Origin of the sequence: Fretibacterium fastidiosum (genome assembly GCF_964642095.1) — a bacterium.
In the GTDB taxonomy this organism is placed as follows: Bacteria; Synergistota; Synergistia; order Synergistales; family Aminobacteriaceae; genus Fretibacterium; species Fretibacterium fastidiosum.
On sequence record NZ_OZ209244.1, the window covers coordinates 1,146,174 to 1,203,844 of the forward strand.

Consider the following 57,671-nt stretch of genomic DNA (forward strand, 5'->3'; position numbering starts at 1 on the left):
TTGTTGGGCGGGTTGGAGGGGACGAGCACCTTGAGGGGATGGGACGCCGCGCCGACCTTGACGTTACTTTCCGTCAGTTTGGGGTCCGCGCCGAAGAAGGCTGCCGGGGTGTTTTGGGCATCGATGCTGTCCTCATTGACGCTCTCGCTGGCCGGTCCGACGTAGTCCGTCCAGAGGCCGGAGACGTCGATGGGGCCGCTGCCGCCCTGCGTCCCGAAAACGTGCATGACGTTATAGCCCAGGGAGGTGATCTTTCGGCTTCCGGCGGAGAACACGTCGGCCCCGTGGGTGGCAGGGGCGTTGTTCCCCACGAGGACGTTGCCCATCATGCGGACCGCCACCCTGGTGTAGAGGCCGCCGCCGTTGCCGCCGGCCTTGTTGCCGACGAAGGTGTTGTAGAAGAGCGCCGTGCGCTCGTTATCGGTGCCATCGAGGGTGACTGCGCCGCCCTCGCCTGAGCTGCCGGCCTGGTTGTCGAAGAAGGTGCAGTTGGCGATTCGGGAAAGCGCAGCCGCGCTGAAGATCGCGCCCCCGTTACCCGTCGCGCACTCGTTGGCCTCAAACGTGGAGCGCACCACGGTGGCCTGGGCGCCGGCCAGGTTCAGGGCCCCACCCTGGCTCCCTCCCGCGGTGTTGTTGAGGAACGCCGAGTCCGATACCTCTATCGTGTTGGTGCCGGTGCCACCACAGGAGATGGCGCCGCCACCGGCAGGCGCTATGTTCTTGTCAAAGCAGACCTTTCTGAAGGAACTGGCGCCAGCGCCGCCGTCGAGGAAGACCGCGCCGCCGTTGGTGCCGGAAACGTTGTCCTTGAAGGTGCAGGACCGGACGTTCGTCCCGGCGTTATCGGTGCGGATCGCGCCGCCGGGGCCACGCGTGGTTTTGTTCTCCAGAAAACTGCATTCATCGAGCGCGGTTGCCCCCGTTGCGTAGATCGCGCCGCCGTCGAGGGCTGCCTGGTTGGCTTGAAAGGTGGAGCCGGTGCCCTTGACGGCCCCCTCCGCGTAGACCGCGCCCCCACTGCCCCCCGCCGTGTTCCTCGTGAAGGCGGCTTTCTGCGTCGTGACGTCTTTGGCGCTGTAGACCGCGCCTCCCATACCGCCCGACCCGTTGTTCTGGAACGTCACGTTTCCGTTGACGATGACGCTATCGGAAACGTAGACCGCGCCGCCCTTCCCCCTGGAGCGGTTGTTATCGAAGGTCAGCTTGTGGCTTTCGGGGTCGAGCGTCAGGGCCTGCGCGTAGACGGCCCCGCCCTCGTCGGCGCTGTTGTTGGCGAAGGAGAAGTCGCTCGTGAACTCCAGTTTGGAGCCGGCGGGGGCGTGGACGGCCCCGCCGTTTTTGGCGTGGTTCCTTGTGATTTCCTTGTTAGCGAAGCGGACCGTCGCTGTAGGGCCGAGGGCGACGGCCCCGCCGTACTCCGCCGCGTCGTTGGCCGTCAGCACGACGCCCTCCGGCAGGGTCAGGACGTCGGAATTGACGTAGATCGCGCCGCCGTCCTTCGCGGAGTTGAGCCTGAACGTGCTCTTTGCCGAGAACGTCGCGTCCGTGCCCTTGAAGACGTACAACGCGCCGCCGCCTGTTGCGGTGTTATTCTCGAAGAGGAGGTCGTTGGCAAAGGCGGCCTTTCCTCCCGTCTCGAGGTAGACGGCGCCGCCGTTGCCCGTTGCCTTGTTGCCGTCGAAGGTCACGGCGTCGAACTTCACGTCGGCCCCGTTCGCGGCATGGACGGCCCCGCCGTTCGCCGCGCTGTTGTTCTGGAATTTCGTCCCGCCGGTGAACTCCGCCTTGGCGCCCCCGTCAACCTTGACGGCCCCGCCATCACCCGTTGCGGAGTTGCCCGTGAAGGTCACGGCGTCGAACTTCACGTCGGTCCCGTTCGCGGCATAGACGGCTCCGTTGCCTTTTGTCAGGGTCAGGCCCTGAAAGGTCACCTTCCCCTTCATCACCTTGAAGATTGGCTTGGTAGCGCCGTCGATCGTCTCCGCTGTCCCTTTTTTGATGGTGAGGTCCGCGTCCGGCGAAACCTCCGGAAGCGCACCGGTCAGCGTGATGTCGGAATTGACGACGATCTCCGTGATGTCCTCCGACGCGAGGCTCAGGAGAGCGGTTTTAAGGTCGCCCTCGGAAGAGACGGTTTTCGTTGCCGCCTCCGCCAGGGGCGCGGCCCAGACCGGCGCCAGCAGGAGCAGGAGCAAAAATTTTTTCATCTGCGGGTTACCTTCCTTTCCTGGAGCATCTCAAGAGAAGCCATCCGACGAGCGCCATCGCGGCCGGGGCGTTCACCCCCGCGCAACCGCCGCCTGAGCCGCCGGCCTTCCCGCTCTGCGCCGAGGGGCGCTCCGTCGTCCACATCGTGCCCCCCAGCGTCCCGTCCGCCGTGCCGTCCGGCACGAGGAGGAGCCCATGGAGGAGGCGGGGTCCGGCCTCGGCCTGCAGGTTGGCCAGCCAGGCCGTCAGCCTGACGGTGACGCCGCTCTCGTCGGGGAGAACCGAGAGCGCGCCGGCGGCCTCCGCCTCGGAGGCGGGGACGCCGCCCCGGCCGACGACCGCGTAGGCCGAGGCGCCCGTCCCCGCCCCCTGAAAGGTCAGGGTCAGGGCGCGGAACAGCTCCTCCGCGTCGGGGACGCTGCCGCGGGTCGCCTCGCGGCCCAGGAGCTTCGAGAGCTCCGCCCAGGCGTAGACGCACTCGAAGCTCACGGAGAGCAGGTCGCCGCGGGCGCTGTCCGGCAGCGTGAGGGTCACGCCCGGCCGGGCGGCGTCCGCGTACTCCTGACGCCGGGAGAAGGCGACGGGCGACGTAGCGGGGATGCTCCGGATGGGGGCGGGGGAGGCGTTCCACGCCGATCGGAACTCGCGCTGGAACGCCGCGCTCTCCGTCGCCGCCGGGTCCAGGTCCGCGAAGCCGAGGGCCATGCCGTACCGTGCCAGTTCCTCGTTGAAGCGGCTCAGCCGTTCCAGGACCCGCGGCGCTACGTCCAGGTGCGTCATCCGGGGCCTCACGACGACGGAGACGGCGTCGGACGCGGAGGAGGAGCGGACCGTCACCTCCGCCCGGCCCGGCGCGGCGGCGCGGATGCGGGCGCTCTGGTTGTTGAGGCGCTCGACGAGGACCGCGCCCGCGCTGCTGCTCCAGCTCAGGCTGAGGGAGGCGCTGTCGTCCGAGATCGGGTTCCAGTCCGCGTCGTAGGCCAGGGCCGTGAGGCTCAGGGACTGCCCCTGGAGGAGGTCCAATTCCCTGGGCCCCTGGATGCGGACGTATTTGACCCCCACAAGCCCAAAGGCGGCGGAGCAGAACGCCCCCAGGCACAGGAGGCCCAGCAGGGGCAGGCGCCGCATCACCCCCGCCTCCCCCTGTGCCGCAGTGCCGCACCGAGGGCGGCCAGCACACCGAACAGCAGGCCCGACCCCGCCGCGTCACAGCCGCCGCCCGACCCCTTGGCGTCCTTCGGCTGCCTGGGCCCCGGCCCGGGGCGGTCGTTATCGACGTACTCCGCCGGGGCGACGTAGAAGGTGAGGTTCCACGCGTCGTCCTTCAGGCCGTCGCGCAGGATCATGAAGGTGTTGCTGGTGGTGGCGGTCTGGTCCGGCACCAGGTAGAGCGCCGGGCGCGCGCCGTCGCGGGTGCCGTCCATCAGCATGGCGATGAAGCTCACCGTGATGACGCCGCGGTCCTCGTCCATGAACACCTTCACCTGGCTGTCGTAGGCCCCCCGCTTGATCATCTCCTGCACCATGTCCCAGGGGTTGTCGGGCTCGCCCTTACGGCGGCTCAGCAGGTACACGCTGAAGGCCTGGGCAAATTCGTCGTGGACGTCCCCCGTCTTGTGCCACTGCTCCAGCAGGCTGTCCCAGTGGCGGCTGACGTAGAGGTTCGTCCGCGGCAGGTTGAAGGTGACGTGCAGGGGCAGCATCCCCTCCATGCCCGTCCTGCGCAGGTTGGCGGGGACCTTCAGGTTCACGGAGAGGGAGTTCAGGACGTCCCCCGCCACGTAGTCGTACTTGACGGAGCCCACGTTCAGGAGCCGGGCCTCCGGGACCTTCACCTCCAGGGGGACCGCTCTGTCCCGCGAGCTCATGGCCTTCGCCACGTTTTCGAGGAAGGTGGTGCTGGCCGCGCGGGGGTTGAACGCCTGGACCCTGTAGGGCGCCGCCTGGGTGGTGCCGCCGCTGCCCGTGTCGGCCTCGACGCTGCCCAGGTCCACGCCGAAGATGATCTGGTGGTTCAGGGTCAGGCTGCGGAAGCCCGCCGCGGGGTCCACGGGGTAGAGGCGAAGCGGCGTCTTCTCGCCCTGGTTCACGTTGTAGCGCTGGCGATAGACCGCCGTGAGGCCCGGTGCGATGTGGCTCTTCTCGTCCAGCTGAAAGCGCGGGGGCACGTCGCGCTGGTTCGGCGTCCGGGGCAGGTCGAACTTCCAGAAGGCGGGGTTCTGGTGCGCCCAGGCGTGCTGGTCGTAGCGCTGGACGGCATACCGGACGGCCGTGTGGTTCGTCACCTCGGTGGTGAGGGTGTAGTGGATCCGCTCGTCGTTGACGGGCCACGATTCCACGGGCACAAACACCCACTGGTTGCCGCCCGTCGTCATGTCGTCCGTCACGTCCCACTTGAAGCGGTCGCAGGCCACGATGTTGCCCTGGACGGAGGTCGTGTTGTCGCGCAGCGCGGCGTTCACCTGGAGGGGTTCGTCCGCCGCCGTGCCGTTGTAGACGTTGGCGATGACGAAGGGGACCTGAAGCGTCTGGGAGGGCGTGGAGGGGTAGGCGGAGCCGGGGTTCTGATGGAACAGGAAATTGCCCCTCACGCTCTCGTATACGCCGGGGTTCTTCCTCTTGACGAACTGGAGCTGGTGCTGCTTCCAGGAGCGGTCGTAGTACGTTTTGCCCGTGGGCGTGCCGGCCGGCGTCTTTTGGACGGCGTAGACGGCGTTGTCCACCAGGGCGTCCGGCGTGACGGCATCGGGGGCAGACGAGGAGAGGTTCACCGTCAGGTTCCCCTGGGAGGCGGGCAGGACCAGAAACAGCGTGTGAATGTCCCGGTTCGAGTCGCGGTCGAAGGCGCTGGTGGAGCGTCCGTTCACCACCTCCATGGAGTTTCGGTTCGACACGATGTCGCCTGAGGCGTCGAGCCCCGTCCCGCCCCTCGCGGCGTCGGCGGTGTCCCCCAGGGTGTCGTAGCCTCCCGTGATCACCATCCACTGCGCTCCCACGCCGCTTGGCCCGTACAGGTCGTCAAACTGATACAGAGCCTCGGCAGGCAGTGCCAGCGCCGCGACGAGCGCCAGGGCCCCGGCCTGCCTCCAAAATTTTCCCATGCTGAAACCTCCTTGGCTGCTCCTGCGCTTTCGCGCCCGATCCATCTTTATTCTTCAGTGGAGCATCGATCGACCCGCAAGGGCTGTTGAAGGCGAGCCGTCGGCGCTTCCTGACGCTTGAACGATCGACGGGGCTGCGCCCCCGATCAAATCAGCGTTTACCTGTCCCTCGACCTCGCGCTCCGGTGGGCGCGGGACAGCCTTCTCTCGTGGCGTGCGGCCCGCTCGTGACGCGTCGCGCGGTCGGGGCGCCGCCGGACCTCCTCCTCCGGCGCCGGCTCATCCCCTCCGTCCGGCGCGGCGGTGGCGGGTTCCTCCGGCTCCTCCGGAGGATTTTTCCGGACTTCCTCGTCCTTCGGCTTCACCGGCCTCCAGAGGGCCGACGCGGCGATGAGGGACAGGTGGGACACGGGGTCCTGCGCCGCGGCGTGGGCGAAACTCGCGACGATCTCCTTGGACAGGTCCGCGTACCGTCTCTCCTCAAGCGCCGCGCCGAGGCGCGAGAGGGCCAGGGCCGCCAGCGCGTTGGCGGAGGGCAGGTCGCCGTCCTCCGCCGTCTTGTAGCGCATGAAGATGTTCGCATCGCTTCTGGGGGTGAGAAAGAGCCCGCCCTCATCCCGGTCGAGACAGTTCTCGATCATGGCCTCCGCCAGAAGGGCGCCGTAGTCCAGCCAGTCCTGTGCCTGCTTCTCTCCGGCTCCGGCCTTGACGGCGGCGCGGTGGAGCTCCGTCACGCCCCACAGCAGCGCCGCGTAGTCGCCGGCCAAGGCGGGGATATCCGAGCTGCCGCGCCAGCGGCGAAGCCAGCCGACCTTCCTGTCCAGGAGCGTCTTCTGGAGGAAGAACGCCGTGCGCTCCGCCAGCTCCCGCCAATCGGGGCGCTCGAAGGCGGAGGAAGCGCGGGCCATCGCGCCGATCATGAGCCCGTTCCAGCCCATCAGGACCTTCGCGTCGCAGGCCGGGGCCGGCCGCCTTCGCCGCGCGTCGAGCAGGCGCGCGCGCGCGTCGGCCAGCTTCTGCGCCGCGTCCTGGGGTCGCAGGCCGAACCGACGGGCCAGCTCCGAGACGGTGGTGGCCTCGTACAGGATGTTGTAGCCGATCTTAGCGCCGGCCAGCTCATCCCCGAAGTTGCCCCCCGGCATGACGGCGTAGGCCGCGCAGAACAGGCCCGCCTCCCCGTCCGGAAGCAGGGCCCGAACCTCGTCGTCGCGCCACAGGTAGTAGCGCCCTTCGCCCTCGGCACTCTCCGAGTCGATGGAGGTGTAGAAGGCCGGGGAGGGGTCCGACAGGTCCCGGACGACGAAGCCGACGATGTCCTCCGCCATCGTCCTGTAGAAGGGGTCGGGCCTCTCCTCCTGAGCGAGGGACGCCGTCAGGAGGAGCGCAGCCTGGGTGGAAAGGAGTTTCTCGAAGTGGGGGGTGATCCAGCGTTCGTCCGTCGCGTAGCGGGCAAAGCCGCCTCCCAGGTGGTCGTGGATGCCGCCCCGCCACATGCGTCGCAGCGTCAGGTCCACCATGGCGAAGGCCTCGTCCCGCTCCTGCCGGGAGTTGAGGGCCGAGCCCGCCTGCTGGAGCAGGAAGAGGAGCTTCGGGACCTCCGGAAACTTCGGGGCCGTCCCGAAGCCGCCCCAGTTCGCGTCGAAGGAACGGCGCAGGGTGTTCAGGGCCTCGCGCGCTGCCGCGGCCCCCACGCGCCCCTTCCGGGGCAGCCTGCATCGAAGCTGAAGCAGGGCCGTCAGGTCCTCCGCCGCGCGCAGGACGTCCTCCCGCTGCATCAGCCAGAGCCACTTGACGCGGGGCAGGATGTCCGTTATGCCGGGCATCTGTCCCGTCGTGCGCTTGGGCAGCCACGTGGTGGCGAAGAAGGGGCGTCCGTCCGGCGTCAGAAACAAGTTGAGGGGCCAGCCCCCTGAGCCGTTCTGCAGCCGGCAGACCTCCATGAACAGCGCGTCCAGGTCCGGACGTTCCTCCCGGTCCACGCACACCGGGATGCAGGCGTCGTTCATCAGCTCGGCCGTCTCCGGGTCCGAGAAGCACTCGCGCTCCATGACGTGACACCAGTGGCAGGACGAGAAGCCGATGGACAGGAACAGGGGCTTGTCCTCGCGGCGGGCGGCCTCGAACGCCGCGGGGCCCCAGGGATACCAGCCGATGGGGTCCCGCGCGTGCTGCTGCAGGAAGGGGCTCCGCTCGTCCCCCAGGCGGTTCTTCGGCAGCCAGGCCTCCTCTGCGGGGTCCGCGCCCGGTCGGTTGCGCTCCTCCGGCCCGGACATCAGGACGCCTCGCCGTTCTCGGCCCTGACGAGGTCCGGCAGCTCCATCAGGGAGTCGATGACGCGCCACGCGCCGAGGGTTTCAAACTGCTCCCGCGTGAAGTTGCCGCGCGTGATGCCCACCCCCCGCACGCCCGCCGCGAGGGCGGAGCGAATGTCGAGGTCGGAGTCCCCGACGTAGAGCGTCTCCGACGCCGTGGCGCTGAAGTCCCCCATCAGTTCGAGCAGCATGTCCGGAGCGGGCTTGAAGGGTCGCCGCCCGCCGTCCGGCCTCCTGGCGCCGATGAGCCGCTTGAAGTAGCGCGCCGTCCCGGACTGCTCCATGGTGGGGCGCGGGTCCTCCCGGTTCGAGGCCACGGCCAAGTGAAGTCCCATCGCCTGCAGGGCCGTCATGGCCGGCGCCAGGTCGGGGAAGGGGCGGAGCAGGCTGCGCTCCAGGGAATGGGACTTCTCGACGTACATTCGGGTCCACTCGGGCCGGCACTCCCCCAGGAGCGCCGCGCAGAAGTCGGGAAGCGGCATGGCGATGCAGCGCATCACCTGCCCGTGGTCCACCCTGGGGCGTCCCACCGCGTCGGCCACGGCATTGAAGCCCGCCATGATGGCGTAGCTCGAGTCCACGATCGTCATGTCGTGGTCGAAAATCATCAGTTTGATCACGTTCTGCCTCCCAAATCTGCCGCCTCTGCCGGATGGCTAACGGTTCGAGGTCAGGTCGCGGGCCTCCTGCACCAGGCGCTTGATGGTCTCCTCGTCGATCAATCCGGAGTCGTTCAGCCTGTAGAGGATGCACCGATAGATCTTGTGGAGCTCCTGCTCGTGCAGGTTGAACTTCGGGCGGTCGTCCTGCCGGTCCTCGGACAACTTTTCTATGACGTCCCGCGCGGAGTTCGCGATGTGCGCCAACAGGAGGTCGCGGGTGTCTCCCTGGCCCGGGTCGAAGAGGGGCAGGGGCGACTGATTCTGAAGGATGCGCTGGGAAACGCTGTTGCGCAGGTCGCTGAAGTCCGTCGTGAGCTCCTGATCCGCGTAGAGGTTGATGTAGAGGTTTTGAAACTCGGACTCCACGTTGGGGTACAGCCGGGCCAGGCGCTCCTCGGCGGTGGGGGCGTCCGGCTCCTTCCATGAGGCCGATGGCCCTTCTTCCTCCTTCGCCTGAGGCTCCTCCTCCGCAGCATGCGGCACGTCGGCATCGGGCACCTCGGCCTGCCGCTCCGGAACGAAGGGCGTCGCGTCGGAGGCAATGGGCTCGCTGGAGTCGCTGTCCGCCTGAGGCGTGACGTGGTTTTGGGCAGCGTGGTCTGGATTGGCCGCGGGCTGCTGCGCAAAGGAGTTGAAGTCGAACACGGGGGTCCCCATCTTCGGGATCGCGTCCCCCTGGGCCGCTGCGGGCTGCTGTGCGCCCGCGTCGAACGCTGGGGTCTCCGCCTGGGGCACGGCATCGGTATCAGGCTGAGCGGGATCACTCTGCTCCGCCGCTGCGGGCTGCTGTGCGCCCGCGTCGAACGCTGGGGCCTCCGCCTGGGGCACGGCATCGGTATCGGGCTGAGCGGGATAACTCTGCTCAGCCGCGGGCTGCTGCGCAAAGGAGTTGAAGTCGAACACGGGAGTCCCCATCTTCGGGATCGCGTCCCCCTGAGCCGCTGCGGGCTGCTGTGCTCTGGCGTCGGACGCGGGGGCTTCTGCCTGGGGCTGGGCGGAATAGCCCTGCGCCGCTGCGGGCTGCTGTACGCCCACGTCGAACGCTGGGGCTTCCGCCTGGGGCACGACATCGGGCTGAGCAGGATAGCCCTGCGCCGCTGCGGGCTGCTGCGCCGCGCCGAACGCCGCCGCGGACTCCATCGGCTGGGAGACGAAGCCCTGGGCGCCGTAGCCCTGAGGCGCAGCGGGAGGCTGCTGCGCCGCGCCAAAGGCCGCCGCGGACCCCATCGGCTGGGACGTGAAGCCCTGGGCGCCGTAGCCCTGAGCCGCAACGGGGGGCTGCTGCGCCGCGCCGAAGGCCGCCGCAGGACCCATCGGCTGGGAGGCGAAGCCCTGGGCGCCGTAGCCCTGAGGCGCCGCTGCGGGCTGCTGCGCCGCGCCAAAGGCCGCAGCGGACCCCATCGGCTGGGAGGCGAAGCCCTGGGGGCCGTAGCCCTGAGGCGCAGCGGGAGGCTGCTGCGCCGCTCCAAAGGCCACCGCGGACCCCATCGGCTGGGAGGCGAAGCCCTGGGGGCCGTAGCCCTGAGGCGCAGCGGGAGGCTGCTGTGCCGCGCCAAAGGCCGCCGCGCCCATCGGCTGGGGGGCGAAGCCCTGGGCGCCGTAGCCCTGAGCCGCAGCGGGGGGCTGCTGCGCCGCGCCGAAGGCCGACGCCGCGCCCATCGGCTGGGGGGCGAAGCCCTGGGCGCCGTAGCCCTGCGCCGCAGCGGGGGACTGCTGTGCCGCACCGAACGCCACTGCGGACCCCATCGGCTGGGCGCCGTAGCCCTGAGATCCATAATCCAGCACGCGCCCGTGTACAACGCTCTTGAATTTCGGTGGGAGCGAGGTCGGCGTCGATGGCGCGGACGACCGGCTCATCCGCATTTCGGGGCCGACCCGGCGCGGGGGCCTGGCTCTCGTCAGCCGCAACGGGCCCTTCCTCAGCAGGCCAAAGAGCAAGATCACAGCCAGGATCAGGACGTAGATGAGCTGATCGTGAAAGGAGGCAAGCTGCGGGATGTACGCCTCGATCGTCAAGGTCAAGGGGTTTGTCAGGTCCAGGATCTTCTCGTGGATGGGTGCCAGCTTCTCAGCGATGCCGTTTAAAAATTCCATGGGAACTCCATCTCCTCAAACCGGGTTCTCCTGCGTATTCTCACATTATGTCCCGCCTTTTGCAAGGGGCGGGCCGCCGCTGGAGGTCGCACGACAACAAGTTGCCGCTAAACGTTGAATCGAATCTCGATCATGTCACCGTCCCGGACGGGGTACTCCTTCCCCTCGAGGCGGAGGACGCCCTTGTCCCGACAGGACGCCATGCTGTAGCCGTTGGCCGCGAAGTCGTCGAAGGAGACGACCTGAGCCCGGATGAAGCCGCGCGCCAGGTCGGAGTGGATGGCCCCCGCCGCGTCCAGGGCGGCGTCGCCGTTCCGGAGAGTCCAGGCACGCACCTCGTCCTCGCCGCTGGTGAAGAACGAGATGAGCCCCAGGAGGCGATAGGCCTCGTGGATCAGGCGATCGCGGCCCGGCTCCTCGACGGAGAGGTCCTTCATGAACTCCTTCTGCTCCTCCGGGGTCAGCTGCGCAAGCTCCATCTCGATGGAGCCGTACACGCGGATCGCCGTCAGGCCCTTCTCCGCCAGCGCGGACAGCAGGGGCACGGCTTCGGGGACGTCGCCCGTCTGGCCTTCGTCCAGGTTCAGGACCACGAGCTCAGGCTTCAGCGTCAGGAAGGCGAAGCCCGACAGGGTGCGCCGCTGTTCCTCCGTCAGGGGGAACTCACGCAGGGGACGCTCCTCCATCAGGTGGTCCTGAAGGGCGTGCAGAAGCTCCCCCTCCGCGTTCTCGGCGGGGGAGGCCTTGCGCTTCGCCGCCTTCTCGTCAAGGCGCGCGAGGCGGTTTCCGATGACGCCCAGATCGCGGTAGATGAGCTCCGTCTCCACGATCTTCCAGTCGCGCAGGGGGTCGATGGTCTCCTCCGGGTGGGGGACGGAGGGGTTGTCGAAGGCCCGCACGACGTGCAGCAGCGCCTCGGACTCCGCGACGAAGGAGAGAAAGGAGTTGCCCAGACCGGCGCCCTTGCTGGCGTCGCGGGACAGGCCCGCCAGGTCCACGAACTCGATGGCGGCGGGCGTCTCCTTTCGGGGCTTGAACACCTCGGTCAGCTTGTCGAAGCGCGCGTCCGGGACGCTGACCAGGGCTCGGTTCGGCTCGGTCCTGCCGCCCGCGTAGGGCTTGACCTCCGCTCCGGCGCGCGTGATGACGTTGAACACCGTGGATTTGCCCGAAAGAGGCAGGCCGACGATTCCGCATTTCAACAAAAATATCCCCTCCAAAAAAAGCACAAAGAAAAAAGCCGGTCAAAAAGCATTCAAAACCGTTTGACCGGGACCGCGCCCCGACGGCCCTTTGGAGGCCGTCTGCGACGCTTTGGCCCTGACTCTTATTTTACGACATGGCGGCGGGAAAGCCAACCTCTTTCAGGATGCGAACGCCGTTGAGGCGTTCTCTGTCCCCTGGTTGCCGGCGGTGCGCTGGGGGTGGTGAAAAATAATATATTCGGTTTGGCGGCCGGCCTTCCCTTCCCTGACGGCTCCGGCGTGCTAAAATAAAAAATCAAAAGCGTATCAAGGGCGCCGCCCTCGTCACTACAATAAAATCCAAAGGACGAATTTCGCGTTTTTAGTGCCCCGCCGCAGAGGGGACGTTGTGCCCGCGGGCGGAAGTCGGTGCGGCGGCGCGGATGGTAAAATATAAAAACAACCGGAGGGGCGTCCGCCCCCTGGGGGTTCCCCCCTGTCAGGAGGGGGATATCTTCCGTAAGGAGAGGATAGCATTGAAGAAGTTCGTCTCTGCAGTTCTGGCTTTTGCGCTGGCCCTGTCGCTCTGTGGCGCGGCCCTGGCGGCGAAGGATGAGCTGGTCGTCGCCGACCAGTACGACGCCACGACGCTGGACCCCATCAACCACAACGACTACCCAACCTCGCGCGCCTGCGCCCAGATCTACGACACGTTGGTCATCCTGAACGACGACGGCATGCCGCAACCCTGCCTGGCGGAGAAGTGGGAGTTTCTGACGGACAAGGACTACAAGATGACCCTGCGCAAGGGCGTCAAGTTCCACAACGGCGACGAGATGAAGGCCGAGGACGTCAAGTTCTCCCTCGAGCGCGCCAACACGCCCCGTGGGGCTCAGATCCACGAGTACTCCCAGGACCTCGATAACGTCGAGATCGTGGACGACTACACGGTGATCCTGCACCTCAAGACCGCCAACACGCCCTTTTTCGCCTCCCTGTCTCACAGCTGGGGCAGCATCGTCAACAAGAAGGTCGTTGAGGCCGCAGGCGACGACTACGGCATAGAGCCCGTGGGCACCGGCGCCTTCAAGTTCAAGGAGTGGGCCAAGGGCGACCACTACACCTTCGAGCGCTTCGACGACTACTGGGGGGAGAAGGCGAAGGTCAAGACGCTGACCGTGCGCGCTATCCCCGAACCGACGAACCGGACCATCGAGCTTGAGACGGGCGCCGTGGACATCTCCTACCCCATCAGCACGGTCGAGCTCTCCCGCGTCGAGGGGAATGACGAGCTGACCCTGCAGCGTATGCCCCTTTCCTCCACCACCTACATGGGCTTCAACACCACGAAGGCCCCCTTCAACGACGCCCGCTTCCGCCAGGCCGTCTTCGCCGCTCTCGACACGGTGGGCATCCAGAAGGCCGTGTTCCGCGGGGTTGGCAAGACCCCCCGCAGCCTGATCCCGTCCTCCACGAAGTACTCGATCAACGACGAGCTCCCGGTGCATGAGCGGGACGTCGAGAAGGCCAAGGCCCTCTTCAAGGAGGCGGGCATCGACCCCGCAACGCTCTCCTTCACCATCCTCACCAACGAGCGCAAGGAGCGCGTGGACATGGCGCAGATCATTCAGTCTCAGCTTGCCGAGCTTGGCATCAAGACGGACATCAAGCAGATGGAGTGGGGCTCCTACCTCGGCATCCTCCAGCAGAGGGCCCACGACGTGTTCCTGCTTGGCTGGGGCCTCTCCGTTCCCGATCCCAACTACGCCGTGGCGGGCCTTCTGGCTACCGGTGCCGGCACGAACTACACGGGCTTCAGCAACAAGGAGCTGGACGAGCTCCTCGCCAAGGGGCGCAGCCTTCAGGACGGCGACGAGCGCAAGCAGGTCTATAAGGACATGCAGCTCTTCATCAACGAGCAGTGCCCGATGGTCTACCTGCACAACGACGAGGCGGTTGTGGGCGTCCGCAAGGCCGTGAAGGGCTTCAAGATCAACCCCTTCGAGGTCCACCGGTTCGCTCCGGCCTACTTCGAGGATTAAGAGGGAAAGCGCCTGAAGGAGTCCCCGGCCGCTTTCGTTCGCGGCCGGAGGCCCGTTCCTGAGACAGGCCCCCTGGGGCTGAACTCCTGAGGTCAACGGACGGCGGGGAGGGGAACTTCTCTGCCGTCCGTTCTTTGACGCCCCGGCCCGGCCGGGGCAAAAATTTCACGTCTCCCTCTCTGCGCACTACCCCTGTAAACTCTAGGAAAGGAAGGATGATCCTTCGATGCTGCGATACATCATTCGCCGTGTCCTGTTCCTTATCCCTGTCCTCCTGGGGGTCGCGTTCTGCGTCTTCACCCTGCTCTACCTGACGCCGGGCGACCCCGCGCGCATGGTCCTTGGCGACATGGCGACGGACGAGGCCATCAAGGAATTCAGGGACAAGGAGGGGTTGAACGACCCCTACCTGGTGCAGTTCGGAAATTACGTCTGGAAGGCGATCAATGGGGATATCGGCCGCTCCTACAGCTCGAGGCGCCCCGTCATGAAGGAGCTCCTGACGGCCTTCCCCTACACCCTGAAGCTCTCCGCCTTCGCCATGATCATCGCCATCCTCATCGGCATCCCCTGCGGCATCATCTCGGCGATCAAACAGTACTCGTGGTTTGACACCATCACGATGATCTTCGCCATGGTGGGGCTCTCCATGCCGGTGTTCTGGCTGGGACTCCTGCTCATCCTGCTGTTCTCCGTCCACCTGCGCTGGCTGCCTTCGTCGGGCTTCTCCACCTTCAAGGCCATGATCCTGCCCTCCGTGGCGCTGGCCGCCCAGTCCATCTCCATGGTCACGCGCATGACGCGCTCCTCCATGCTGGAGGTCGTCCGGGCGGACTACATCCGGACGGCGCGGGCGAAGGGCCAGAAGGAGTCCATCGTCATTTGGGTGCACGCGTTGCGCAACGCGCTGATCCCTGTCGTGACGCTCTGCGGGCTTCAGTTCGGAAGCCTGCTGTCCGGCGCTATCCTGACGGAAACCGTCTTTGCCGTGCCGGGCGTGGGGCAGCTCATGATCCGCGCCATCATGGCGCGCGACTACCCCATGGTGCAGGGCGGCGTGCTGTTCGTGGCCATCGCCTTCAGCATCGTGAACCTGCTGGTGGACCTTCTGTATGCCTATATCGACCCGCGCATCAAGGCGGATCTCGTATAAGGGGGGCTTGAGATGAGCGATAAAAGCGAGACGAACGGCAGCGTCGTCCCCGAGCTGACGAAGCGCGTCCATCGCGGCCCCCTGGCGGAGGTCCTCTTTCGCCTGAGCAAGAGCCCCCTGGCCATGTTTGGGCTGGCCATCATCCTGCTCCTGGTCTTCTGCGCGATCTTCGCCGAAGTCATCTCCCCCTACAACCCCACGGCTCAGGACCTGTCACAGATGTTCAAGACGCCGAGCTCCGCGCACTGGCTGGGCACGGACGAGTTCGGCCGGGACATCCTGAGCCGCCTGATCTACGGCGCCCGCGTGTCCCTGCAGGTCGGATTCGTGGCCGTGGGCATCGCGCTGGTCCTGGGGGGCTTTTTGGGTGCCGTCTCCGGCTACTACGGCGGGAGGCTCGACAACGCCATCATGCGCGTCATGGACGTGCTGCTCTCCATCCCCCAGACGCTCCTGGCCATTGCCATCGTGGCGGCCCTGGGGCCGAGCCTGATGAACCTGATGATCGCCGTGGGCATCTCGGCGGTCCCCACCTACGCGCGCATCGTGCGCGGCTCCGTGCTCTCCATCCGCAACATGGAGTTCATCGAGGCCGCGCGGGCCGTGGGCAGCCCGGACCTGCGCATCATCCTGAAGCACATCATCCCCAACAGCATGGCCCCCATCATCGTGCAGTCCACCCTGGGCGTGGCGTCGGCCATCCTGAACGCCGCGGGGCTCTCCTTCATCGGCCTCGGCATCCAGCCGCCGAACCCGGAGTGGGGCGCGATGCTGTCCGGCGGGCGCCAGTACATCCGCGACTTCCCCCACATGACGCTCTACCCCGGCCTGGCGATCATGTTCACAATCCTTGCGCTGAACTTCCTTGGTGACGGCCTGCGCGATGCGCTTGACCCGAAGCTGAAGCGCTGACGGGGCGGAGGTGCGACTATGACAACGACGAACGAGAAGAACGAACGGGACCTCATGCTGGACGTCCGCGACCTCACCATCCACTACGAGACGGACAGCGGCGTGGTCCACGCGGTGGAGGGACTGAACCTGCAGCTGGGGCGCGGCGAGTCCCTCGGCTTCGTGGGCGAGACGGGCGCGGGCAAGACCACCACGGCGCTGGGCATCATGCGCCTGATCCCGAACCCGCCCGGAAGGATCAAGAGCGGCGAGATCCTGTTCGAGGGCGAGAACCTGCTGAGCAAGAGCGAGGCCGAGATGCGCCACATCCGCGGCGCGAAGATCGCCATGATCTTCCAGGACCCCATGACGAGCCTCAACCCCGTGATGACGGTGGACAAGCAGATCGCGGAGATGATCCGGCTGCACCGCCGGGTGAGCGAGGCTGAGGCCCTGTCCCAGGCCGGAGACATGCTGGAGCTGGTGGGGATCCGCCGGGAGCGCATGCACGACTACCCGCACCAGTTTTCGGGGGGCATGAAGCAGCGCGTGGTCATCGCCATCGCGCTGGCCTGCGACCCGACGCTCCTGATCGCGGACGAGCCGACGACGGCGCTGGACGTGACGATTCAGGCCCAGGTGCTGGAGCTGATGAAGCAGCTGAAGCAGAAGTTCGCCGCCTCCATGATCCTCATCACCCACGACCTCGGCATCGTGGCGGACATCTGCGACAAGGTGGCCATCATGTACGCGGGCCGGGTGGTGGAGTACGCGGACAAGCGCGCGCTCTACGCGACCCCGCTGCACCCCTACACCATCGGGCTCTTCAACTCCGTGCCGGACATCGACGAGGACATCGACGAGCTGCCCGTCATCCCCGGCCTGATGCCGGACCCCATGGCCCTGCCCACGGGCTGCACGTTCCACCCCCGCTGCTCCATGGCGGAGGAGAGCTGTTCCGCAGTCCGGCCGCAGATGCAGGAGCTGGAGCCGGGGCACTTCGTGGCCTGCCCCGTGCGGGCCCGCATGATGGGCTGCCAGGCGGCAGGGAGGTGAGAGCGATGACGGACAACAACAAGCCTTACATCAAGGTGGAACACCTGAAGAAGTACTTCAGCACCAAGCGGGGGATGCTGCACGCGGTGGACGACGTGAGCTTCGAGATCCAGCGCGGCGAGACCCTGGGGCTGGTGGGGGAGTCCGGCTGCGGCAAGTCCACGCTGGGCCGCTGCCTCATCCGCCTTTTGGACAGCACCTCCGGCAGCGTCATGCTTCAGAACCCGGAGGACGGGAGCTGCATCGACGTGACGAAGGTGGACGCGGCCACGATGAAGGACCTGCGCAAGCGCGTGCAGATCGTCTTTCAGGACCCCTACTCCTGCCTGAACCCGCGCCTCTCCGTCTGGGAGCTCATCGCGGAGCCGCTGATGGTGAACCGCGTCTACAGCGACAAGGCCGCCATGCGCAAGCGCATCCGCGAGCTGATGAGCACGGTGGGGCTGGCGGAGAGGCTGGAGAACAGCTACCCCCACGAGCTGGACGGCGGCCGCCGTCAACGGATCGGCATCGCCCGCTCCCTGGCCCTGAACCCGGAGTTCATCGTGCTGGACGAGCCGGTGTCGGCCCTGGACGTCTGCATTCAGGCCCAGGTGCTGAACCTGCTGAACGAGCTGCAGAAGGAGTTCAACTACACCTACGTCTTCATCTCGCACAACCTGAGCGTGGTGAAGCACGTGTCGGACCGCATCGCCGTGATGTACCTGGGACAGATCGCGGAGCTTTCGGAGTACCGCGAGCTCTTCAAGAACCCGATGCACCCCTACACGCAGGCGCTGCTCTCCGCGATCCCCCTGGCGAAGCTGGACGTGAACCGCGAGCGCATCATCCTGGAGGGGGACGTGCCCAGCCCCATCGAGCCGCCGGACTCCTGCCGCTTCATGGGGCGCTGCCGCTACCGCCAGGACGTGTGCGCCAAGGGGACCCCGCCCCTGACGGAGTACGCGCCGGGGCACTTCGTGGCCTGCCATTTCGCCGGGAAACTGGCCGAGGGCCGTTGAACGTTCCCGATGGACCGAAAGCGGGCCGCAGCGACGCGGCCCGCCGCCTGTATGAGGAGGTTTCTCTCTTGTATTCTACGCTTGAACACTTTTTGAAGTACGTGACCTACGACACGCAGTCGAAGGAGGACTCCGGGGTCGTGCCCAGCACGCCGGGGCAGATGGTCCTGGCAAAGGAGATGGAGCGGGAGCTGCGGGAGCGGGGGCTGAAGGACGTGACCCTGACGCCGAACGCCTACGTGACCGTCACGCTGCCGGGCAACGCGAAGGGGAAGGTGCCGGCCATCGGGTTCATCGCCCACATGGACACGGCGACGGAGGCGTCCGGAAAGGACGTCAAGGCCCGCGTCGTGAAGGGCTACGACGGCGGCGATGTCGTGCTGAACGAGGCCCTGAAGGTGGTCCTGTCGCCGCGGGACTTCCCCTTCATGAAGGACTACGTGGGGCAGGACCTGGTGGTGACGGATGGGACGACGCTCCTGGGGGCGGACAACAAGGCCGGCATGGCGGAGATCATGGGGGCCGTCGATTGGCTCCTGGAGCACCCGGAGTTCGAGCACGGGGACGTGAAGGTGGCCTTCACGCCGGACGAGGAAGTGGGGGAGCTGGCGAAGGGGCTGGACATCGAGAAGTTCGGCGCGGACTTCGCCTACACCCTGGACGGCGGCCCCATCGGCGAGCTGTGCTACGAGAACTTCAACGCGGCGGGAGCCGTGGTGACGATCGAGGGCCGGGCGGTGCACCCCGGCACGGCAAAGGGGCTGATGCTGAACGCCATCATGATGGGGCACGAGCTCCTCTCCCTCTTCCCCGCCAGCGAGACGCCGGCGACGACGTCGGGGTACGAGGGCTTCTTCCACTGCACAAGCTTTGAGGGCACGACGGAGAAGGCCGTCCTGCGCTTCATCATCCGGGACCACGACGCGAAGAAGTTCGAGGAGCGCAAGCGCTTCGTGGAGAGGGCCGTGAGCTGGCTGCGGGACAAGTACGGCGCGGAGAGGGTTCGGCTCGACCTGCACGACCAGTACCGCAACATGGCGGACAAACTCGCGACGCGCATGGAGGTCGTGGACCTGGCCCTCGACGCGATGAAGGAGCTGGACGTCAAGACCTTCATCATCCCCATGCGCGGCGGCACGGACGGCGCGGCGCTCTCCTGGCGCGGGCTTTTGACGCCGAACCTCTTCACCGGCGGCCACAACTACCACGGCCGCTTCGAGTTCATCCCCGTCCAGGTGATGGAGAAGGCCACGGCGATGGTGCTGAAGATCCTGGAGCTCAGCGTGAGGCGCGCGGGCTGACGCGCTTTCGGCGGACGTACTCAGGCCCTGCCCCGGCAGGGCCGTTTTTTGTGCCGCGGCGTCGACTCGTTGACGATTTGCGTTTAGCGCGGCGATGCGGGGCCGTCTAATACCAATTTGCGTCTAAAGGGCAAGAAAGGCCCCCCTGCAAGGGGGGCTGCCCCGAAGGGGAGGGGTGTTTTTCATAAGACGCGAGACGCGCCTGTCTGACATTCTCCGCCAACGCCTCCACAAGGCAATCCATTGCCTTGCTTCGGCACAGCCGACCGACCGCCGCAATCCTCCCGAAAGATCGGCTTGCGTGAGGCCGGTCGTCGTGTCGTCTGGCTGAACCCCTCCGCCGCCCTTGGCGACACCTCCCCTTTCAGGGGAGGCAATCCATATTAAACGCGAATTGGTATGAGGTCCTGCCGCAGGGAAAGGGTTAGGGTTTTCGCCCCTCACACAACAGGACCACGGAACCCCCGAAAGGAAGGGAGATATTGGGTATCCAGAACGATTCTGCCGAGAAGATGGTGTATAGCAATTCATTGAGTTTAAACGGAGGAACGCTCGTCTCGAGCTGGACGGTTCTTGCCCCGCCCATAAGACGTCCTGCAATGCGCGACACCGCCATGAAAGGGAACAATAAGGAGTTGATGTAGCCTGTGTATGAAACCGTATAACCCTGTTGCACGCAGAGGGCCCGAAGTTTGGGGCGCGTGTATCGGCGGTAGTGCCCCAGATCCCTGTCGTGGGGGCCGAACATCCATTGATAAGCGGGGACCGTCAGCAACAGCTTCCCATCAGGTCGTATGAGCTTTTTGAGGACGGACAGCGCTTCTCCGTCGTGCTCGATATGTTCTAGGACGTCAAAGAGGCAGACGAGGTCAAATTGCCTTCCCCGTACAGCCTCCAAACCATCGGGAAGCCAACCTTTTGCGATGGAAACGCCTGGAAGGGGAGGGATTACCTTGCGTGCGTAATCGTCAAGCTCGAGCCCCACGACGTTTCCAAAACGGGCAAGCATGGGCAAGTTACTTCCCGTCCCGCAACCTATCTCAAGAATATCGCAGGGCTCTCCGGTAAAAACCCTTTTCTCGATAATCTTGTTCAATATCCTCCTCTTGCCCTTAAACCACCAATGTGTGTCCTGAGTTTCCAGCATCTTTTCAAAGGCCCTGTGCTGCATCCCCTTATCCTCCTTTTCTGCAATAGACCTCGCGCACCACGTAGACGGGCCTTTTCTTGCTCTCCATGTAGGCCCTGCCGAGGTACTCGCCCAGGATACCGATGCCCAGCAGCTGAAGACCTCCGAAGAAGAGGATCAGACAGAGCAGCGAGGCGTAACCCGGCACCTCGATTCCCCAGATCAGGGTCCGCAGGACGATGTAGAGGCCGTAAGCAAAGGCGCCGAACGCCGTGAGGCTTCCGAGGTAGAACCACACGGTCAGGGGGAAGGTGCTGAAGGAGGTGATGCCCTCGACGGCAAGCTTCCAAAGCCGCCAGCCGTTGAACTTCGTCTTACCGGCAGCGCGGGGCTTCCGGACGTAATCGACGATGCAGGTCTTGAACCCGACCCAGGCAAAGAGCCCCTTCATGAAGCGGTGCGTCTCCCGGAGGCCCCCCAGGGCGTCCACCACCCTGCGGTCCATCAGCCGGAAGTCCCCCACGTTTTCGGGCAGCTCCGGTTGGGATATCCTGTTGTGAACCTTGTAGAACATTCGGGCGGTCACCCGCTTCAGCCATGAATCCGAGGAACGGTTGGAACGATGAGCCAGGACGACCTCGTACCCCTCGCGCCACTTTTCAAGCATGACGCCGATCAGCTCCGGCGGGTCCTGAAGGTCGGCGTCGATCGGCACCACCGCGTCGCCCGTAGAGTGATCCAGCGCCGCCGTCAGGGCGGCTTCCTTGCCGAAGTTTCGGGAGAGGTCAACCACCTTGACGCGCTCATCCGCCTCCGCCTGTTCCCTGAGGAGGTCGAGCGTCCCGTCGCGGCTGCCGTCGTTGACGCAGACGATCTCGAAGTCCTGCCCGATTCCTTCCATGACGGAGGTAATCCGTTCAAAGAACAGGGGAAGGACCGCCTCCTCGTTATAGCAGGGACAGAGGAGCGAGATCATTGCTTCCTCGTCCCTGCCGGGGGAAGCGAGGCGTACAGTTTTTTGGGTTTTCCGATAGTTTGCGGGGTATTCAGAACCTTAATAAAAAAGCGTTCTCCCTTGACCTTGTGCGTTTCCATCGTCGCGACACCCCTCAGTCCCTGCCCAGGCAGGGGCGCAGGGCTCTTTTAGTTGCCGGCTCATGACCATGAACTGGTGCGGAGGAGGGGACTTGAACCCCTACGCCCGAAGGCGCCAGATCCTAAGTCTGGTGCGTCTGCCGTTTCGCCACCTCCGCTACGGAACCTCCGTTGTCCCCCCTGGCGGGGGATAACGACACTGCCGCCCTGTCTGAAGCGGCAGGCCGGCTCAGAGTATTGTAGCACACGGACGACCGGTTCAGTAGGACGGCACGTAGGGCAGGGCGTCCGTCATCAGGGTGTCCTTCAGGATGAAGCGGCGGTCGCGTACCTCCGCGATGTAGACCTGGCGGCTGACGGGACGGTGCAGCGACGGGGTGACGTCGAGGGTCTGGGCGCCGAAGGGGATGCCGCGAACCCGGCCCAGCGCGGTGAGCAGCGCGTCCCGGTCCAGCCGGTCCACGGGCTGGGGCAGGGCCCTGATCCCCCTCGTCAGCCACTCCGCCAGCGCGTTGGCGCGGCCTGCGGGCACCAGGTCCTTGACCTGCATGGCGCGCGTGTCCCACAGCTGCCGCTTCAGGGTGCTGAAGCCGCCCCGCTCGGACAGGAACAGGTTCTGGTCCGCGAAGAGCATCCCCTTGCAGGAGAGGTAGAGCGGCTCCGGCGCGGCGCAGTTCCAGAGCTGCCATGGGGTCTCGGTGCGCATGAACCCCCGCCACATCTCCCGCGCTCCCATGCCTCCGATGAAGGCGATCAGCACGCCGTTGGAGACGCTCCGAATCTCCTGCGCCACCATGGAGAAGCTGTCGCTCACCGAGGCGTCCATCCAGAAGGGCATGGGCATGAAGCCCGCCAGGTCCAGAAGGGAATAGGCGATCTTCGCCTCGCGCTCCTGATCGACGGTAAACCGGCTGGCCGCCAGGGCCACGTGGGCTTTGCGGTGGAGCGTCTGCGCGGCGAAGTTGGCGAAGGCGGCGCAGCGGTAGTCCCGGAACATGTCGAGCGCGAAGACGTTCGGCAGGGGCCGGCCGTCCTTGTCGATGAGGAGCTCCTCGCCTCCCGCCAGGAGGAGCGGCACCTTCTGGCCCCCCAGGCGCTGGATCAGCCCGCGGTCCACCTCCGGGACGGCAAAGCTCATCACCGCCGCGGTCCGCTCGTCGAGGGGCAGCCGCACGTCCGAGGCCTCGCCCGCCTCGGCCACGGGGACGAAGTGGACGTCGTGTCCGCCGATGCCCCTGCCGCTGTCCGCGATGTTGGCCTCATGCCACGCCAGCACCGTCAGGATCGACCTTCCCGCCTCGGTCTCCCAGCCGCCCTGAGGCGGAACCACGAAGACGGTCCACATCCAGTTCGGGGACTCCGCCGCAGGTGCCCTCTCCGGAGCGACGGCGCCGAACAGCGCGAGCCATAGCGTCGCCATGAGGATCAAGGCCTTTTTGTCCCGCATCTTCAGCAGCTCTCCCTTCAAAAATTATGAAAAGTCATAAAGAGAAGCGCGTTGGAGCGAAGCGCGTGCTGCTCTCTCTGCGCCGTTTTTATTATAGTGTAAGACCGCCGTTTGAGCGAGTTCCCCGGCCGTCGGGGCGATTTGGCAATAAAAAAGCGGCGGGCCCTGAGGTTCAGGGCCCGCCGCTTTGTGCGTGAGGAGGTGTCCTTATTTCTTTGTGGCGGCAACCTTCGCCAGTTGCTGAATGACGTCCTGCGTGATGTCCGTGCCGCCGATGAGGACGATGGACTTGTTGAGGACGAGGGTCAGGTTCTGCTTTGCGGCAACGTCCCGTGCGGCCTGCTGGCACTCGCGATAGATGGGGTCCATGAGCGCCTGCTGCTCCTTGACGAGCTCCATGCGCTTCTGCTGGATGATCTGGGCCTTTTTGGCCTGATCGCTCTCCTTGTCCGCAGCCGCCTTGGCCTCGTTCTCCTTCTGGCGCGAGAGGTTGGCCGCCTGCTGCCTCGCGTTCGCCATGCCGGGGTGCTTGTTGACGACCTCGTCGATGTCGATGACGCCCACGCCCTCGACGGGCACGGTGGCAGCGGGCTTCTGAGCCGCGAAGGACACGGACCCGACGGCCAGCACGAAGAGGAGCATCGCCGCGCACAGGAACGAAGACTTTTTCAAGATCATAGAAAAATCCCTCCTAAAATCTAGAGAACACAGGCCTCCGCGAACGGACGTCCCGTTTGAGATGACGGGGCCATTCTAGCATCCGGCCTGCGGAAGGGCAAACGTCAGGATTACGCATATTCGGCTCGCGCTTCGGGCGCTCCCGCCTCACGCATCGTCGGGTCCAAGGTATTCGCCGTCCTGCACGACGATGAGTTCAAGGTCGATGCAGCCGCAGTTCTCGAGGCCGTGGGGGACGTTTCTGGGGATGAAGAGCTCCATGCCCTCGCAGAGAAAGCTCTCCGTACCATCGAGGGTAGCCCTGGCCGTCCCGCGGAGGACGATCCAACGCTCGGTGCTGTGGCGGTGGGTTTGGAGGGGGACGGACCTGCCGGGCATCACGACGCTGCGCTTGACCCGGTGCCGCTCGTCCTCGTGCAGCACGCGGTAGTTCCCCCAGGGGCGGCTGCTCTCCGAGATCTGGCTGACCTCGCGCCGTCCGCGGCCCTTCAGCTCCTTCACGACGGCGCGCACCTCCTGGGAGGCCCCCCGTCGAGTGACGAAGAGCGCGTCCGGCGAGTCCACCACCACCAGGTCCTCCACGCCGTTCAGCACCGTCAGCCGGCTGCGGGAGTCCACGAGGCAGTTTCGCGCGCCCCGCAGCGTCACGTCCCCCACGACGGCGTTGTCCTGATCGTCGCGCTCCAGCACGTCGTGCAGGGCGTCCCAGGACCCCACGTCGGACCACCCCGCGTCCAGGGGCGTCACCGCCACGCGCCCCGCCCGCTCCATGACGGCGCAGTCAAAGGAGATGGAGGGCAGGTGGGGGAACGCCTCGCGCAGAAACGCGGTCCCCCGGCCAGCCTGGGCTGCCAGGTCCGGCGCCGTGCGGCCCATCTCATGGGCCAGGGTCCCCAGGGCGAACGCGAACACGCCGCTGTTCCAGAGGTAGTCCCCGCTCTTGACGTAGGTCTCCGCCGTGGGCAGGTCGGGCTTCTCCACGAAGGCCTCCGCCTCGAACCAGGCGCCGTGGGCCGCCCCCTTCCGGATGTAGCCGAACCCCGTCTCCGGGTGGCTGGGGACGACCCCCAGCGTCGCCATGAACCCCTCCCGTGCCGCCTGCACCGCCAGCTCGAGGGCGCGGGAGAAGGCGGCGGGCTCCTGCACGATGTGGTCGCTGGGCGCGACGATCACCACGTCCTCATCCCCGGCCCCCGCCTCCCGCAGCGCTTCGATCCCCAGGAGGACGGCCGGCGCCGTTCCGCGGGCCATGGGCTCCTGCACGATGAAGTCCGGCGTCAGGGGGACGACCTCGCGCGCCTGGTGCGCCACCAGGGCCTCCCACTGAGCGCCCGTCACGGCGCGCATCCGATTGATGGGGACGACGTTCAGCATCCGCCTCAGGGTGTCCTGCAGGAGCGTTCCGGGGCCGCAGAGGGCCAGAAACTGCTTCGGCAGGTCCTCGCGGGAGCGCGGCCAGAGGCGCGTGCCGCTCCCCCCCGTGAGGATGATTCCGTATGATTGGGACATTGTCTTCACCTGTCCTCGCCTTTCGTTGTCGTGCGGCGCCCTTCTCTTCCAAAAGGGTCCAAAGGGGCGGTCCACAGGAAACAGGATAGAGAAAAGGCGGAAAAAAGTAAAGCCGCGGCCGCCCGTTTTTCGATCTTTTCGGAAAACTCCCCGCCGGTCGCCCCTTGCGCGCCGCTTCAGAGGCCGCTATAAATATAATAAAGTAGATCATCGTTTCGAGGGGGCGGTTTCGAGTGTTTCGATTCGAGTGCGATTATCAGGAGGGATGCCATCCGCGCATCCTGGCGCGAATGACGGAGACGAACCTGGAGCAGACCTCGGGCTATGGCGCGGACCCTCATTGCCAGCGCGCAATGGCGCTGATTCAGAAGGCTGTGGGCGTCCCGGACGCGGAGGTCCATTTCCTCGTGGGCGGGACCCAGACGAACACGACGGTCATCAAGGCGCTCCTCAGACCGTGTCAGGGGGTCCTCTGCGTCGAGAGCGGGCACATCAACGTCCACGAGGCGGGCGCCATCGAGAGCACGGGGCACAAGGTGCTTTCGCTCCAGGGCAAGTGTGGCCTCCTGGACGCGGGGACCGTCCGGCAGTACCTGAAGGACTTCTACGACGACGAGACGCGTGAGCACAGGGTTCAGCCCGGCATGGTGTACGTCTCCCACCCGTCGGAGTACGGCACGCTCTACACCAGGGAGCAGCTCGAGGAATTGCGCGCGGTGTGTACGGACTACGGCCTGCCGCTCTTCCTGGACGGCGCCCGTCTGGGCTACGGCGTGACGGCCCAGGGGACGGACGTCACGATTCAGGACGTCGCACGCCTGTGCGACGTCTTCTACATCGGCGGGACGAAGGTGGGGGCGCTCTTCGGCGAGGCGGTGGTGCGGTCGCGTCCGGGCCGCCTGAAGGACTTCCGCACGCTCGTCAAGCAGCAGGGCGGCATGTTGGCCAAGGGCAGGCTCCTGGGCATCCAGTTCGAGACGCTCTTTGAGGACGGCCTCTACTTCGAGATCGCCCGGCACGCCAACGAGCAGGCCATGCGCATCCGTGCCGCCTTTTTGGAGAGGGGCTTCCCCCTGTTCATCGACTCCCCAACGAACCAGCAGTTCCCCATCCTGACGGAGCGTCAGATCGAGCGTTTGAAGGGGGAGTTCTCCTTCGAGCGGTGGCAGCGGATGGACGAGGACAGAAGTGCGGTGCGCTTCTGCACCAGCTGGGCCACGACGCCGGAGAGCGTGGATGCGTTGACGGCGAGGGTCAGGAGCCTTTAGGCGGATGCGCGAAGGGTTTTTAAGGGAAAACGCAAAATTCACAATAGGGGGCTTTACAAGAGGGATTTTTTGGTGTAATATATCCGAGCTCTGAGTGAGCGATCCGGTTTTGAAATGGGTTTTGCACCTTGACAACGGAATTACGGGTGAGATATTGAGGTGAAGCGAGGGCTGAGGGGTGACCTGAGGCTTTTGCTGAGCTTTTTGAAGTACGAGTCGGTCGATTCGCAGTAGTTTCTACTGAGAGTTTGATCCTGGCTCAGGATGAACGCTGGCGGCGTGCGTAACACATGCAAGTTGGACGACGGTGTCATGAAGTGGTAACACGGAATGGCATACGGAGTAGCGGACGGGTGAGTACAACATGAGAAGCTGTCCTTCAGTGGGGGACAACGTCTGGAAGCGGACGCTAATACCCCATAGGCCGAGAGGTTAAAGCAGAGATGCGCTGGAGGAGGTGCTCGTGCCCTATCAGCTAGTTGGTGAGGTAACGGCTCACCAAGGCGACGACGGGTAGCCGGCCTGAGAGGGTGAACGGCCACACTGGAACTGAGATACGGTCCAGACTCCTACGGGAGGCAGCAGTGGGGAATATTGGGCAATGGGAGGAATCCTGACCCAGCGACGCCGCGTGAACGATGAAGGCCTTAGGGTTGTAAAGTTCTTTTATGTGGGAAGAAGGAAGTGACGGTACCACATGAATAAGCCCCGGCTAACTACGTGCCAGCAGCCGCGGTAATACGTAGGGGGCGAGCGTTGTCCGGAATTACTGGGCGTAAAGGGCACGCAGGCTGTGATTCAAGTCAGCTGTAAAAGGATGCGGCTTAACCGTGTTTAGCAGTTGAAACTGGATGACTGGAGTGCTGGAGAGGCAAGTGGAATTCCCAGTGTAGCGGTGAAATGCGTAGATATTGGGAAGAACATCGGTGGCGAAGGCGACTTGCTGGCCAGTAACTGACGCTGAGGTGCGAAAGCCAGGGTAGCAAACGGGATTAGATACCCCGGTAGTCCTGGCTGTAAACGATGAATGCTAGGTGTGCGAGCAGAGATGTTGGTGTGCCGCAGTTAACGCGATAAGCATTCCGCCTGGGGAGTACGGTCGCAAGATTGAAACTCAAAGGAATTGACGGGGGCCCGCACAAGCGGTGGAGCACGTGGTTTAATTCGATGCAAACCGAAGAACCTTACCTGGGTTTGACATGTATGTGGTAGGAGTCTGAAAGGGCGACGACGTACTTTCGGGTACGAGCATACACAGGTGCTGCATGGCTGTCGTCAGCTCGTGTCGTGAGATGTTGGGTTAAGTCCCGCAACGAGCGCAACCCCTGCGGCCAGTTGCCAGCGGTTAGGCCGGGCACTCTGGCAGGACTGCCATCGACAAGATGGAGGAAGGTGGGGATGACGTCAAGTCATCATGGCCCATATGTCCAGGGCGACACACGTGCTACAATGGGCGGTACAGAGGGAAGCGACACTGCGAGGTGAAGCGGATCCCATAAAGCCGCTCTCAGTTCGGATTGAAGTCTGCAATTCGACTTCATGAAGTTGGAATCGCTAGTAATCGCAGATCAGCCAAGCTGCGGTGAATCCGTTCCCGGGCCTTGTACACACCGCCCGTCACACCACCCGAGCCGGGTGTACCCGAAGCCGGTGGCCTAACCGAAAGGGAGGAGCCGTCGAAGGTGTGTCTGGTGAGGGGGGTGAAGTCGTAACAAGGTAGCCGTACGGGAACGTGCGGCTGGATCACCTCCTTTCTAAGGAGACCAGGTGAGTTGGACAAGTCCAGCTGACACGAGTCTTAATGGTTTTAAACCGAGGAGTGCTTTTAAAGGGTTTGGCGCTGATTGCCGAGCCTCGATATCTTGCCCGTAGTTTTCCCTGTGTATATTGACAACGAAATAGAAGGCAAAGATGAATTGGAGAGCAAAGGACTAAGGGCATACGAAGGATGCCAAGGCATCTGACAGCGAAGAAGGACGCGGCTAGCGGCGAAATGCTCCGGGGAGAGGCAAGCGATCGTTGATCCGGAGGTGTCCGAATGGGGGAACCCCCCTGGCGCAGGCCAGGGACCCGCAAGAGCGGGGGCGAAGTCGGCGAAGTGAAACATCTCAGTAGCCGGATAGAGAAGAAATCGAAGAGATACCCTAAGTAGTGGTGAGCGAACGGGGAAGAGCCTAAACCGACTGCGTGTAAGCCTGCAGGCGTTGCGCAGGGCGGTGTAATAGGGACGTGCTGGAGGGCACTGCAGAGCCCTCGGACAGTTACCAAGTTCAAGTCTAGTTGAATGGTGTTGGGAAAGCCAGCCTGAGAGGGTGAGAGCCCCGTAAGCGAAAGGATTGAGCCTGTCTGAGCACGGACCCTGAGTAGGCCGGAGCACGAGGAATTCCGGTTGAATTCGGGCCGACCATGGTCCAAGGCTAAACATGTCAGATGACCGATAGCGAAGAGTACCGAGAGGGAAAGGTGAAAAGCACCCCTGGCGGGGAGTGAAAGAGACCTGAATTCGTATGCTTACAAGCGATCGGAGCATGACGTACGTCTTCGGGTGTACGGGTGTGTGACGGTATGCCTTTTGTAAAATGAGCCGGCGAGTTATTGTGCATAGCGAGGTTAAGGAGCAGGAGCTCCGGAGCCGGAGGGAAACCGAGTCTGAATAGGGCGCTTAGTTTTGCATAATAGACCCGAAGCCCGACGATCTATCCATGTCCAGGTTGAAGCTCCGGTGAAGCGGGGTGGAGGACCGAACCGAAGCCTGTTGAAAAAGTCTCGGATGAGGTGTGGATAGGAGTGAAAAGCTAATCGAGTTGGGTGATAGCTGGTTCTCCCCGAAATGCATTTGGGTGCAGCCCGGAATGTTTAGTGGCGGGGGTAGAGCACTGAATGGACGCGGGCGGTTGTAACCGTACCAAATTCAATCAAACTGCGAATACCGCTACTTAAGAGTTCCGGAGTGAGACTGCGGGAGAGAAGTTTCGTGGTCGAGAGGGAAAGAGCCCAGATCCACGGCTAAGGTCCCAAAGACATGCTAAGTGTGGCAAGGATGTGACGATGCCCGGACAGCCAGGAGGTTGGCTCAGAAGCAGCCATCCTTTAAAGAGTGCGTAATAGCTCACTGGTCGAGGATTGTTGCGCCGAAAATACTGGGGGCTAAGCATGACACCGAAGCCTGGAGATTGACTTTAAGGAGTCGAATCGGTAGGGGAGCGTTGTATGCGGGGTGAAGTACGCCCGGAAGGACGTGTGGACTGCATACAAGAGAGAATGCCGGCATGAGTAACGCGAAGTGTGTGAGAATCACACTCACCGGAAGTCCAAGGGTTCCTGGGGAAGGTTGATCCGCCCAGGGTAAGGCGGGACCTAAGGTCAGGCCGAAAGGCGTAGCTGATGGACAACAGGTTGCTAATCCTGTCCCGCGATGAGTTCGTTACGACGATGGAGTGACGCAGGAGGCTAGGTGCGCCGGGTGATGGATCCCGGTCTAAGGGAGCGGCCTGACGAGGGAGGTAAATCCCCCTTGTTAAAGGTTAGACCTGATGGGGAGCGAGCCGCGAGGTGAGCGAAGGTATTGAAGCCAGGCTGCCAGGAAAAGCTTCTAAGGAGAACTCATAGCGCCCGTACCCGAAACCGACACAGGTGGACTGGCTGAGGAGGCTAAGGTGAGCGGGAGAACTATCGTTAAGGAACTCTGCAAATTGACCCCGTAACTTAGGGAGAAGGGGTGCCACGCTTGGTGCAAGCTGAGGGTGGTCGCAGAAACCAGGCACAGGCGACTGTTTACTAAAAACACAGGACTCTGCATAAGGCGCAAGCCGAAGTATAGGGTCTGACACCTGCCCGGTGCTGGAAGGTTAAATGGAGGGGTTAGTACAGTGATGTGCGAAGCTCTGAAATGAAGCCCCAGTAAACGGCGGCCGTAACTATAACGGTCCTAAGGTAGCGAAATTCCTTGTCGGGTAAGTTCCGACCTGCACGAAAGGTGTAACGATCTGTGCGCTGTCTCGACGGTAGGCCCGGTGAAATTGTGGTCCTGGTAAAGACGCCAGGTACCCGTGGTGGGACGGAAAGACCCCATGGAGCTTTACTGTAACTTAGTATTGAATTTTGTCCTACGATGCACAGGATAGGTGGGAGGCATTGAGAGTGGGATTTTGGTTCCATTTGAGCCGCCGTTGGGATACCACCCTTTGTATGATGAAATTCTAACCCGGAGGCGTTGAAACACGCGCGGGGACATTGCTAGGCGGGCAGTTTGACTGGGGCGGTCGCCTCCCAAAGAGTAACGGAGGCGCGCAAAGGTCACCTCAGGGCGAATGGAAACCGCCCTATGAGAGCGTAAGCGTATAAGGTGGCTTGACTGTGAGACGGACGTGTCGAACAGGAACGAAAGTTGGTGCTAGTGATCCGGTGGTGCCGAATGGAAGGGCCATCGCTCAACGGATAAAAGCTACCCTGGGGATAACAGGCTGATCTCGCCCGAGAGTTCCAATCGACGGCGTGGTTTGGCACCTCGATGTCGGCTCATCGCATCCTGGGGCTGAAGCAGGTCCCAAGGGTTGGTCTGTTCGCCCATTAAAGCGGTACGTGAGCTGGGTTTAGAACGTCGTGAGACAGTTCGGTCCCTATCCACCATGGGCGTAAGGTATTTGAGGAGAGCTGTTCCTAGTACGAGAGGACCGGAATGGACGAACCGCTAGTGTATCGGTTGTGGCGCCAGCTGCAAAAGCCGGGTAGCTATGTTCGGCCGGGATAACCGCTGAAAGCATCTAAGTGGGAAGCCCCCTCCAAGATGAGATACCTGACTCTATAAGAGATAAGACGTCCGCAAGACGAGCGGGTAGATAGGCCGGAAGTGTAAGCGTTGAGAGGCGTTGAGCTGACCGGTACTAATACGTCGAAACTTTGCACTCCAAATCATTGATGTTTTCTATTTTGGTTGTTGGTATATGCAGGGTAAAGAATTGTTTTCTGGTGGCCATGGCGGCAGGGGAACACCCGGACCCATGTCGAACCCGGAAGTTAAGCCTGCAAGCGCTGATGGTACTGTGTGGGGTACACACGGGAGAGTAGGTCGCTGCCAGAAAACTGATTTAAAGGCGGAGGAAGCTGACATACGTCAGCTTCCTCCGCCCTTTTTTATGCCCACAAATTGACCCCTGCAAGAGGGGCACCCGTAGGGGCTGGGGTAATCCAGCACGACGACCTCCACGGAAACCCTCTGGCAAAATGACCCCGCTCTACGCGCGGTTGACCGAGCCGAAGAGCTCCATCTTCTCCTTGACCGTCGCCCTGATGGCGTCCATGCCGGGGGCCAGGAGCTTTCGGGGATCGAAGCCCTTGCCCTGCTGGTCCTTGCCCGACTCGATGTACTTTCGGGTGGCTTCCGCAAAGGCGACCTGGCACTCCGTGTTGACGTTGATCTTGGAGACGCCCAGGGAGATGGCCTCCTGGATCATGGCCGCGGGGATGCCCGATCCGCCGTGCAGCACCAAGGGGAGGGCGCCGGTCCTCTTCTGTATGGCGTCGAGCGTCTCGAAGGAGAGCCCCTGCCAGTTGTCGGGGTACTTGCCGTGTATGTTCCCAATCCCTGCGGCCAGCATGTCGACCCCAAGTTCCGCGATGATGCGGCACTCCTCCGGGTCCGCGCATTCGCCCATCCCCAGGACGCCGTCCTCCTCGCCGCCGATGGTGCCCACCTCCGCCTCGATGGACAGTCCCAGGGCGTGAGCCGCGTGGACCAACTCGCGCGTCTTTTCCAGGTTCTCGGCGATGGGGTAGTGCGAGCCGTCGAACATGACGGAGGTGAAGCCAGCCTTGATGCACTTGTAGACCCCTTCATAGGTGCCGTGGTCCAGGTGCAGCGCGACGGGCACCGTGATCCCCAGGCCCTTGTCCATGGCCCTCACCATCGCGGACACCGTGTCGAAGCCCGTCATGTACTTTCCCGCGCCCTCGGAGACGCCCAGGATGACGGGGCTCCTCAACTCTTCCGCCGTCAGCAGGACGGCCTTCGCCCACTCCAGATTGTTGATGTTGAAGTGCCCGACCGCGTAACGTCCCTCCCTCGCTCTCTTGAGCATTTCCGTTGCCGTCGTCAGCATTCTGAAAACCCCTTTGAATGAATTTTGTTTTTGCACTTAAAGTCGGATCGAGAAAGCACCGGCTGATCGCTGCGCTTCTGTTCATTATAGCATTGCGGCATTGTGCGCGAGCTCTCGATGAGTTTGGAATGCGCGCCGCCTTGTCGCTCAAGGCGACGAGTTTTGCCCCTGTAAGGGGAGGTGCCGAACGGAGCGGGGCGGAGGGGTTGTTTCGTATCCTATTCGCTTGGAGTGAGTCGGGGCCCCGGGCGTGCAGGCTTTGGAAGGGGGCCGTGCTCGGCTTCGTAGGTTCGGATCTCGCTGCGCACAGCACGCACCAGCAGGCTGTTGAACGATTCGTCGTAGACGGCCGCCAGAATTTTTCCTTTCAGGAACGTATCTTCGTCGATGCGCACCTGAGTGAATACGGACTTCGATTTGTCTGGGGCGGACGGCCTTTCAACCTCGGACTATAACGATTGCCTTTATCTCCCATGACTCTATCAACTCTGATCGTTACTCTCTATCTTTCGCCCCTTTTCATAATATGACCTATATTAACTCTAACGCTCCCTCTGGCCCCCTATTTGGAGTCCACTATACTGGGTCGTGTACTTTTTCCTGAGCCTGATGCTCTGCCTCCGACAGAGGCTCAGGGACTCTGCAGCTTCCTGGTTGGTCATCTTCTCGTTGACCAGCAGCTCCATGATCTTGATGCGCTTGATCTCTTTTTGTGACAATGCTACTCGCTCCTGCTTCATACCCAAGTATTACCAAAAGACCTGCCTGCCGCGGCATGGGGTGACATTATCACTGATCAATGACACAAACATTGACAAAAGGTAGTTTTTATAGTAAAAACGGTTTGAGGAGGTGGCTTTTGATGAAAACAGATGAAGCATTAGAGATTTTGAAAGCTCAGGGATTGATGTTAGAAGAGCAAAAAAGGTTAACTAATGGGACCGGCGACCAGTTACGTTTTAAAACTGGTGAAATCGTTAATATTTTTAACAAGGGTACTTTTTCGGTACAGGGCAAAAACAAACCGCGAATCGAAAAGATTTTGTGGGACGCTACGGGAACTGCACAAACAACACCAATAGCACCGTCGCGCGAAGTATTTGTTGTATATGGCCATGACACAACTGCACGGACACAATTAGAAGCTATGTTGCGACGGTGGGACATTGAACCACTTATTCTCGACCAGCTTCCATCAGAGGGACAAACTATAATTGAAAAGCTGGAAAATTATACACAGCAAGCACATTATGCCATAGTTCTTACTACACCAGATGATGAGGGGCATCCTACCAATAAGCCTGGTGAAAAACGATATCGCGCTCGACAAAATGTTGTTTTGGAGTTAGGTATGCTTTTGGCTAAATTAGGTAGGAGTAAGGTTGCTATTCTGATAAAGGATCAAGAAAACATGGAAAAGCCATCCGATATTAACGGTCTTATGTATATTTCATTCAGAGATAACGTCGAAGATGGAAAATTAAATCTATTCAAAGAATTGTGTGCCGCTGGATTTAATATTGATAGCAAAAAACTATAAAGGCTTCCACCATTAACCTGCCTACCGTGGCGGGTTTTTCTTATACCTAAATATAGAAGGTGATGAATCTAACCGAGAGCTCTGTCAATCATATGTTTTCCTTTTAGTGCCTGAAACTTCATCAGGCCGTGCGAAGCACATGAGGATTGAGACTGACGGGTCTGTGAGCATTAGCGAACAGCATCTGGAAGGCTCCCCGAAAGGGGGCGTAGCCCCATGTTAGAATTTTATGGAAGCGCTGAAGGATACCCTTACGGATGCTCCTTGATTGCTTCCAACAACTTTTCAAGGTTAATCAGCGCTTCCATAAAAAATTAAGGAACTAAAAAATTAAGGAAAGCGAGGTTCAGAGCAATGCTGGTTCTCCTGGTGTTTGCGATCTTCTGGCTGATCCTGTCGCCGCTTCTGATCCTGGGAAAGGTGGGCGACGCCACGGAGCGTCTGAGCCGCCGCATCACGGCGCTGGAGAAGGCGATCGACGCGATGCGGCAGGGCCCGATTCCGCGAGAGGCGTCGAAGGAACAGCCCTCCGTCACGCCTCTATCCGAGGTGCAGCCCTCTGCCGACCTCCTGTCCGAGGAGCTGCCGCTGGCACCTCCTCTGCCGGAAGCGCCGCCCCCTGTCGAGCTTCCCGTGGGAGAAGCGCCCATTGACCTCGACCTGCCGAAGGTACCCGAAGTCTCCCTCGAGGCGCCGGAGCCTTCGGAATCCCTCCGGGAGACGCCTGAGGAGCCCACCGTCGAGGAACTTCCCGTTGCCGCCGCAGCAGCCTTCCACCCTGACAACCCCGACGGCCCCAACGACGATGTCTCGTTGTCCCGCCAACCCGGCTCCGTCGCCGCCGCATGGTCCCGCCTCATCACCTGGCTGATCGCCGAGGGGAACATCTGGGTCTGCACAGGCGTGCTCCTCTTCCTCGTGGGGTTCGGCCTGCTCTTCAGCTACGCGGTTCACCTCGGTCTGCTGACCCTGGAGATGCGCCTGGCGGGCGCCGCCGTCACGGGCCTCCTGATGGTGGCCTTCGGATTTCGTATGCGGCTGCGGCGTCGTGCCTACGCTCTGGTCCTCCAGGGAGGCGGCATGGGCGTGCTCTACCTCGTCGTGCTGGCTGCCGCGAAACTCCATTCGGCCTCCACCAATGTGCCCATCCTGCCGGAGGGACCGGCCGTTGGGGCGATGATCTTCCTCTCCGTCGTCACCGTCGTCCTGGCGCTGGTGCAGGACTACGAGCCCCTGGCGCTCTTTGCGGTCCTCGGCGGCTTCGCCGCCCCCCACCTGCTTCAGGTGGGAGCCCGCAGTCCCGTAACGCTCTTCTCCATCTGCACGCTGTTGAACTTCGAGATCCTGGCCATCGCGTTCCGACGCCGCTGGCGCCTCCTGAACCGGATGGGCTTCCTCCTCACCGCCGGCATCGCCCTGTTCTGGGGCCAGCGCAACTGGAGGCCCGATCTCTTCTCTGCAGTGGAGCCCTTCCTGTTGGCCTTCCTCGCAACCTACACGTTGATCACGCTTCGCTTCGCGATGCGCCGTGCCGGGGGAGAGTCCCCCGATGCCGCCGAAGCGTCGCGCTACGACGCCGATATGCCCCTGACCGTCCTCGTCCCCTTCGTCTTCTTCTTCCTGCAGTCCCACGCAGCGGGACACCTCGCCTACGGCACGGCCTCGACCTGCCTGGGGCTTGGGGTGTGGTACCTGATCTTAGGGGTCTGGCTGCGCCAAAGAGGGGAGCGGTATCAGCCCGTGGTCTGGCGCCTCTTTGCCGCGCTGAGCATCCTGTTCTCGAACCTCGTCCTCCCTTACGCCTTCGAGCGCGTGCTCTCGTCCGCCGTGTGGGCGGCCGAAGGGGCGTTCCTGGTCGTCGCAGCCTGTCGTTACGGAAGCCTGAAAGCCCTGCTGGGCGGAATTTTCCTGCAGGTCGGGGCCCTCTGCCTCTACGCCCCCGAACTGGCGCGGATTGACCTGACGGTCGATTCGGTGCTGAGTCCGATCCTCGCCAGCGGCGTCCTGTTCGCTGCCGCCCTCTGGTGCAGCGGCTTCTGGATCACGCGCTTCCGGCTGCGAGGGGAAGACCTCCCCCATGGAACCCGATGGGAACGCCAGGCGTCGGAATTTCTCCGCTCAAACGTGGACTCGGCCTGCGTCGTCTTATCCTGGGTGCTGACGGGCGCCGGGGCCCTGTGGTGGTGGGGGACCATGGGCGACCAGGTGCCTCGCATCGGGCTCCCCTGGCTCTCGGCCTTCCCGGTCGTCTGCCTGACCGCCCTGGCCGCCTGTTGGGCCTCCCTGCGCCTCGACTGGCGTGCGGCCCAACTCCTCCTGTTCGGCCCGCTGATCGCCGGCATCCTTTGGGTCTTCGAGACGCTGCCTTTCGTCCTGCGCCCCGTGACCCTGGACTTCTTCGGCATCGGGCGCAGCCTTACGGCGAGCGCCATCGTCTACGCGGCGACGATCGGGCCGTCGCTTCGCCTGTTGTATCAAACGAAGGCCGGCTTTCGAGGCATCGAAATCTTCCACTTCGCCGCAATCCTCGTGGGGCTGAGGCTGGCCGACATGGCCCTGGGGCGATGGGGGCTCCGCTGGGGAGGGGACTGGGCGCAGCTGCTCTCGCTCCTGCCCCTGGTGGCGCTGTTGCTCCACGTGTCGCGGGCGCGGGAGCGCTCGGCCTTCGCGGGGAGCCCCAAATCCCTGGCCTTTGCCACAGCGCTTCCCCTGCTGCTGCAACTGCCCGCTTTCGTCGACAGCTTCAAGTGGAAGGGGACCGCCGTCGGCGGGCTGTTCGTCCCCCTGTTGAACCCCCTCGAACTGTGGCAGGCGACCTTCATCCTGTCCTGCGTCCTCTGGTTCCGCTGTTCCTTCGTCAAGGACGCCCGTCCGTCCCATCCCCTGCGGCAGGGGTTCTTCGGGTTCCTGTTCGTCTGGGTCAACCAGGTCGCCGCGCGGGCGGCGTGGTGGTACTCGGACGAGGCCTTTTCCTCGATCTGGATGGCGCTGAGGACGTCGCACTGTCAGGGGATCATCGCTATCTTGTGGGGCGTCCTGGGCCTCGCGGGGATCCTTCAGGGGAAGCGATTGAGAAGCCGTTCGCTCTGGCGTGCGGGCGCGGGGCTGCTGGCCGCGGACATGGTCAAGCTGTTGATCGTCGATCTGAGCCGCAGCGCCACCCTGACCCGCATCTTTGCCTTTCTGGTGCTGGGAGGTCTGTTTCTGCTGATCGGCTGGGCTGCGCCGCTGCCCCCAAGGGAGACGGCTGCAGACCGGGGGAAGGAGTGAGGGCCGTGGTCAGGAGCAAGGGACCGGCGCCCTGGGCGGCGGCGTTCCTGCTGGTGCTGACCGTTCTGCTGCCCTGCGGGGCCTGGGGCGCGAGCCCGAAAAAGCCGGTTTCGCTGGAAGATTTCGTTCATGCGAACGCGTTGACGGGGCAGGAGCTTGACGGAGCGCTCTGCAGAGTCTCCATTCCCCAGGAGGTCTACCGCGGGCTGGTTCAGTCTCAGAACTGCGACCTTGCCGTCTTCGACTCGACCGGAGAGGTCGTCCCCTTCGTCGTGGTCTCGGAGGCCGCGGACTCCGGAGCGCCTCCGACGCGCGTCGAGGCGCCCGTGCCGTTCTTCGAGCTCCCTCGAGAGGACGGAGGGGGTGCGGAGAAGGCTTTGCCCGCGGACATCTCCGTCCGGGTCGATGCGGACGGCCGCATCGTCGAGCTTCGGGAACGGCGCCCGTACGATGGCGGGGCCGTCCGAAGCTACCTCCTGGACCTGGCCGCCATCGCACCGGGCGGGGCCCCGAACTCGTACCGGCTGAACCTCCAGACCTCCGGGGAGGCGGAACTGAACGTAAAGGCCGACGTCCTCCGGAGCGAAAACCTGCGGGACTGGAACGCGGTGTGTTCCGACATACCCCTGCTCCGACTCCGCAGGGGAGACGCGCGCCTCGACAGAAGCGAGATCGAGCTGCCCCGGCATCCGGGCCGCTACCTTCTGTTGAGGGTGCGCGGCGTGGACCCGACCTTCGCGCTCGCGGAGGTGCGCTGTTCCCGTTTGCTGCAGCGAAGGGCATCTGAGGACGGGAGCGCTGAGTTCGACGGCGTGGTAACCCCGGACCACCGGGCGGTGGAGTACGACCTCGGAGGGGCGTTCCCCGTCACGCAGCTCGACTTCGTTTTGCAAGAGCCGGGGTTGTATGGGGCGCGTTGCTCCTCCCGCCCCGACCCGGGGACGCCGTGGCGTGCCGCCGGATCGGCGGTGCTCTTCAGGGTGCGCGAGGCGGGGACCCTCCGGACGAACGCCGCCATGAGCGTTGGCCGGCGTGAAGACCGCTACTGGCGTCTGGACTTCGATCGGGACTTTTCCGCGGCGCCGCCCCGGCTGAAGGTGGGGTGGCATTCTGGCACCCTGTACTTTCTGGCCCAGGGCCGGGCTCCGTGGATACTGGCCTACGGCAGCGCCCGAAAAGACCTGGCGCTGCAGAGCCCGCACCTGCTTCAGGACGTGCGGCCGAGCGGCGCCGTGGAGGCGAAGGTCGGCGCGCCCGTGGACCCCAATCCGGCGGGAGGGGGCCTGCGGGCCGAACGCAACCGTCCGGACGGCGAATGGCAGCGTCGGCTGGTGTGGGGCCTCCTGCTCCTGGGGGCGGTGCTGCTCTCCACGATCGCATGGAAGCTGCTGCGCTCCGGATCGGGTGCGGGGAACCAGGACTAGACTGTCGATCTAAACGCAGCGGTGCCGGAAACTGAACCGACTTCAGAGGATGCCCCTCCGGTTTGCTGACGCGAACACCTCCCCTTGCAGGGGAGGCGAAAAGAAGAGGCGCGTTGTTGGTCCCCGGTTTATTAGGCTCCCCTGGAAGGGGAGCTGGCGAGCCCCGCAGGGGCGAGACTGAGGGGTTGTTGGCCCTTTGCATGATGGGTTGTCGTTGGGTATGAAGACGACCCCTCCGGTTCGCTGGTGCGAACCACCTCCCCTTTCAGGGGAGGCAAAAAGAAGAGGTGCCGTTTTTCAGGCTCCCCTGGAAGGGGAGCTGGCGAGCCCGCAAGGGCGAGACTGAGGGGTTGTTTTGGTCCCGCAGGGGCTGGGACTGACGGCTCGTGAGCGTCAGCGAACGGCTGCCGGAAGGCTTCCCGAAGGGGGTGTTGGGCGTGAAGGCCCCCCAATCCGGCAGGGGAGGGCCCTACGCCTCCGCCAGGGAGCTTCCCGTCTTCAGCTGCACCTCGAGGGGCAGGGAGAGGGTGGCGGCGTTCATCATGATCTCCCGGAGCGAATGCCCCACCTCCTCCGCCCTGGCGGCGGGGCACTCGCAGACCAGCGAGTCGTGGACCTGAAGGAAGAGGCGCACCTCCCCGTCGTGGCGGAACGCGCGGTCGAAGTCCACCATGGCCTTGCGGGCGATGTCCGCCGCCGTGCCCTGGATGGGGGTGTTCACCAGCACCCGGTCCAGCCCTCCCCGGCCCTGCGCGGTCACCTCGTCCACGGGCCGTATCCGCCCCGCCAGCGTGCGGGCGAAGCCGGCCGCGTGGGCCTCCTTCACGATGTCCTTCAGAAAGCTCTGCACGCCGGGCAGCGCCTCGAAGTAGCGCTTCACGATCATGGAGGCCTCTCCGCGGGGCATGTCCAGCCGTTCCGCCAGGCCGAAGGCGCTCATCCCGTAGAGCAGGCCGAAGTTGATCATCTTCGCCACGCGCCGCAGCTCCGGCGTCACGAACTCCGGGGCCATGGAGAAGACCCAGGAGGCCGTCTCCCGGTGGATGTCCCTCCCGTTCCGGAAGGCCTCGACGAGGCGGGGCTCTCTGGACATGTGCGCCAGGACGCGCAGCTCGATCTGGGAGTAGTCCGCGGCCACGAACACGTTTCCCTCCCGCACGGGGACGAGGCCCTGCTTGATGCGTTCCGCCCACTGGCCGAAGGCGGGGATGTTCTGCAGGTTGGGGTCCCGGCTGCTGAGGCGTCCCGTGCCCGTGAGGGCGGGCTCGAAGGTGGTGTGGATGACGCCCTCCCCCTCCTCCGCCGCCTTCTGAAGCGGCACCACGAAGCCGCTCTGCATCTTCGAGAGCTCCCGGTGCTCCAGCAGCAGGGCGGGCACCTCGCCTCCGGGCAGCCGGGCCAGGTGCTCCAACACGGCCGCGCCGGTGGAGAAGCCCGTCTTCCCCTTGGTCTTCCCCTCCGGCGCGAAGCCCAGCTGGACGAAGAGGAGGTCCGCCACCTGCTTCGGCGAGTTCAGGTTGACGGCCGTCCCCGCCATGTCCTCCACCTGGGCCTCGATGGCGCGGATCCGAGCCGCCAGCTCCTCCTGAAGCGCGGCGAAGCGGGAGGGGTCCAGGCGCACGCCCCAGCGCTCCATCCTGAGCAGGACCGGGATGAGGGGCAGGTCGATCCCCTCCATCACGTCGCGCAGCCCCTGGTGCCGGGTCATGGCCGCGTCCAGCCCCTGCCGCAGCCGGAAGAGCGCGGGGGCTGGCGCCTCCCCCTCCGCAATCAGCGACGGGAACGTCTTCTCGGCGACGTCCGGGTGCAGCAGGTAGTGCGCCGTCCGCAGGTCCCACGCTCCGGCCTCCGGGACCGTCAGGCCGCGCGCGGCCATCGCCTTGCCGTCGTACAGCAGGAGCTCCGCCGGCCGCACCCGCTCCAGGAGGGCCAGCGCCTCCTCCCCGGAGCCGTCCGCGGCCCTGCCGTCCTCCGCGGCGACCTGCACCCGCCCGTCCTGCAGGGGGGCCATGGCCAGGACGGACGGCCCCTGGGTACAACAGGCCTCCGCCAGCTCCGCCAGGGGCACGAACCGGACCTCCGGCCCCGTCGCAGGAACTGCCGGGCCCGGCCCCGCCATGATGTGGCGGGCCACCTTCCGCAGCGCCAGGCGCTCCGTGAGCGCCAGCGCGGCGGCGGGGTCCGCAGGGGCACTGAGGCACCGATCGAGGTCCAGGGGAACGTCGAGGCGCAGGCGGATGAGGTCGCGGGACCGCTGGGCTGCCTCTAGGCCGGAGGCCTCGAGCTTCTTTCGCACGGCGGGCCGGACCTCGCTCAGCCCGTCGAAGACCGCCTCCAGCGTTGTCCATCGGGAGATCAGCTCCCCGGCGGTCTTCTCGCCGATGCCGGCCACCCCCGGCACGTTGTCCGCCTTGTCGCCCAGCAGGGCCAGGTAGTCCGGCACGGAGGAGGGGGAGAATCCCTTCTCCGCCTCGAAGTCGGCGGCGCTGTATATCTCGGCCGACGAGACGCCGCTCTTGAGGGGCCGCATGATCAGGACTCCCGGCCCCAGAACCTGCATCAGGTCCTTGTCCGAGGAAAGGAGCACCGCCTGCCACCCCTTCTCCGTCGCCCTCAGGGCCAGGGAGGCCATGACGTCGTCCGCCTCCACGCCGCTTTGGATCAGCAGGGGGTACCCCATGAGGCGCAGCAGCTCCTGAAGCAGGGGCACCTGGGCCTTGAACTCCTCCGGGCTTGGCTTGCGCGTGGCCTTGTACTGGGGCAGCATCTCGTGGCGGAAGGTGGGGCCCGGCGCGTCGAAGGCCACGGCCACGGCGCGGGGCTTCACCCTCTCCTCGGCGAAGAACAGCATGTTCATGAAGCCCGTGAGCACGCCCGTCGGCGTTCCGTCCGGCGCACTGAGCTCCTGACGCTCCATGGCGTAAAAGGCCCGGTACGCCAGGCCGTGCCCATCCACGATCAGGAGCCTGTCCCGCCCCTTGTCGATCCTCTCGTCTATCCTGTCGCCTATGCTGTCGTGCATCGAACCCCAGAGCCCTCCGTCCAAAGCGCTTTCGGGGATCGGCCCTCTCCCGTCGGGGGCTTCACGGCCCTTCCCCACTTGCGCTATAATCTTTTGAGATACCATTATAGAGGATATCCGCCGCATCCGGCCACGAGCGCCGCCGGGTCGGCCGTGCCGAATCCACGCTGTGGACATTGGAGGAAGGATCATGACGGAGAACAAAAACGTGCGGGTGCGCTTTGCGCCCAGTCCAACGGGGGCCCTGCACATCGGGGGCGGACACACCGCCCTGTTCAACTGGCTGTGGGCCCGCCACACGGGGGGACGCTTCATCCTGCGCGTCGAGGACACGGACCGGGTCCGCTCGACCAAGGAGTACGAGGAGACCATCATGTCCGGCATGAGGTGGCTGGGGCTGGACTGGGACGAGGGCCCGGACAGGGGCGGCGACTACGGCCCTTACCGCCAGTCCGAGCGACTGGACCTGTACCGGCAGTACGCCCGGCAACTGCTGGACGAGGGCAGGGCCTACCGCGACGGGGAGGCCATCGTCTTCAAGGTGGAGCCGGGACAGGACCTGTCCTTCGACGACTGCGTCTACGGGCGCATCGAGAGCATGAGCGACGGACTGAAGGAGAAGGACAGCGAAAAGCTCAAGGACATCGTCCTCATCAAGAGCGACGGAATGCCCACCTACAATTACGCCGTCGTGGTGGACGACCACTTGATGGCCATCACCCACGTCATCCGGGGCGAGGACCACATCTCCAACACGCCGAAGCAAATCCTCATCTACCGCGCCCTGGGCTGGGAGACGCCGCGCTTCGCCCACCTGCCCATGATCCTGGGCAAGGACAAGAAGAAGCTGAGCAAACGGCTGGGAGCCACGAGCGTCTACGAGTATCGGGACCTGGGGTACATGCCGGACTCCGTGTTCAACTTCCTGGCGCTCCTGGGCTGGTTCGCCGGCGACGACCACGAGATCTTCACGCGCCAGGAGGCCGCGGACCTCTTCGAGCTGTCGCGCGTCACCCGCAAGCCCGCGGTGCTGGACGTGGACAAGCTGAACTTCATCAATCAGGAGCACCTGAAGCGGCTGGACCCCATGACGCGCCTCGCCATGGTGCGCCCCTTCTGGGAGGCCATGGGGCTGCCGGTGAAGGAGCACGGCGACGAGTGGCTGGCGGAGGCCCTCACCCTGATGGAGGGTCGTGGCCGCACGGCCAGGGAGATGGCGGAGTTCACGGACTACTTCCTGTCCTTCGAGCCGGTGAAGGCCCGCTGGGACGGCAGTGCCCTCACGGCGGACGAGCGGGGGCTGCTGAAGGAGTTCTTCGCCGCCATGACGAGCCTGTCCGACTGGACGCCCGCGGGCCTCGAGGCCTTTGCGCGGAGCTGGACCGCCGAGCGAAACGTGAAGATGAAGGACTACGCCATGCCCCTGCGCTGGGCGCTGACGGGCATGAAGGTCAGCCCCGGCATCTTCGACGTGGCCGTCCACCTGGGACGGGACGAGGTGAAGCGGCGCCTGTCCCACTATGGGTTGATTTAACGCAAGGCCGTTCCCAGCGGGATTTAAGAGAAGGTCTGTGGCACAGCTGTTCCTCCGCAGGCCGCTGTCAGCTGTCCGAAAACGAGGAAGGAGACGGCCATGAAACAGCAAAACGCAGTGCGTTACGGTGTTTCCCCCCTGACCGACTACGACATCTTCCTGTTCAAGCAGGGGACCCACTACAGCCTCTACAACAAGATGGGAGCCCAGAGGTTTGCGGACAAGGACGGGACGGAGGGCGTGGCGTTCTCCGTGTGGGCGCCCAACGCCCAGGAGGTCAGCGTGGTGGGCAGCTTCAACGGCTGGACCCCCGGCGCCCACCCGCTCTCCCCCCGCTGGGACGGGAGCGGCATCTGGGAGGGCTTCATCCCCGGCCTCAAGAGGTGGGACCTCTACAAGTTCCACCTCAGGAACAGCCGCGGCGAGGAGAAGGACAAGATGGACCCCTTCGCGCGCTCCTTCGAGGTGCCGCCCCGAACCTCCTCCGTCGTCCACTGGCCGGAGTACGAATGGGGCGACGGCGACTGGATGCGGGCCCGGCCGAAGAACCTCTCCCTCTCCGCCCCCTGGTCCGTCTACGAGGTCCACCTGGGCTCCTGGCGGCGCCACTGGGACAACGGACTCTCCCTCTCCTACCGCGAGATGGCGGAGGAGCTCCCCGCCTACTGCACGGACATGGGCTTCACGGCCGTGGAGTTCCTGCCCGTGATGGAACACCCCTTCTATGGCTCCTGGGGGTATCAGATGCTGGGCTTCTTCGCCCCGACGAGCCGCTACGGGACGCCGGAGGACTTCATGGCCTTGGTGGACGCCCTGCACCGCAGCGGCATTGCCGTGATCCTGGACTGGGTGCCCAGCCACTTCCCGACCGACGACTTCGGCCTGGCCCGTTACGACGGCACGGCGCTCTACGAGCACGAGGACCCGCGCAAGGGCTACCACCCCGACTGGGGCAGCTACATCTTCAACTACGGCCGCAACGAGGTGCGCAGCTACCTCATCTCAAGCGCCGCCTTCTGGATCGACCAGTACCACGCGGACGCGCTGCGCATCGACGCCGTAGCCTCCATGCTGTACCTGGACTACTCCCGCAAGGAGGGGCAGTGGACGCCCAACGTCTACGGCGGGCGCGAGAACCTGGAGGCCATCTCCCTGCTCCAGGACCTGAACCGCGAGCTCTACGGGAGGTTCCACGACGTCCAGACCATCGCGGAGGAGTCCACGGACTGGCCCATGGTCACGCGGCCCGTGTTCCTGGGCGGGCTGGGGTTTGGCATGAAGTGGAACATGGGCTGGATGCACGACACCCTGGACTACATGAGCCTGGAGAGCGTCTACCGCGCCTGGCACCAAAACCAGCTGACCTTCAGCATCTGGTACGCCTTCTCCGAGAACTTCATGCTGCCCCTGTCCCACGACGAGGTGGTGCACGGCAAGCGCTCCCTCATGAACAAGATGTCGGGCGACTGGTGGCAGAAGCGGGCGAACCTGCGCCTGCTCTACGGCTACATGTGGACGCACCCCGGCAAGAAACTGCTCTTCATGGGCTGCGAGCTGGGGCAGGGGCTGGAGTGGAACAACGACGCGGCGCTTGAGTGGCACCTCCTGGACAAGCCGGAGTTTCGCGGCATCCAGCAGTGGGTGCGCGACCTGAACGGCGCGCTGAAGCAGTACCCCCCGCTCCATGAGCGGGACTTCAGCCCGGCGGGCTTCCGCTGGGTGGACTGCACCGACTGGCAGCAGAGCGTCATCGCCTGGCTGCGCATGGGCGAGCGCAGGGACGAATACGTTCTCTGCGCAGCGAACTTCACGCCGGTACCCCGCGAGGGCTACCGCGTGGGGGTCCCCTGCGGCGGCTTTTGGCGCGAGGTCCTGAACAGCGACGCGACCGTCTACGGCGGAAGCGGCATGGGCAACAAGGGGGGGATGGAGGCGGAGACGATCCCCTGCCACAACCTGCCCTGCTCGCTCCCCCTCACCCTTCCGCCCCTCGCGATCGTGGTCTTTCACTTCACGGGGGCCCCGTCCTCCGAAGGACCCCAGGGAAAGGCGTAGACGGGGCTCTGTCCGCCTCTCGGGCCGCGGCCGACCATCCGCGGGGACGAGGGAGCCTTGTACTTCTATTTCCGAAAGGAGCTGCAATCTGCCCATGCCTCGTTACGTTTGCATTCACGGCCACTTCTACCAGCCGCCGCGCGAGAACCCGTGGCTTGAGACGGTGGAGCTTCAGGAGTCGGCCGCGCCGTGGCACGACTGGAACGCCAGGATCGCCGCCGAGTGCTACAGCCGCAACGCCGCCTCCCGAATCCTGAACGGCAGCGGAAAGATCGTCAAGATCTGCAACAACTACTCACGCATGAGCTTCAACCTGGGCCCCACGCTGCTCTCGTGGCTTCAGGAGAACGACCCGCTGTGCTACGACGCCATCCTGGAGGCCGACGCCATCGGCGCGCGCCGCTTCTCAGGCCACGGCCCCGCCGTGGCCCAGGTCTACAACCACGTCATCATGCCCCTGGCGAATCGACGCGACAAGGAGACCCAGGTGCTCTGGGGCATAGCGGACTTCGAGAAGCGCTTCCGCCGCAGGCCGGAGGGCATGTGGCTGGCGGAGGCCGCCGTCGACACGGAGACCCTCGAGGTGCTGGCGGAGCACGGCATCCTCTTCACGGTGCTCTCCCCCTATCAGGCGGACTCCGTGCGCCCCTGCGGCGGGGGCGTGTGGCAGGACGCAAAGGGCGGCCGCATCGACACCACCCGCCCGTACCGCTGCAGCCTCCCATCGGGCCGCAGCATCGCGCTCTTCTTCTACGACGGCCTCCTGTCTCAGAAGATCGCCTTCGGAGGGATGCTGGACAACGGCGAACACTTCGCCCGGCAGCTCATCGACGCCCACCCGGACCGGGGCTTCCCCCTCCTGTCCCACGTGGCCACGGACGGCGAGTCCTACGGGCACCACCACGACCATGGGGACATGGCCCTGGCCTACTGCCTCGAGACGGTGGACCGCTCCAGGGACGCGACGCTCACCGTCTACGGCGAGTACCTGGCCTTCTACCCGCCGGACTGGGAGGTCCGCATCATTGAGAACTCCTCCTGGAGCTGCGCCCACGGCGTGGAGCGCTGGCGCAGCGACTGCGGGTGCAGCACGGGGACGCCCGGATTCCATCAGAGGTGGCGCGCCCCCCTGCGTCGCGCCATGGACATGCTTCGGGACGAGCTCATTGCGCCCTTCGAGCGGGAGGCGGGGAAGCTCCTCAAGGACCCGTGGGAGGCCCGCAATCGCTACATCGACCTGATCCTGGACCGCACGCCGGAGTGCGTGGAGGCCTGGCTGAAGCAGAACGCTTCCCGCTCCCTGACGGACGAGGAGCGCGTCCGCGCCATCTCCCTCCTGGAGATGCAGCGGGCCGCGCTCCTGATGTTCACCAGTTGCGGCTGGTTCTTCGACGAGGTGTCCCGCATCGAGCCGGTGCAGGTGATGCGCTACGCGGCGCACGCCATGGAGCTGGCGGACCGGTTCCTGGGCCGCGACCTGGAGCCGGCGTTTCTGGACATCCTGAGCGGGGCCCCCAGCAACGTCCCGGAGCTGAAGAACGGGGCCAAGGTCTACGAGCTCCTGGTGAAACAGGGGCGCGTCGACATGCCCCAGCTGGCCGCTTACTACGGCATCACCTCCCTCCTTCAGGGCTTCAGGCAGAGCTTCCGGGAGGGGTGCTGGAACCTGGCGGGGAGCACCCTCATCCTGCGGGACGGTTCGGAGGACGCCTCCGCCTTCTCCGCGGGGACGGTGCGCGTCACCTCCCGCATCACCGGGGAGAGTGGCGCCTTCCTGTTCGCCGCCAACCACCGGGGCGGAATCTCCCTCCTCTGCGGCGTGACGCCGGAGAAGGAGATGCGCCCCATCTCCACCCAGGAGGCGCAGGAGCTGAGGCGCCTCTTTGCTCCCGCCATGGAGAGGGCCATGGTCGATCGCTTCGGCTACACGCTGTACTCCCTGAGGCACATCCCTGCCGACGCCCAACGCCGCCTGCTGGACGAGCTCTTGAAGCAGGACGTCCAGCGCATTGAGGCCGTGGTGCGCAGCATCGTGCAGAACTATGACCAGCTTCTGGAGTACATGGCGACCCTGGAGGTGCGCCCGCCGGAGATCATCGCCTCCGCGGCGAAGATCGTGATGAGCGCCTCCCTCCTGGACCTCCTGAGACAGGACCTTCCGGACTTCGAGGCCCTGAACCGCATCCTGTCCCTGTCGGTCCAGCGCCAGATCGCGCTCCGGTCGGACCGGCTCTGCTTCGCCGTCTCGGAGTGGCTCAAAACGCGCATGATGCGCCTGTGCGGCAACCCCCTGGACCTCCAGCAGGTCCGGGCCGCGACGGACCTGGTGCGGACGTTTCAGGAGGGCTTTCAATGGCGCCTGAGCCTCTACGACGCGCAGAACCTCTACCACGAGATGCTTCGGCGCTGGCGCGGCGAGCTCTCCGCCGCCCCGGCGGACCTGAGGGAGGCCATCTTCGCGCTTGGCCGCCAGCTGCAATTCTCGGAGGAGTTTTTGAAGGGAAGCTGAACGGGAGGTCGAGGCATTTCCGAACGGCCGCCGGAAGGCCCCCCGAAGGGGGGCTTGGTCCCATGAATTTCAGGGAAGCGTTGAAGGATACCCCGAATTTGATGAGCCTTGATTGCTTTCAACAACGCAGTTTGCGGTGCGTCTCGAAGGGGAGCCTCGCCGTAAACTGCGCCGTCTCTTTTCCCTTCACGTTTATCATGCCCCTTTTGCTGTAAATTCCCCAAAAGGAAGAGGGGGTGGTTTTGTTTGATTCTGGAGATTGAGCCGTATGTAGAAATTCAATCACGAAGGACTGTCCACAGAATGATGGACTTGGAATATGCGGCAGGTCACAGTTGGAGGAAGATATTATGGCAGTGCTCAGCGTAGAACTTGAGGTGGCTGAAGACGTCTTAATGGAGTATCTTGGAATACTCTCTCGTGAGATATCCGAGGAGCGGAGGAAAAGTGTTGTCAATGAGAGAAAAATCTCCGTCCTACAAGAAGAGCACGAGAAGGTAAAGAACATGCGTCATTCACTTACGTTGGAAGATAGCGCTCTTATCGACCGCGTTTTGTATCTGTATGGCCTTGCCGTCAGGAGAAATCTTTCATGAAGAGGAAGATTTTATACTGGTCGCCTGGTGAACGTCAGCGGATACTTGAAAGATGGTGCACTTATCGATACAGAGCAGACGCCATTAAGATTGCTTAAAGAGAGCGGTGGTCTAAATGGAAGCGCAGGTACTGGAGCGAGATACGGAGCGTCTGCAGGAAGCACTCGATAGCCTTCCATTCCTGGAGCCGGTCGTCAAGGACACGCTGAAGGAGTTTGTGCTGAGGCTGAAGGAGGCCGAAGGAGAAAACCTGCTGAGGGTTGTCCTTTTCGGCTCGATGGCACGCGGCGATTTCGATGAGGAATCGGACACGGATGTGTTTGTGCTGCTTAAGGAAGGGACAGACATTCAACTTACGGAACGAGTGTGTAACATAGCTGACGATGCAGCTACAAGTATTAGTGATTGTTACGTTTATATTTCACCGTTTATAGAGACAGCTGATAGTATTGCTGAAGAGTACAAGGGGATATCGCGGTGGAGGTTTGAACCAGTATTTGATGCAATTCGTGAAGAGGGGGTTGTTTTGTTTGAGTCTGGAGGCCGATGATCGTAAGGTCATGATTGATCTATATCTTGAAAAATCGGACAGAAAGCTTAAAAAAGCCGAAGATCTGTAAGTTATAGCCCCAGAAGAATCCGTCAGGGCTTCCTATTACGCTGCTTTTCACGTGACTAAAGCGCTTTTTCTTCAATACGGGTTGGAGACGAGCAAAAAAAGAGGTCATAGAAGCGTCATTTCGTTGTTCAATGACAAATTTGTCCATGAGGGGATATTTCCAAATGAATTAAAAATGTTTTTGGGGCAGTTAGAGACAGATAGAAACAAAGGCGATTACTCTATCACCGAAAGATTACCAATGAACATGCAGCAGTTGCTTTAGGTAAGGCGAGGCGAATTAACTCAGAGCTAAAACATCACATTAAAGAACAGCAGCAACAAGAAAGCCGTCAGGCCACGGAACAGACGTAGGATACTCAAGAACAGGTTGCTCAGGTCAACCAAGCTGACCTCGATGTTGAGTCAACGACGGCCCTGCTGAAGAACCAGCTATAGTGTGGACCCCGGGTGAGATCATAACATTTGCCCGGGCCAGTTGAGGACGCCGACCAGATGATTACCGAGCCAGGAGACATGCTGATCTTTGCAGCGGGCTTTCCCGTGGTGTACGGCAAGCATACTCTCTCCCCATCGTGGTGCAATGCTTTGTTTTTTTGTTATATAATCAACATGAAAAGTTAAACGAAACGATAGGGGGAGATTGAATGTTGCTCACAAGTCGTGTGCATAAAGTGGGAGGTTCGCTGATGATGCCCATCCCATCCAAGATAACGCGAGCACTGTCCTTGACGCCCGCAACGGAAATGCGATTGGAAGTCCAGAAGGGGCGGATTATCGTTACCCCCTGTGAAAGACCGCCGGAATACTCGCTCCAGCAGCTTGTTTCCATGACTGATTTCAGTGATCGTGACGCTGCCTGGCTGGATGGCGAGGCGGAGGGGGCCGAGTTGGTTTGAAACGCGGCGATATCTATCGGGTGTGCCTGAATCCCGTTTCGGGACATGAACAGCAGGGAACGGCAAGGCCGGTTTTGGTCGTTTCTTCTTCCGTCTTCAATAACGCCGCTAACGTTGCTGTTGTAGTACCCATCACTCAGGGGGCTGGCGGAAGCGCCTTCTCGCAGAACCTGGGCTTTGCTGTACCGCTTTCTTCTCAGGATGTGAGTGGAGCTGAAGCGATCTCCGGCATCATTCGGTGTGACCAGCCAAGGGTTTTGGATTTGAAATCTCGTGGAGGCAGAAAGGTCGCTGAGGTTTCCGTTCCAGTCATGGAAGAGGTTCTGGCTCGGATTGTGACGCTCTTCGACCCCTTCGACCCGGATTGAGTGGATTCCGAACCTCCAGGCGGACCTGTGAGTTTTCACGGTCTTCCATAATATTCATGGTATCATAGGCAACCATAAGCATCACATCCTGCAGGCGGCGGCCGGGCTGTCGCTTGACCTCTCCGCCCACTCCCTGCGCTCCGGGTTTCTCACGACGACGAGCCGGCAGGGGAAGACGGAACGGTCCATCCAGGCCCTGCGAGGGTACTTCCGTCGCGAGGACGCCATAGAAGACAATGCCGCCAGAGGTATAATGACCTGAACGCTTGATGGTATAATAATGAATGAAGTCCCGCCCAGGAGAGGTTGGACGGGGTTGTTTCTTGGGCTGCCGAAGTGAGGCCGATTTCCCCACCTCGGACTTACGCCCTAACGTGAGGGATTACGCTTTGAAGAGCCGAATCAGTTCGGCGAGGGCTCGTGCGAGTGCTGCTAACGCTCGCACGAGCTTTGTTATTCTCTCCACGCTATCACCCCCTTTCGGGGGGATGCCCCAAGCAGCTTCGCTCGATGTCCTGAGCGCCTCTCCTGCCTTCTATTCTAGCGCATCATGACGCAAAGTGCTGAAGGCTAACCAAGCCTGGATAAATATGAGAGTGGCTTATCTTATACCAAATCGCGTCTAATGTGGATTGCCTCCCCTAAGGGGAGGTGCCGCCAAGGGCGGCGGAGGGGTTCAGCCAGACGACCGGCCTCACGCAAGCCGATCTTTGGGGAGGATTGCGGCGGCCGGTTGGTCGGCTGAGGGCGAAGGAAGTCCGGGGGACTTCCGTAGCTCGGCCAGACGACACGACTTACGGACGCCGACAGGCGGTCGGCGTCGTGTCGGTCGGCTGAGCCGAAGCAAGGCAATGGATTGCCTTGTGGAGGCGTTGACCGGGAATGTCAGACAGGCGCGTCTTATGAAAAACACCCCTCCCCTTCGGGGAGCCTTCCGGCTGCCGTTCGCCCTTGCTCATGGGCCGTCAGTCCCAGCCCCTTCGGGGCAGCCCCCCTGCAGGTGTCAGGCGACAGTATAAACTGACCCATAGGCGACAGAGGAAACTGACCCACCCTCAGAGGAAAGATGAGGGGAGGGGTTTTGTATGGTTCAGCGTTCTGCCAAACTGTTGAGTGGAACAACCCTACAGTTGGCAGGTGAGGGAGCTATCAAACATCAGGACGAAGTTTCAGCCATGCTGCGGCTTCATTCTCAGGGATGGAGCATCCACAAATTATCGAGGGAGTTCTCCATGAGCCGGGTTACGGTTCGTAAATACCTCCGCAACGGCGGAGTTGTGAAGTACAACCTTACGGACAAGCGTGTTTTTCAGGGAGCCCTTCGGGGTCACGAGGACTGGCTCCACGAGAAATTTTTTCAGCACGGCGGTAATGCCGACGTTATCCGGCAGGAGTTGGAGTCGGAGAAGGGGATAGCCGTTTCGCTGCGTACGGTAGAGCGTGCAGTGCAGGCGCATCGTGAGGTTTTAGGCCGGGAGGCTTTAGCAACCGTTCGCTTTGAGACGCCCCCAGGCCATCAAATGCAGATAGACTTTGGAGAGAAGAGAGTCCTGATAGGGGGGGCTGAGGTCAAGGTGCACTTTTTTGTCTCGAAGCTTGGGTACTCCCGTCGTCTCTACGTTAAAGCCTTCGAGCATGAGAACCAACAGGCTTGGTTTCAGGGGATGGAGGATTCCTTTGCGTATTTTGGAGGAGTTCCTGCGGAGGTTTTGACGGACAATCCCCGGGCTTTGGTCACAGAGCACAACCCCAGGACACGAGAGCTTTTGCTGAACGAGAAGTTCAAAGCGTTTGCAGATTATTGGGGCTTCACCCCACGGGCTTGCGCGCCCTTCCGGGCCCGCACGAAGGGAAAGGTGGAGAACGGGGTCCGTTACGTGAAGCGGAACTGCATCGCGGGTCGGGAGTTCTCAAGCTGGTCGGATATGGAACGGCATATTGCGAACTGGCTTCGTACGGAGTCGGACGGGCGGGTGTTGACAGATGCCTCGGACACGCCGTTGTGCCGTTTTGAGTCGACGGAGAGAGCAGCGCTCCGGCCCGCTCATGGCAGAGCCCCGTTTGTCCAGGTCCGGGAGTATGTGAGGAAGGTGCCCTCGGACGCCCATGTGGTTGTGGACACGAACCGTTACAGTGTGCCGTGGTCGGCCATCGGCAAACGTGTCCAGGTGCAGGTTACAGAAGCGGAGGTCGTGATTTACCAGTCTGACGGTACGGAGTTGGCGCGGCATGTCCTGCAGCCCGGCACGCACCAGAAGAGCACGGACAAGGAGCACCTTAGAGGAATTATGTATTGTGGTGGGGAGGGGGAAAGCTCCTCTTTGCGCGTGGTCACGACAGATTCCTTGAGCCGTCCGCTGAGTGAGTACGAAGAAGCAGTGCAGGCGTCATGAGCAAGGTTATTGACGAGGAGCATTTCATGAGTCTGCTGGGTCGTCTGAAGCTGACTGGCATTCGAGAGAATCTGGATACTTTGTTGGACGCAGCGTCCAAGGAGGGGCTGAGCTACCGCGAGGTTTTGTACCGTCTTTGCTGCGAGGAGGCGCGGCATAAGGACATCCGTCGAATCCAGATGGGGCTGAGGATCGCCCACTTCCCGTGTGTGAGGACGCTTGATGGTTTCGATTGGGGATCGAGTTCAGCGGACCGTCGTCAGCTTGAGGAGCTGAGTCACTGTCGGTGGGTGGCGAATGGGGACAGTTTGCTTTTTCTGGGACCGCCCGGAGTGGGTAAAACGCATCTGGCTATAGCTCTGGGCAGAGCGTCGATAGAGCGGGGCTACTCGGTTCTGTTCACCACGGCGGTTGCCTTGCTGGCGAGTCTGAGCAAGAGCAAGAATGAGCTTCGTCTTGAGGAGCGGTTGTCCTTTTTCAGCAAGCCGAAGCTGCTGATAGTAGACGAGCTGGGTTACCTTCCCCTTGAGCGCGAAAGCGCGCACCTGTTTTTTCAGCTTGTGTCCAGGAGATACGAGAGGGGCAGCCTTCTTCTGACGAGTAACCGGAGCGTATCGGAATGGGGGGACGTGTTTGGAGACAACGTCGTGGCCACTGCAACTTTAGACCGCCTGCTGCACCACTCGACGGTGGTGACGCTTCGGGGGGACAGTTATCGGCTGCTTGAAAAGCGCCGTTCGGGCTTAATGCGAAAGGAGCAGGATATCGCAGGACAATGAACAGGGCTCAAGGGGGGTCAGTTTTCGATGTCGCCCATGGGTCAATTTTGCATGTCGCTTGACAGCAGGGGGGGCCTTTCTTGCCCTTCTTTAAACGCGAATTGGTATTAATTGCCCCCGGTCGCCGTTTATGGCGTGTCGGGGCCGCCCACAGGGCGTGCTTTTAAGTACTGTTTAATAGGCAGGTCGGCCAGGTTCCAGCGCTTGTGCTTTTCACAGATGCGCGGGAGATGCAATATTCTTACCCTGTATTATCCCGCGTTCCACAAGAGTGTTCCACACGTCCCATGGATCTTCGTCCCCGGCGTCCCTCACGTTGCGCGAAGCGTCAAAGGGGGTCCATATCTTTCGCTCGGGCTCCAGGGCCATCGTTTTAAGCATCGCACGTCCCAGAGGCGTGATCGGCGTCCCAGAAGCCTCAGCAATGGAGATAACGGCCTCCATGTTCTTAACGGACTTCATGCGTATCACAGCCTTGTCCAACACATCAGACTGCATGTGTGCCATCAGCATTACGAACCTCTGGATTCCGTTCTCCTCCGGAAGTTGATCAAGTGCCCGATAGTACTGAGAGAGCCCCTGATAGATTACGGAGGACATGCTATAGGGCCTATAGGGGTCACCCATGCTAGGGGCCATCGCCTTATCCGCTAAAAGCCGTGCCATACGCCCATTACCATCCTCAAAGGGATGAATGACGACAAAAAAGGCATGACCAAGGGCAGCCCCGATCGATGCGGGGAGCGTGACGCGCTCATCGTTCCACCATCGGCAGAATTGATCCATCAGAGCTGGAACCTTCTCCGCGGGAGGTGCTTCATAGACGACATTCTGCTGCGCATCCCGTATGTATTCCGAAGTGCTTCTGAACTTTCCCCAGGTCCCACGCTTCTCCGTTTTCAGCATAGCGTGAGCCTCCTCCAGTTTTTCCCGGGACAACGTTTCTCTGTCATTCAGTAGAAATAACGCTGCTTGAACGGCTCTATCCTCTCGGTCCGTCCTTGACATGCTGGAGGGCTTCCAATCCGGGATGTCCATGTTCAGACGCTTCATGATCGACGAACGAAGGAGGTCCTCATCCAACTTCTCACCCTCGATGGCATAGCTGCAGTACAGATTGTCTGTCATAGACTGAACGATCGTCGTCTCATAGAGCTCAATTCCCATATCGTCCAACAGCTTCCTTTCACGTTCCGCAAGCTGATTGGCGAACGCATACGTCTCATCGCTGAATACAGGCGTTGAAAGCCAGTTGGGCTGCTGCCAAAACCAGCGTTGTCTCTCTGCCATGGTGAAAAGCCTCCTTCCGTTTAGATCGGTCACTTCTCTATCGGTACAGCGACCTGGACTGCTTCTGTACAATGGGGTCCAGCTTTGCCTTGGCGCCGTCTTTGGAGTAGGTGATCTTCAGGTCCTGCCCCTGTTCCGGCACTGTTTCCAGCTTCTCAAGCCTGTGAACGGTGAAGAGCTTGGAGGCGGTTTGCTGGATGCACCTGCCGTGTTCTGCGTCTATGCGGATGATCTTGCCGGTGAACCACTGGCCTTTGGTGTAGGGATGGAGGTGTATCGTTGGCTCCTGGACGCCGGTGTCCTCCGTGATCATACCGGCAAGCTCGCCGGACACGGCTTCTGGCATCAACGCCTCGCGTTGGCGTTCCCGGCAGATGAGGATGACGGCACGAAGGTTCTCCTGCCGCGCCGCAAAAAAGTCCTTCTCCTCCGGCTCGCTGAAGCCGTTTTTCGCACTGCCGAGGTACTTGATCTGCCGGTTGCAGTTCGTCTCAAAGGGCTCGCCTTTAGGCAGGTTGTCCGGGTTCACGCCGAGAACTTTAAGGCGCTCGAAGTGCGCCTGGTATCCCTTCACGTCCAAAATGTCGTCCAGAGAACCGCGAATGGCCATATTCTCGACGATCTGCTTGTCGTACCGTGCCTCATCGTCCGGCGTGTTTGCGTAGAGCGCCTTTTCGAGGTTGATGCAGAGCTGTTCGGTATCCAGCATATCGGAGACGTTGCCGGTTCCGGCAACGTCTCGCAATGTGGCGGTGGCGTCAACTAGCAACCGATCTCGATTTTTTTTAGTAGAGGCCTTTCTAAGTTTTTGTTCTGATTTCACAAATTTAATTGAGCTATTGAGAAGTTTTGTGATGTTAGCCATTCAACCACTCCTGCCCAAATAACTTAACGGCATCGTTGAGATTGTATCCTCCCTCTTTCAATATACCAATTCCTAAAGTGCGCTTTATCCCATCGGCAAAGATCGGATCAACAGGAAGGGTACGCCAGAGACGATCGGCCTCCTCCTTCTCTCCTCTGTCTTCAAGTGCGTAAGCCTCGTCCATAATCCTGTCCTGTTCCTCATCCGACATCGTGGACACAAAATCCTTCGGCAACAGCATGTGTCATTCCTCCGTTTCAAAGTACCACTCTTAACACTATTCTACCGCCACGCCGTCGGGAAAAGGATGTCCCTCTGAACGAAGATCATAATTATAGTGGTCCCCATTTGGAGGACCAGGGGAAGGGTTAGGGTTAATACCAATTCGCGTTTAAAGAAGGGCAAGAAAGGCCCTCCTGCAAGGGGGGGAGCTGCCCCGAAGTGGGGGACTGACGGCCCGTGAGCAAGGGCGAACGGCAGCCGGAAGGCTCCCCGAAGGGGAGGGGTGTTTTTCATAAGACGCGCCTGCCTGACATTCCCCGTCAACGCCTCCACAAGGCAATCCATTGCCTTGCTTCGGCACAGCCGACCGACCGCCGCAATCCTCCCGAAAGATCGGCTTGCGTGAGGCCGGTCGTCTGGCCGAGCTGCGGAAGTCCCCCGGACTTCCTTCGCCCTCAGCCGACCGACACGACGCCGGCTGCCTGTCGGCGTCCGTAAGTCGTGTCGTCTGGCCGACCCCCTCCGCCTCACTCCGTTCGGCACCTCCCCTTAGGGGAGGCAATCCATATTAGACGCGATTTGGTATTAGCATACGGTTTCATCGCGGTCTGATGCGGGGTACCGAGAAATTCAAAGGCGGGAGAAATAAGCGAGAACCCCCTCGGAGAGGGGGTTCCCTTATCGTTTGAATCCCTTTTGAAACTCAGGGATTTTCGCTTCTGGTGGAGCTAATGGGATTCGAACCCACGACCTCTTGAATGCCATTCAAGCGCTCTCCCAACTGAGCTATAGCCCCATGACAAACAGAAGTATTATACAGACACCTCCTGGTCTTGTCAAGGAAAATCCCCCGCGGACCGCGCGCTTCAAGTTTTGAAAGCGAATTTCGCGTTCAGCGCAGGAGGGGAGTTCGGCTCCGGAGGAATGGCTGACCGTTCGACAAGCCGGCGACCCCCTGACGATTTCGTCAAAGCGACGTGCCGACCACCTCGCCCGTGAGGCCCGGCACGGAGGCCGTCTCGCTCTCCGAAGCGTCCTTCTGCCAGAGGATGGCGACGCCCGCCCACGTCATGGCCAGGGCCATCAGAGGGTTCAGCCAGTTCATGAAGCAGTAGGGCAGGTAGTCCAGCGTCGCCACGCCCAACACGGAGCTGACGTAGACGCCGCAGGTGTTCCATGGCACCAGCACCGAGGTCATGGTCCCGCTGTCCTCCAGGGAGCGGGACAGCATGGTGGGGGCCAGCCTGCGGCCGTTCCACGTGCGCTCCTCAAAGGCGCGACGGAACATGCGGCCCGGCACGATGATGGACAGGTATTGTTCGCTGAGGAAGACGTTGGAGAGGAAGGCGGAAGCCAGCACCGAGGCCACCATGCCAAACACGGACCGTACGTGGCGCATCAGGGCCTCCAGGATCACGTCCAGAAACCCGCAGACCTCCATGATGCCCCCCAGCGAGAGGGCCACGACGATGAGGCAGATGGTCTCCAGCATGGAGGTCATGCCGCCGCGGGTGAAGAGTTGGGTCAGGAGGTGCCCCATCGAGGAGAACACCTCCGGGTCCACGGAGAGCGCCGGGGACCCGGAGAGGAAGATGGAGCTGAAGGCCTGCGTCATCGCCGCGATGGCCTCCGGCGTGTCGGCGGCGGCGAACCGGCCTAGGTGCGCCGGCTCATAGCCGGAGAAGAGGACCATCAGCGCGTCGTGGGCCGAGGACCCGTTGGCCAGCGACAGGACGATCCCCCCCAGGATGCCCGCCACGATGCCCGGAATGGCGGGGACCTTGAAAAAGGCCATGACCAGGATGATCAGGGGCGGGATGAAGGCCCAGAAGGAGATGGAGAACTCCGCGCGCATCATGTCCTGGATCAGGAGGATGCGGCCGCCGTCCGAGCCCTGCGCGGAACTCCCCATAAAGAGCGAGATCACGAGGGTGATGAGGAGCGTCGGCAGCGTGGTCCACATCATGGCTCCAACGTGGTCGAACAGGTTGCTGCCGGAGACCGCCGGGGCCAGGTTCGTCGTGTCCGAGAGGGGGGAGAGCTTGTCTCCGAAG

General features: G+C 62.9%; 41 protein-coding genes, 2 tRNA genes and 3 rRNA genes (2 of these 46 cut by a window edge). 23 read left to right on the forward strand and 23 right to left on the reverse strand.

The features are described 5' to 3' along the window. The 7 genes from ACK28C_RS05030 to ychF all read right to left on the reverse strand — a co-directional run. Positions 1-2,210: the 5' portion of a hypothetical protein gene (locus ACK28C_RS05030; protein WP_409152547.1), read on the reverse strand. It extends 1,276 nt beyond the left edge of the window; 2,210 of the gene's 3,486 nt are visible here — the first part of the coding sequence; it begins with the start codon at positions 2,208-2,210; its stop codon lies beyond the left edge, outside the window. Between the two features lie 7 nt (positions 2,211-2,217). Continuing rightward, positions 2,218-3,339, reverse strand: coding sequence for a hypothetical protein (locus ACK28C_RS05035; protein ID WP_409152548.1), 1,122 nt, complete (start codon positions 3,337-3,339; stop codon positions 2,218-2,220). After that, the gene (locus ACK28C_RS05040) at positions 3,339-5,312 is read right to left on the reverse strand and encodes a hypothetical protein (protein WP_409152549.1); all 1,974 of its coding nucleotides are present in this window, start codon (positions 5,310-5,312) and stop codon (positions 3,339-3,341) included. Before ACK28C_RS05040 ends, ACK28C_RS05035 begins: the two co-directional genes overlap by 1 nt. A 158-nt stretch (positions 5,313-5,470) precedes the next feature. After that, entirely contained in the window at positions 5,471-7,585 is a 2,115-nt protein-coding gene (locus ACK28C_RS05045; protein WP_409152550.1) for a thioredoxin domain-containing protein, read from the reverse strand. Next, complete coding sequence (locus tag ACK28C_RS05050; protein ID WP_409152551.1) at positions 7,585-8,244, reverse strand: HAD family hydrolase; 660 nt, start codon at positions 8,242-8,244, stop codon at positions 7,585-7,587. The genes ACK28C_RS05045 and ACK28C_RS05050 overlap by 1 nt, the downstream gene beginning before the upstream one ends. Positions 8,245-8,280: 36 nt before the next feature. Then, positions 8,281-10,380: a hypothetical protein gene (locus ACK28C_RS05055; protein WP_409152552.1), complete on the reverse strand. Its 2,100-nt coding sequence runs from the start codon at positions 10,378-10,380 to the stop codon at positions 8,281-8,283. Between the two features lie 107 nt (positions 10,381-10,487). After that, positions 10,488-11,585 (reverse strand): redox-regulated ATPase YchF, encoded by a 1,098-nt coding sequence (gene ychF / locus ACK28C_RS05060; RefSeq protein ID WP_208873451.1) that lies wholly within the window; start codon positions 11,583-11,585, stop codon positions 10,488-10,490. Positions 11,586-12,007: 422 nt separating this feature from the next. Here ychF and ACK28C_RS05065 point away from each other — a divergent pair, with 422 nt between their 5' ends. The 6 genes from ACK28C_RS05065 to pepT all read left to right on the forward strand — a co-directional run bounded on the left by ACK28C_RS05065 (position 12,008) and on the right by pepT (position 19,008). After that, on the forward strand, positions 12,008-13,606 hold the full coding sequence (locus ACK28C_RS05065; RefSeq protein WP_208873453.1) for an ABC transporter substrate-binding protein: 1,599 nt from the start codon (positions 12,008-12,010) through the stop codon (positions 13,604-13,606). Between the two features lie 226 nt (positions 13,607-13,832). Continuing rightward, complete coding sequence (gene nikB, locus ACK28C_RS05070; protein ID WP_015556784.1) at positions 13,833-14,759, forward strand: nickel ABC transporter permease; 927 nt, start codon at positions 13,833-13,835, stop codon at positions 14,757-14,759. A 12-nt stretch (positions 14,760-14,771) separates the two neighbouring features. Next, positions 14,772-15,671 (forward strand): nickel transporter permease, encoded by a 900-nt coding sequence (nikC, locus tag ACK28C_RS05075; protein WP_409152553.1) that lies wholly within the window; start codon positions 14,772-14,774, stop codon positions 15,669-15,671. 18 nt (positions 15,672-15,689) lie between these two features. After that, the gene (locus ACK28C_RS05080; RefSeq protein ID WP_015556786.1) at positions 15,690-16,706 is read left to right on the forward strand and encodes an ABC transporter ATP-binding protein; all 1,017 of its coding nucleotides are present in this window, start codon (positions 15,690-15,692) and stop codon (positions 16,704-16,706) included. A gap of 5 nt (positions 16,707-16,711) precedes the next feature. Then, positions 16,712-17,707: an ABC transporter ATP-binding protein gene (locus tag ACK28C_RS05085; protein WP_015556787.1), complete on the forward strand. Its 996-nt coding sequence runs from the start codon at positions 16,712-16,714 to the stop codon at positions 17,705-17,707. Between the two features lie 68 nt (positions 17,708-17,775). Continuing rightward, on the forward strand, positions 17,776-19,008 hold the full coding sequence (gene pepT / locus ACK28C_RS05090) for a peptidase T (protein WP_208873457.1): 1,233 nt from the start codon (positions 17,776-17,778) through the stop codon (positions 19,006-19,008). Between the two features lie 424 nt (positions 19,009-19,432). On the opposite strand, the gene ACK28C_RS05095 is transcribed toward pepT, so the two are convergent. From ACK28C_RS05095 to ACK28C_RS05120, 6 genes are all read right to left on the reverse strand, one after another. Further along, positions 19,433-20,179, reverse strand: a complete 747-nt coding sequence (locus ACK28C_RS05095) for a bifunctional 2-polyprenyl-6-hydroxyphenol methylase/3-demethylubiquinol 3-O-methyltransferase UbiG (protein WP_015556788.1) — start codon at positions 20,177-20,179, stop codon at positions 19,433-19,435. A gap of 4 nt (positions 20,180-20,183) precedes the next feature. Beyond that, a complete protein-coding gene (locus ACK28C_RS05100) occupies positions 20,184-21,113 on the reverse strand; it encodes a glycosyltransferase family 2 protein (protein ID WP_015556789.1) in 930 nt (309 codons plus the stop codon). A gap of 193 nt (positions 21,114-21,306) precedes the next feature. Further along, a tRNA-Leu gene (locus ACK28C_RS05105) sits at positions 21,307-21,390 on the reverse strand. 101 nt (positions 21,391-21,491) lie between these two features. Beyond that, positions 21,492-22,679 (reverse strand): hypothetical protein, encoded by a 1,188-nt coding sequence (locus tag ACK28C_RS05110; RefSeq protein WP_015556790.1) that lies wholly within the window; start codon positions 22,677-22,679, stop codon positions 21,492-21,494. A 207-nt stretch (positions 22,680-22,886) separates the two neighbouring features. Beyond that, positions 22,887-23,357, reverse strand: a complete 471-nt coding sequence (locus ACK28C_RS05115; RefSeq protein ID WP_015556791.1) for an OmpH family outer membrane protein — start codon at positions 23,355-23,357, stop codon at positions 22,887-22,889. A gap of 147 nt (positions 23,358-23,504) precedes the next feature. Then, positions 23,505-24,866 (reverse strand): mannose-1-phosphate guanylyltransferase/mannose-6-phosphate isomerase, encoded by a 1,362-nt coding sequence (locus ACK28C_RS05120; protein ID WP_409152554.1) that lies wholly within the window; start codon positions 24,864-24,866, stop codon positions 23,505-23,507. A 233-nt stretch (positions 24,867-25,099) separates the two neighbouring features. Between ACK28C_RS05120 and ACK28C_RS05125 the strand changes: the two genes are divergently transcribed. From ACK28C_RS05125 to rrf, 4 genes are all read left to right on the forward strand, one after another. Next, the gene (locus ACK28C_RS05125; protein ID WP_208873465.1) at positions 25,100-26,134 is read left to right on the forward strand and encodes a low specificity L-threonine aldolase; all 1,035 of its coding nucleotides are present in this window, start codon (positions 25,100-25,102) and stop codon (positions 26,132-26,134) included. Between the two features lie 236 nt (positions 26,135-26,370). Continuing rightward, positions 26,371-27,888: ribosomal RNA gene (locus ACK28C_RS05130) — 16S ribosomal RNA — on the forward strand. A 167-nt stretch (positions 27,889-28,055) separates the two neighbouring features. Next, a 23S ribosomal RNA gene (locus tag ACK28C_RS05135) occupies positions 28,056-31,041 on the forward strand. Between the two features lie 57 nt (positions 31,042-31,098). Continuing rightward, a 5S ribosomal RNA gene (rrf, locus tag ACK28C_RS05140) occupies positions 31,099-31,214 on the forward strand. The 16S, 23S and 5S rRNA genes sit together here, the layout of an rRNA operon. Positions 31,215-31,368: 154 nt before the next feature. On the opposite strand, the gene fba is transcribed toward rrf, so the two are convergent. The 3 genes from fba to ACK28C_RS05155 all read right to left on the reverse strand — a co-directional run bounded on the left by fba (position 31,369) and on the right by ACK28C_RS05155 (position 32,978). Next, entirely contained in the window at positions 31,369-32,232 is an 864-nt protein-coding gene (gene fba / locus ACK28C_RS05145) for a class II fructose-1,6-bisphosphate aldolase (protein ID WP_409152555.1), read from the reverse strand. Between the two features lie 218 nt (positions 32,233-32,450). Further along, positions 32,451-32,627: a hypothetical protein gene (locus ACK28C_RS05150; protein ID WP_208873469.1), complete on the reverse strand. Its 177-nt coding sequence runs from the start codon at positions 32,625-32,627 to the stop codon at positions 32,451-32,453. Between the two features lie 147 nt (positions 32,628-32,774). After that, positions 32,775-32,978 carry a hypothetical protein gene (locus ACK28C_RS05155; RefSeq protein ID WP_409152556.1) on the reverse strand — a complete coding sequence of 68 codons (204 nt, stop codon included), beginning with the start codon at positions 32,976-32,978 and terminating at the stop codon, positions 32,775-32,777. 116 nt (positions 32,979-33,094) lie between these two features. Between ACK28C_RS05155 and ACK28C_RS05160 the strand changes: the two genes are divergently transcribed. From ACK28C_RS05160 to ACK28C_RS05170, 3 genes are all read left to right on the forward strand, one after another. After that, positions 33,095-33,772 (forward strand): TIR domain-containing protein, encoded by a 678-nt coding sequence (locus ACK28C_RS05160; RefSeq protein WP_208873474.1) that lies wholly within the window; start codon positions 33,095-33,097, stop codon positions 33,770-33,772. Positions 33,773-34,126: 354 nt separating this feature from the next. Continuing rightward, positions 34,127-37,042, forward strand: a complete 2,916-nt coding sequence (locus tag ACK28C_RS05165) for a DUF2339 domain-containing protein (protein WP_015556793.1) — start codon at positions 34,127-34,129, stop codon at positions 37,040-37,042. Positions 37,043-37,047: 5 nt separating this feature from the next. After that, positions 37,048-38,466 (forward strand): DUF3999 family protein, encoded by a 1,419-nt coding sequence (locus ACK28C_RS05170; protein WP_208873476.1) that lies wholly within the window; start codon positions 37,048-37,050, stop codon positions 38,464-38,466. A 469-nt stretch (positions 38,467-38,935) separates the two neighbouring features. Here ACK28C_RS05170 and ACK28C_RS05175 read toward each other — a convergent pair whose 3' ends face one another. Continuing rightward, a complete protein-coding gene (locus tag ACK28C_RS05175; protein ID WP_015556794.1) occupies positions 38,936-41,488 on the reverse strand; it encodes a DNA polymerase in 2,553 nt (850 codons plus the stop codon). A 190-nt stretch (positions 41,489-41,678) separates the two neighbouring features. On the opposite strand from ACK28C_RS05175, the gene gltX reads away from it, so the two are divergent. The 8 genes from gltX to ACK28C_RS05215 all read left to right on the forward strand — a co-directional run bounded on the left by gltX (position 41,679) and on the right by ACK28C_RS05215 (position 50,068). Next, complete coding sequence (gltX, locus tag ACK28C_RS05180; RefSeq protein ID WP_015556795.1) at positions 41,679-43,022, forward strand: glutamate--tRNA ligase; 1,344 nt, start codon at positions 41,679-41,681, stop codon at positions 43,020-43,022. A 99-nt stretch (positions 43,023-43,121) separates the two neighbouring features. Continuing rightward, positions 43,122-45,077, forward strand: coding sequence for a 1,4-alpha-glucan branching protein GlgB (gene glgB, locus ACK28C_RS05185; RefSeq protein WP_015556796.1), 1,956 nt, complete (start codon positions 43,122-43,124; stop codon positions 45,075-45,077). Between the two features lie 94 nt (positions 45,078-45,171). Beyond that, a complete protein-coding gene (locus tag ACK28C_RS05190) occupies positions 45,172-47,586 on the forward strand; it encodes a DUF3536 domain-containing protein (protein WP_015556797.1) in 2,415 nt (804 codons plus the stop codon). A gap of 350 nt (positions 47,587-47,936) precedes the next feature. Further along, on the forward strand, positions 47,937-48,182 hold the full coding sequence (locus ACK28C_RS05195; protein ID WP_015556799.1) for a hypothetical protein: 246 nt from the start codon (positions 47,937-47,939) through the stop codon (positions 48,180-48,182). Positions 48,183-48,297: 115 nt separating this feature from the next. Continuing rightward, complete coding sequence (locus ACK28C_RS05200) at positions 48,298-48,732, forward strand: nucleotidyltransferase family protein (RefSeq protein WP_015556800.1); 435 nt, start codon at positions 48,298-48,300, stop codon at positions 48,730-48,732. Between the two features lie 73 nt (positions 48,733-48,805). Then, positions 48,806-49,066 (forward strand): HEPN domain-containing protein, encoded by a 261-nt coding sequence (locus tag ACK28C_RS05205; protein WP_279369751.1) that lies wholly within the window; start codon positions 48,806-48,808, stop codon positions 49,064-49,066. 382 nt (positions 49,067-49,448) lie between these two features. Continuing rightward, positions 49,449-49,700, forward strand: a complete 252-nt coding sequence (locus ACK28C_RS05210) for an AbrB/MazE/SpoVT family DNA-binding domain-containing protein (protein ID WP_208873480.1) — start codon at positions 49,449-49,451, stop codon at positions 49,698-49,700. Further along, positions 49,697-50,068 (forward strand): type II toxin-antitoxin system PemK/MazF family toxin, encoded by a 372-nt coding sequence (locus ACK28C_RS05215; RefSeq protein ID WP_208873482.1) that lies wholly within the window; start codon positions 49,697-49,699, stop codon positions 50,066-50,068. Before ACK28C_RS05210 ends, ACK28C_RS05215 begins: the two co-directional genes overlap by 4 nt. Positions 50,069-50,149: 81 nt before the next feature. Here ACK28C_RS05215 and ACK28C_RS05220 read toward each other — a convergent pair whose 3' ends face one another. Further along, positions 50,150-50,296: a hypothetical protein gene (locus ACK28C_RS05220; RefSeq protein WP_015556802.1), complete on the reverse strand. Its 147-nt coding sequence runs from the start codon at positions 50,294-50,296 to the stop codon at positions 50,150-50,152. An 857-nt stretch (positions 50,297-51,153) separates the two neighbouring features. Here ACK28C_RS05220 and istA point away from each other — a divergent pair. Both istA and istB read left to right on the forward strand, forming a co-directional pair. Then, the gene (istA, locus tag ACK28C_RS05225; RefSeq protein WP_409152557.1) at positions 51,154-52,461 is read left to right on the forward strand and encodes an IS21 family transposase; all 1,308 of its coding nucleotides are present in this window, start codon (positions 51,154-51,156) and stop codon (positions 52,459-52,461) included. After that, positions 52,458-53,240: an IS21-like element helper ATPase IstB gene (gene istB / locus ACK28C_RS05230; protein WP_409152487.1), complete on the forward strand. Its 783-nt coding sequence runs from the start codon at positions 52,458-52,460 to the stop codon at positions 53,238-53,240. Before istA ends, istB begins: the two co-directional genes overlap by 4 nt. 213 nt (positions 53,241-53,453) lie before the next feature. Here the strand turns inward: istB and ACK28C_RS05235 are convergent, their stop codons facing one another. From ACK28C_RS05235 to nhaC, 5 genes are all read right to left on the reverse strand, one after another. After that, positions 53,454-54,530 (reverse strand): Fic family protein, encoded by a 1,077-nt coding sequence (locus tag ACK28C_RS05235; RefSeq protein ID WP_015556803.1) that lies wholly within the window; start codon positions 54,528-54,530, stop codon positions 53,454-53,456. A 37-nt stretch (positions 54,531-54,567) separates the two neighbouring features. Beyond that, complete coding sequence (locus ACK28C_RS05240; protein ID WP_208873484.1) at positions 54,568-55,239, reverse strand: hypothetical protein; 672 nt, start codon at positions 55,237-55,239, stop codon at positions 54,568-54,570. 148 nt (positions 55,240-55,387) lie between these two features. Beyond that, positions 55,388-55,636 carry a hypothetical protein gene (locus tag ACK28C_RS05245; protein WP_015556804.1) on the reverse strand — a complete coding sequence of 83 codons (249 nt, stop codon included), beginning with the start codon at positions 55,634-55,636 and terminating at the stop codon, positions 55,388-55,390. Positions 55,637-56,337: 701 nt separating this feature from the next. Then, positions 56,338-56,413 (reverse strand) — tRNA-Ala (locus ACK28C_RS05250). Between the two features lie 171 nt (positions 56,414-56,584). Continuing rightward, positions 56,585-57,671: the 3' portion of a Na+/H+ antiporter NhaC gene (gene nhaC, locus ACK28C_RS05255; protein ID WP_243440645.1), read on the reverse strand. The gene runs 473 nt beyond the window's last position; only the last 1,087 of its 1,560 coding nucleotides appear in the window; its start codon lies off the right edge, out of view; it ends in the stop codon at positions 56,585-56,587.

Excerpts from the sequence above, each read along its gene's own strand:
- ACK28C_RS05035 (WP_409152548.1), bottom strand. The coding sequence starts at position 3,339 with ATGCGGCGCCTGCCCCTGCTGGGCCTCCTGTGCCTGGGGGCGTTCTGC.
- ACK28C_RS05040 (WP_409152549.1), bottom strand. The coding sequence starts at position 5,312 with ATGGGAAAATTTTGGAGGCAGGCCGGGGCCCTGGCGCTCGTCGCGGCG.
- ACK28C_RS05045 (WP_409152550.1), bottom strand. The coding sequence starts at position 7,585 with ATGTCCGGGCCGGAGGAGCGCAACCGACCGGGCGCGGACCCCGCAGAG.
- ACK28C_RS05055 (WP_409152552.1), bottom strand. The coding sequence starts at position 10,380 with ATGGAATTTTTAAACGGCATCGCTGAGAAGCTGGCACCCATCCACGAG.
- ACK28C_RS05065 (WP_208873453.1), top strand. The coding sequence starts at position 12,008 with ATGGTAAAATATAAAAACAACCGGAGGGGCGTCCGCCCCCTGGGGGTT.
- nikB (WP_015556784.1), top strand. The coding sequence starts at position 13,833 with ATGCTGCGATACATCATTCGCCGTGTCCTGTTCCTTATCCCTGTCCTC.
- nikC (WP_409152553.1), top strand. The coding sequence starts at position 14,772 with ATGAGCGATAAAAGCGAGACGAACGGCAGCGTCGTCCCCGAGCTGACG.
- ACK28C_RS05080 (WP_015556786.1), top strand. The coding sequence starts at position 15,690 with ATGACAACGACGAACGAGAAGAACGAACGGGACCTCATGCTGGACGTC.
- ACK28C_RS05085 (WP_015556787.1), top strand. The coding sequence starts at position 16,712 with ATGACGGACAACAACAAGCCTTACATCAAGGTGGAACACCTGAAGAAG.
- ACK28C_RS05095 (WP_015556788.1), bottom strand. The coding sequence starts at position 20,179 with ATGCAGCACAGGGCCTTTGAAAAGATGCTGGAAACTCAGGACACACAT.
- ACK28C_RS05100 (WP_015556789.1), bottom strand. The coding sequence starts at position 21,113 with ATGATCTCGCTCCTCTGTCCCTGCTATAACGAGGAGGCGGTCCTTCCC.
- ACK28C_RS05110 (WP_015556790.1), bottom strand. The coding sequence starts at position 22,679 with ATGCGGGACAAAAAGGCCTTGATCCTCATGGCGACGCTATGGCTCGCG.
- ACK28C_RS05115 (WP_015556791.1), bottom strand. The coding sequence starts at position 23,357 with ATGATCTTGAAAAAGTCTTCGTTCCTGTGCGCGGCGATGCTCCTCTTC.
- ACK28C_RS05120 (WP_409152554.1), bottom strand. The coding sequence starts at position 24,866 with ATGTCCCAATCATACGGAATCATCCTCACGGGGGGGAGCGGCACGCGC.
- fba (WP_409152555.1), bottom strand. The coding sequence starts at position 32,232 with ATGCTGACGACGGCAACGGAAATGCTCAAGAGAGCGAGGGAGGGACGT.
- ACK28C_RS05160 (WP_208873474.1), top strand. The coding sequence starts at position 33,095 with ATGAAAACAGATGAAGCATTAGAGATTTTGAAAGCTCAGGGATTGATG.
- ACK28C_RS05165 (WP_015556793.1), top strand. The coding sequence starts at position 34,127 with ATGCTGGTTCTCCTGGTGTTTGCGATCTTCTGGCTGATCCTGTCGCCG.
- ACK28C_RS05175 (WP_015556794.1), bottom strand. The coding sequence starts at position 41,488 with ATGCACGACAGCATAGGCGACAGGATAGACGAGAGGATCGACAAGGGG.
- gltX (WP_015556795.1), top strand. The coding sequence starts at position 41,679 with ATGACGGAGAACAAAAACGTGCGGGTGCGCTTTGCGCCCAGTCCAACG.
- glgB (WP_015556796.1), top strand. The coding sequence starts at position 43,122 with ATGAAACAGCAAAACGCAGTGCGTTACGGTGTTTCCCCCCTGACCGAC.
- ACK28C_RS05190 (WP_015556797.1), top strand. The coding sequence starts at position 45,172 with ATGCCTCGTTACGTTTGCATTCACGGCCACTTCTACCAGCCGCCGCGC.
- ACK28C_RS05195 (WP_015556799.1), top strand. The coding sequence starts at position 47,937 with ATGGCAGTGCTCAGCGTAGAACTTGAGGTGGCTGAAGACGTCTTAATG.
- ACK28C_RS05200 (WP_015556800.1), top strand. The coding sequence starts at position 48,298 with ATGGAAGCGCAGGTACTGGAGCGAGATACGGAGCGTCTGCAGGAAGCA.
- ACK28C_RS05210 (WP_208873480.1), top strand. The coding sequence starts at position 49,449 with ATGTTGCTCACAAGTCGTGTGCATAAAGTGGGAGGTTCGCTGATGATG.
- ACK28C_RS05220 (WP_015556802.1), bottom strand. The coding sequence starts at position 50,296 with ATGGCGTCCTCGCGACGGAAGTACCCTCGCAGGGCCTGGATGGACCGT.
- istA (WP_409152557.1), top strand. The coding sequence starts at position 51,154 with ATGGTTCAGCGTTCTGCCAAACTGTTGAGTGGAACAACCCTACAGTTG.
- istB (WP_409152487.1), top strand. The coding sequence starts at position 52,458 with ATGAGCAAGGTTATTGACGAGGAGCATTTCATGAGTCTGCTGGGTCGT.
- ACK28C_RS05235 (WP_015556803.1), bottom strand. The coding sequence starts at position 54,530 with ATGGCAGAGAGACAACGCTGGTTTTGGCAGCAGCCCAACTGGCTTTCA.
- ACK28C_RS05240 (WP_208873484.1), bottom strand. The coding sequence starts at position 55,239 with ATGCTGGATACCGAACAGCTCTGCATCAACCTCGAAAAGGCGCTCTAC.
- ACK28C_RS05245 (WP_015556804.1), bottom strand. The coding sequence starts at position 55,636 with ATGCTGTTGCCGAAGGATTTTGTGTCCACGATGTCGGATGAGGAACAG.